Origin of the sequence: Pseudomonas sp. JR33AA, assembly GCF_021378985.1 — a bacterium.
GTDB classification, from domain to species: domain Bacteria; phylum Pseudomonadota; class Gammaproteobacteria; order Pseudomonadales; family Pseudomonadaceae; genus Aquipseudomonas; species Aquipseudomonas alloputida.
The window spans coordinates 1-57671 of the sequence record NZ_JAJSAW010000004.1 but is presented as its reverse complement, the minus strand read 5'-3'; the positions used below and the strand labels follow the sequence as shown (position 1 = coordinate 57671).

Genomic DNA, 57671 nt, shown 5'->3' with positions numbered 1-57671 from the left:
GTAAAAAACCGTGTCATTCGGGGCCGCCTCGCGGCCCCGGACACTTACCAGGTCAACACCGCGCCCACCGCAAAGGTATCGGTGTCTTCGTTCTGCGCACTGGTGTCGTGCCCGTCGATGGAAAACTGGTTGTACTCGGCAACCAGTTTCAGGTTGTCGTTGATGTCACGGAACAGCGCCACCCCCCGGGTCTCATAGTCCGCGCCGCTGCCAACCGCACCATTGCCATCGTCCTTGGTCTTGCCATAGGACAGCGCCACGCGGTTCTTGCCGAATTTGTACGAGCCCTGCAGCAGGTAGCCATCACTGTCCACATTGCGCAACACCGGTTCGCCGGCATTGTTGGTGAAGAACGGGTTGATGCCCTTGGCCTGGAAGCCCGAGCCGGTCAGCGACCAGCCGCCCATCTTGGCCTGCACCCCGTAACCCACCCCCTTGGAAGTGATGGTTTCTACGGTGGAGTCAGTGTTGTCCGAGGTCTGGTAACTGCCGTTGACCCAGCTGTAGATCTGCGCCCCGCCCAGGTCGAACTGGTAGGTGATCTCGCTCTCGGTGCGTGGGTTTTCCTGGTAGGCCTTGCCGGTCGGGCTGCTGTCGTTGGTGTCTACCGGGTCCATGATCCCCACCGCCACCCGCAGGCCTTCCATCACGGGCGTACGGTAGGTGATCTGCGAGGTAGGGAACGGGTATGGGTAACCGCTGCCAATGTTGCCGAACGACACCCCGCCGCCGTCCACCAGCCCCAGGGTGTCGCTGACCTGGCCATAGCCGGCCAGCAGTTCGTCGAGCAGAATGTTGGAACGGGCGAACAGCCCGAAGTCCTTGCCGATCAGCACCTCGCCCCACTCGGGGTTGGCCACCGTGCCATAAAACTGGCGCACGTCGATGGCGGTGTCGGTGCCGTTGGTTTCACTGTCGTTGATGGTTACCCAGAACGAGGCACGCGCGCCGAGCTTCAGGTCATCCACCTGCTTGCCCATGTTGAAGCCAAGGTAGTTGGGCAAGAAGCCCATTTTCACCCGCGACTGGCGGCGGTCAAACTGCTCGCCCTCGCGGTCGACCTTGCTGTTGACGTAGAAGGCGTTGATATAGCCATCGGTGGAAAACGTCGTCTGGTCCTTGTCGTACAGCATGATCTCGGCTTCGGCGACGCTGCTAAGGCCAAGCGCAGAAAAGCTGGCGATGGCGGCTGCGAGAAAACGAGGCGGCAGGTGCTTATTGTTGTTGTGCATGGCGCGCTCCAAACGGGGACGGGATGTCGGAGGCGATTATCAGAAGTGGGCTAATTGCCAGAAACGCTGCTTTGGCGTGGGGTGGCGAGTGCTTTAGGGCAGGAGGTGTGGCGCTGTGATTTGGTCCCGATACCTGTTTGGGCCTGGGTTCGAGACTTAGGACTTAGACATGAGTGGTAGGCAGGTATCGGTACTGCTGCATGAGCGGGTTAGTCCGGTCAGTTGCGGCACAGGCTGTCGTAGGAGCGGGTTCACCCGCGAAGAGGCCAGCCCCGCTGGCCAGTTTCCACCCGCCGTTCACCGTCGCCGCCGCTACCGTATTCGCGGGTAAACCCGCTCCTACAGATGCCGTGCAAGACCCGAAGGACGAGCGTCCTGTAGGGGGCGGGTTTACCCGCGAAGGATGCCACGCGGTCGCTGGCATTGCGCCTGTTCAGGAAGCCAGTGCCTGCGAACGCTGGCAAGCGGGCATCTCATAGCGGTGCGGTTGCTGCCAGGCCAGCCGGGCCTGCACATCCACCACCGCGTCCTTCACCTTCTGCGCCCAGTGCTCATCCTTCGGGCACACCACCACCACGCGGAAACCGTGGTCGACACCTTCCAGGCGCACACCTTCGGAATCATCCACGTGCAGATCAATATCAAACGCCGAAGGCAGCTTGGAGGGTGAATTTTCCAGCCCGTTCTGGGCCAGGATGTGCTGGTGCCGATCGCTGTTGACCACGCCATCGACATGAATGCCGTAAAGCATCAGCCACCGGCGGATGTAAGCCGGAGTACGCCCCGAGGAGGTGTAGATCCAGATGCTGCAGCCCTGGCGGCGCAGGTCGCGGATCAGTTCGCGGGTGCCGCTGCGCAGGGGCTCACCCAGCCAGCGATGGACGAAACCCGGCAGCTTGCTGTGCTCGGCGGCGGCGTGCTCGGGCAGGCAAGCCAGCGTGTCGTCGATATCGAACGAAATGCGTACCTGGCCACGCTTGAGCTTGCGTTCGATGGCTTGCCGCCCTCGTGCGAACAGGGAAGAACCTTGCATCAGCGGCTCCCCTCGCAGGCAGGCACGGGCGTGCCGTTCAGGAAGAACTTGCCGGGCTCAGGGGCCTTCGCTTCCAGGAAAGCGGCGTACTTTTTCTTGATCTTGGGGAGTTCGTACAAAGCCTTGACACCGTGTTTGGCGGAGTTGCGTATGACCGAAGATGGGTTGAAGTAACCCTCGGCGTTGTCCAGCGACAGCACGAATGGCGGCAGCCCGGCACGCATCAGCAAATAGCTGACAATAAGCGAACCCGTACGGTTGTTGCCTTCGATGAACAGCTGCGGCTTGCTGAGGATCCGTACATACACACCCGCTGCCCGCTTCCAGATGGAATCGCTGCGGTACGCGCAGTACCAGTTGTACAAATCCTTGATGCCACCTTCCACGTTGTTGAAAAAGTGCGCTTCGGTTGCCGCAAGGTGCGGGGCGAATTCCAGGCGACGGGCCGGATCGCTGCCGCATAGCACGGTGGCATTGATTTCCAGCATCAGGTTCAGCTGTTGCAGGTCGAACAGGTCGATACCGCGAGCGACATAGTCGTCAATCAGCGCATAGCCTTCAACCACATTCAGCAGCACCTCGTCGGTAAACGGGTCCCGCGGTTCAGTGAAATGCTGGCTGAGCTCGGCAAAACGGCCCTGCACCTCGCGCAGTGCGCGCTCTACCGCTGACAGATCAAGACGACGCGTCGCTCGCATTGGTAATCCTGGGTAACACTTGAACGGAAGGTAACGCGGGCGGGTGTTGCAACCTTCCTGGCTGCATCACCCGCCCACCTTGGGTGTGCATGGCTCAGCTGAACTTGCCGCTGATGTAGTCGCTGGTCAGTTGCTCGCGCGGGTTCTGGAAAATCTGCGCGGTTGGGCCCATTTCGACCAGGTAGCCGGTGCGGGTGCCCTGGGAAATATCCACCGAGAAGAACGCGGTGGTGTCGGCCACGCGAATCGCCTGCTGCATGTTATGGGTCACCAGCGCGATGGTGTAGTCCTTTTTCAGCTCGACCATCAGCTCTTCCACGCGGCGGGTGGCGATCGGGTCGAGTGCCGAGCAGGGCTCGTCCAGCAACAGCACTTCCGGCTCGGTGGCGATGGCACGGGCGATGCACAGGCGCTGCTGCTGACCACCGGACAGCGACAGGCCGCTGACCTTGAGCTTGTCCTTCACTTCGTCCCACAGCGCGGCACCTTGCAAGGCGTGCTTCACGCGATCGCCCAAGTCGCCTTTGTAGCGGTTCAGGCGCAGGCCGAAGGCCACATTGTCGAAGATGCTCATCGAGAACGGGTTGGGCTGCTGGAACACCATGCCAATATAGCGGCGCACCACGACAGGGTCGACGCCCTTGCCGTAGACATCCTGCCCAAGAAAGTGCACATGGCCTTCGAAGCGGAAGCCCTTCACCAGGTCATTCATACGGTTCAAGCTACGCAGCACGGTACTCTTGCCGCAGCCCGAAGGGCCGATGAAACCGGTGATCTCGTTTTTCCTGATCGGCACATGGCTGTCACGCACGGCCATGAAGTTACCGTAGAAAATCTTGTCGAGCTTGCAGTCCATGACGATGGGGGCTTCGCTGACCATGGGAGCGGTTCTTTGCGCAGTGGATACGTTCAAGTTGGATGCTCCCTTTCTCAATACTTGGGCTTGCCGAAGACTCGGCTCAAAATGTTGATGACCAGCACGATCATTACCAGCACCAGCGAGGCCGCCCAGGCGAGCTCCAGCTGGTTGTCGAACGGCATGCCGGAGAAGTTGTAGATCAGTACCGCAAGCGAAGCTGTGGGGTTCATCACCGCCAGGTCGCCGTCATGGTAGATCCAGTAGTTGCTGAACAACGCGGTGAACAGCAGTGGCGCGGTTTCGCCAGCGGCGCGAGCCACGGCCAGCATCACCCCGGTAAGGATGGCCGGCAGGCCGGTAGGCAGGACGATCTTCCAGATGACCTGGGCGCGGGTACAGCCCATGCCGTAGGCGGCGTCCTTCATGATCTTGGGCACCATCTTCATCGACTCTTCGGCAGTCAGCACCACGATCGGCAGCATCAGCACCGCCAGGGCCACGCCGCCTGCTGGTGCCGAATAGGTACCGGTGGTCATCACCACCAGGGCGTAGGCAAACACACCGGCCAGGATCGATGGCAGGCCGGTCAGCATCTTGGCGGCAAAGCGCGCAGCGTTGGCCAGCTTGCTGTCGGGGCCGAGCTCGGCCAGGAACACCGCAGCCAGGATACCGACCGGCACAGCGATGGCGGCGGCGATGCCGACCATGACGAAGGTACCGGCCATGGCGTTACCGAAACCACCGCCCATCTCGAAGCCGGTCGGCGGCAGCTCGGTGAACACTTCCAGGTTAAGGCGTGCCCCACCGCGCGTGATCAGCATGTACAGCACGGAAATCAGCGGCACGCTGGCCACCAGTGCCGCAAACCATGCCAGGGTGGTCAATACCAGGCTGCGCAGGGCGCGGCCTTCCAGCTTGCGCTGCAGGCTGGGCAAAGCGGCTACAGGGGTCGTCAGGTCAGTCATTGTTTGTTACCACGCTGGGCGTAGAGCATGATCATCGAGCCGAGGACGTTCACCAGCAGGGTAATGAACATCAGCACCAGTGCCGCGTACATCAGCACTTCAACCTCGTTCGGGCCGGCTTCCGGGAAGTTCAGCGCCAGCAGCGCCGCCAGGGTATTGGCCGGCGCGAACAAGGACAGGGAAATGGTGTTGGCGTTGCCGACCAGCATGGCCAGCGCCATGGTTTCACCGAGTGCACGGCCCAGGCCCAGCACCAGCGAGCCGAAGATGCCGGTAGCCGCCGAGGGCACCATCACCTTGAGAATGGCTTCCCAGTGGGTAGTACCCATGCCGTAGGCAGCCTGCTTGGTTTTCATCGGTACGCTGGTCAGCGCATCCTGGGAAACCGCAGCGATGGTCGGCAGGATCATGATCGCCAGTACCAGCGCCGCAGGCAGCAGCCCAGGGCCACTCAGGGAGGTGCCGAAAAACGGGATCCAGCCCAGCTCGCTGTTCAGCCAGGCGGTCAGTGGGCGAATCGCCGGGATGACCACATAGATGCCCCACAGGCCGTACACCACGCTGGGGATGGCGGCGAGCAATTCGACGATGGTGCGAAACACCGCGGCGAGCTTGGCCGGAAGGAAGTCCTGGGTCAGGAAAATGGCCATGCTGACGCCGAAGAAACCGGCGATCAACAGGGCGATCAAGGCGCTGTATAGCGTGCCCCAGATCGCTGGCAGAATACCGTACTTGCCTTGGTTAACGTCCCAGACGCTGCCGAACAACACGTCAAAACCGTGCTTTTCAATGCCGGGCAGTGCCTTGCGGCCCACTTCGTAGACCAGCGCGAAGACCAGCGCCAGTACCAGTACCACGCCAATGCGCGCAAGCGCACGGAAGGTGCGATCGACCAGAAAGTCTTTCGCAGACGGTGGCTGGCACGCGGAGTCGGGGTTATCCGGTATGGCAAAAGGAGTGTTCATTGGCGAGTTCCGGGACAAGGGACAAACACCCCCGGCATGGCTTCATGCCGATACCGGGAGCGCCTGGTTATTACTGGATGTTGGCGGACGCTTTACGCACCTGGTCGACTACCGATGGCGGCAGCGGGATGTAACCCATCGAGTCGGCGATGGTCTGGCCTTTGGTCAGGCTGTACTCGACCATTTCACGCATGGCCTTGGCTTTTTCCGGGTTGCCGTTGTCCTTGCGGAAAATCATCCAGGTATAGGACGTGATCGGGTAGGACTTGACACCGTCCGGGTCAGGCAGCCAGGCCACCAGGTTTTCCGGCATGTTCACCGCAGCCAGTGCTTCGGCACCGCTCTCGGCATTTGGCACGACGTATTGGCCAGCCTTGTTCTGCAACACGGCGAAGTCGACCTTGGCCAGCTTGGCGAAGCCGTACTCGATGTAGCCGATGGCGCCCGGGGTCTGGCGGACGGTGGCGGTTACGCCGTCGTTCTTCGGCGACTTGATGAACTTGTCGGTGGCCGGCCAGTTGACGGTGTTGCCTTCGCCCAGCCCTTGCTTGAAGTCAGCGTTGATTGCCGACAGGTGCTTGGTGAAGACGGCCGTGGTGCCGCTGGAGTCGGCACGCACGACTACGGTGATCGGGGTAGCAGGCAGCTTCAGATCAGGGTTGGCCGCAGCGATTTGCGGGTCGTTCCACTGAGTGATCTTGCCGAGGAAGATATTGGAGTAGACATCGCGCGGCAGCTTCAGCCCTTTAGGGTTACCCGGCAGGTTGTAAGCCAGGACGATTTCACCGGCGGTCATTGGCAGCAACTGCACGCCTTCGCCAACCTTGGCAATGTCTGCTTCGCTCATGGCCGAGTCGCTGGCGGCGAAGTCGACGGTCTTGTTCAGGAAGTCCTGAACGCCCGCGCCGCTGCCCTTGGACTGGTAATCGACCGTGACGCCAGCCGTGTTCTTGCTGAAGTCCTTGAACCAGGTCAGGTAGATCGGCGCAGGGAAGCTGGCGCCCGAACCGGTCAACCGAACGTTTTCTGCAGCAAAGGCTGCCGAGGTGGCGCAAAGGGAAACGGCTACGGCGAGTGCAGCAGACTTCATCAGGCGTTTCATCAAAATGTGCTCCATGTGATGGCCGGCACACTTTGCATCAGCTGTGTTACAGCTTTGTGACTATTGAATGGCAGGCCGCGCGGTAGAGCTTATTGACTGTGCCATGAGCCGCCGAGCCGGCGCCCTGAAACGGCTCCAGCTTCAACGCTAACGCTTGAATGTATCGATAGGCCCTGCAACGCAGCGCCAGGTACAAGAACCTGGCCACGCAGGCGGTCAACCAATGCCGGCGAGTTCGGTATCGCCGCCATCCCCACAGCGGTTGCGGCGTGCACATTCGAACTCGGCCTGGGCACGGGTGGAAAAGTTCAGGCTCAGCCGCATCTTCTCTTGCGTGTCGTAGAGGTCGTAACCCTCCCCCAGGGCGGCGGGAAAGCCAAGCCGCCGAGGATAAGCCTCTTTCTTGAGTGGCACTGCGGGCACCACAACGAAACGTGTCTGCATGATCATCCCCTTCGGCAGTGCTTAAGTATTAGTATCGCTATGTGAAAGCATCAAGATGACTCATGCAATATTTTGGTTCAGCCGCCTATTCTCGCTGTGCTTTAGGGCTCACCGTGTACGCCGCTGCGCGGTTTTCCCTCTTGCGGTGGTGGTATTTGCCATTGTCGTGACGGGGTTGTTGCGTGTGCTGTTGCCGGGATGAACCGCCGCTACACCTACACTCCTTTGACCCAAATCAAGCCCTCGCGCCCGGTTCGCGCGACGATGGCTGCACGCAAGGAATGACTCAAGTACCGCCAGGCGCACAGTGCTCAAGGTTTACCGCTTGATCGCTGTGCGCGGCCTTGGCCAAGGAGCCCCGCATGAACCCGCTGAAACACATACTGGTTGCCACCGACCTTTCCCCACATGCCCGCAACGCGGCGGAGCGCGCTGCCTACCTGAGCGATGCGCAACAGGCCTCGCTGGATCTGCTCTACGTGGCCAACCCAGCCCCCTTCGAGCGCCTCAAACAGTTGGTGACGCCTGATGACGATCTGTTGAAACGCGTACTGGATAGCGCAGGCGAGAAAACCCACGCACTGGCGGCGCTGCTGTTCCAGCGTTACGGTATCTCCGCTGGCGTGCAGGTCGCCAGCGGCTCGGTGATCACGGAGATCGACCGGGTGGTGCAGGACAAGCACAGCGACCTGCTGGTGTGTGGGGCCAGGGGCCAGAGCGTAGCGCGGCGCCTGCTGCTGGGTTCAACCGTGCAGAAACTGCTCAACCGCATGCCCTGCCCTTTGCTGGTGGTCAAGCCGGCCCCTCGTGATGCCTACCGCACCGTGCTGGTGCCCGTCGATTTTTCGTCCGTTTCACTGCGTACCATCGAACTGGCCAAGGCCATTGCCCCGCAAGCAGAGATCATTCTGCTGCATGTGTACGAAGCCCCGTTCGAAGCCAGCGTGCGCTTCGCCCATCTCGACCACGACACCCTCACCCACTATCGCAATGTCATCCGCAAGGATGCAGAAGCACAGCTCGCGGCGTTGAGTGAGGCTGCCGGCCTGGCCGATGCACGGCAGATCCTGGTGCACGGTGACCCTGGCTGGCGCATTGCCGAGCAGGAACAGGAGCTGGAGTGCGACCTGATCGTGGTCGGCAAACAGGGGGCAAGCGCGCTGGAGGAGCTGCTGGTGGGCAGCGTCACCAAGCATGTACTGAACGAATCGCAGTGTGACGTACTGGTCTCGCCATAGCATGCCGTGCCTGCCGAGCACACTGATAAGCGCCCTCGGCAGGCGCCGCTGTGCCAGCCTCAGCCCTGCCCTTGCACGTTCTGCGCTTGCCTGCGGTAGCTGGAAAGCGAAAACCCGGTCTGACGCTTGAAATAGCGGCACAGGTAAGACGCATCGGCAAAATTGAGCGCATCGGCAATTTGCCCGACAGCGTGATTACTGTAGGAAAGCAGTGCCTTGATTTCCAAGGTCACCTGCCGATCGATCAAACCTTTGGGGCTGGAATTGAAATACGCCTTTGTCAGTTGCGACAGGTAGAACGGCGTGATGTTAAGCGCATCGGCATAGAACTTAACCTCGCGCTGCCGGGTGCTGTGTTTGCCTACCAGCTCCCAGAATCGCCAACTCAGCGCTTCCTTGCGGCTGAACGCCCTGCCTGCTGTCGGTAACACGGGAAGCTGCTCGGCAATCTTCAGGAAAAGGTTCTGTAGCTGGTTGCGCAGCATGATGTGCTGATAAGTGGCACAGCACCGCACAATGTCGCGCATCTGCCTCAGCCACCCTTCCAGCAGCGGCCTCTCACTTTCGGCAAGTACACAGTGCGGATGGTCGTGCAGAAAGACGAACAATGAATTGGGAAGTGGGTAGGCGACCTCGGCAGCAAGTGCTTGCGGTATCAGGCAGAAAAACACCTTGAAGCGCCGGGAGCGACATTTGAGCAAGGCTATGGTGTCTTCGGCCAGCACCAGTACATCTGCGCGCCTGACAGCATGCTCTTTGAAGTTCAGCGTGAAACGGGCAGCCCCGGACAGGCACACAAGCAGTGTCAGATAGGCATGACCGAACGACAGTGGCGCCCCCTGCCCATCGGCAAGCGTGCTTTCACCTGTCTGGATTGGATCACCAGTCGCATAAAGTTTCGGAATGTGATGCATCGCACTCGGCACCGCCGCCAGATAGAGGCAACAGCCTAACATCAAGCACCCGTGCAGTTTCGAAAAGTACCGATAATGCCAAGGTAGTGACGTTTACCGCATGGCCAGTCGGCCATACGCTGGCCCAACGGACCAGACACGAGTAAAGGACATGAAATTGGAAACCGAACGTTTGCTGCTTCGCCCTTGGCTGGAGAGCGACGCTGCTGATTTGTACGAATATGCCAAGGACGAGCGCGTCGGCCCCGTTGCGGGCTGGCCTGTGCACACCAGTGTGGAGCACAGCCGCGAGGTCATTCGCGAAGTGTTCAACCACCCCGAAGTGTACGCCCTTGAGCTCAAGCAGAATCAACGTGCCGTAGGCTGTGTCGGCCTGCTGACTGGCAGTAACAGCAACTTCGAGATCAGTGAACAGGAAGGTGAAATTTCCTACTGGATCGGGGTTCCCTACTGGGGCCAAGGCCTGGTTCCGGAGGCAGTGCGGGAAGTCATGCGCCACGCCTTCGAAAACCTGAAATTGCAGGCACTCTGGTGTGGCTACTACACTGACAACAGCCAGTCACAGACTGCCCAGACGAAGTGTGGCTTCCGTCATCATCACACTGAAGAAAACAAGCACAACCGCTTCCTCGACGACTATCGAACTGAGCACATCAGCCGCATCACCTACCAGCAGTGGGTGGAGGGTAAGCAACAGCATAACTAGCCGAAGGCGACGCGCGTACGGCGCGTTCGATCACTCGCTGGCCCCCCGCTACACAACGCGTTTCATCGATTGCACTGATGATTACTATCGAGCGGCCTGCCTGTCGGTTGGGCAAGGCCGCCTCTACAATCGCCTGCAAATCCCCCCGCTCCTGCGCCTGCTACAGGCGAGATCCCTCATGGAACCTAACCCATGCCAAGCAACAGCCAGGCCCCTCGCGGCCTTCCCGAACACAGCCAACAAAGTGTGACCCAGCAATGGCTGGCAATCCTCTCGGTAGCCGTGGGCGCTTTCGCCCTGGTCACCAGTGAGTTCCTCCCGGTGGGGGTGCTGAACGATGTGGCCAGCGACCTTGGCATCAGTGCAGGCCTTGCCGGCCTGATGGTGACCCTGCCAGGGATCATGGCTGCGTTAGCCGCCCCGTTGATTTCCGTAGGCGTCGGCGCGCTGGACCGGCGCTACCTGCTGATCGGCCTGACGCTGATCATGATCATCGCCAACGCCATCGTGGCCTACGCCGGCGACTTCAACCTGCTGTTGGTTGGCCGTGTGCTTCTGGGTATCAGTATCGGCGGCTTCTGGGCGACAGCCATCGCCCTCAGCGGCCGCCTGGCGCCTGACGGAATGGGCGTAGCCAAAGCCAACTCCATCATCATGGCTGGCGTAACCCTGGCAACGGTAGTGGGCGTGCCCGTGGGCACCTGGCTGAGTGGCCTGATGGGCTGGCGCATGACGTTCCTGGTCACTGCGCTGGTAGGCGTACCGGTGTTGCTGGCGCAGGTCTTCCTGCTACCGCGGCTGATGCCGGAAAAGGCCATCCGCATCCGCGACCTGCCGGCGTTGTTCATCAACCCGCAAGCACGGGTCGGTTTGATCGCCGTGTTGCTGATCGGCCTGGCGCACTTCGCTGCGTACACCTATGTCGCACCGTTCTTCAAGCAGAATGCCGGCTTTGATGGGCCCACGATCGGTTCATTGTTGCTGCTGTATGGCGTGGCCGGCTTCATGGGTAACATCTTCGCAGGCTTTGCTGCCAACCGCAGCGTGCGGCATACCCTGATGCTGGTGGCGCTCATGATCGCAGTCAGCACCGCCCTGTTCCCGCACTTCGCCACCGGTATGACGGGTGCCGCGATGCTGATCGCACTGTGGGGCTTTGCCTTCGGTGCGTTCCCGGCTTGTGCCAATATCTGGATGTTTGTCGTGGCGCCCAAGGATGTCGAACGTGGCATGCCGCTGTTCGTGGCCATGTTCCAGGTCATCATCGCCATGGGCTCGTTCTTCGGCGGGCAAGTCGTAGACCATATGGGCACTGCGGTACTGCTGAGCCTGGCCACGGCGCTGGTGGGCTGCGGCTTTGTCACCGTGCTGGTGCTGGGGCGCAACGTCAGCAACGACCTGGCGGCGCAGCCAGGCTGAGCAGCCGCCCCGGGCGGCTGCGCAACGCTTGAGGCCGTGAAACCGGGGCGCCTGCTTCGCGGACAAGCCCGCTCCTACAGGTAACGTTGAGGCTCCAGGCGCTTGCATTAGCTGCAATCGTCCCGCTCGGGCTGGCGTGGTTGCCTGGCGCACAGTAACTGAATTTCGGCGCCGCGGGCCCTGGCCAGCAGCTCCTCGGTGTCATCGCCACCGGGCAGGGCAAGCAACAGGTCAGGGCGGCTGTCATTGAGCATGAACCGGTTGCGCAGGCGTTCGGCCTGCTTGCCGTGCAGCTGCCAGTTTGGCGGGTAACGTACCAGATCGGCACCGTGCTCGCGCGCCCAGCTTTCGATCTCGCCGCCGAGGAACTGGCTGCCACCGTGGATCAACACCCGGATGGGTCGCTGGCGCTGGACGTCGTCCAGCGCCTGGCGGCAGCGCCGGGTGTCGGCGTAGTTGCGTCCTGCACAGATCAGTACTCGCATGGTCTGCTCTCCTTGCATGGCTCAGAACCACTGGCCGAAACGGCGGATATAGAGGGCCTTCATGGCCTGTGCGACCACGCAGTAACCCAGCAAGGTGGCGACCAGCCAAGGGAAGTATTCCCACGGCAGCGGCACCAGGCCAACCATCGCGCCCACCGGGGAGAACGGGATGTAGATACCCAATGCCATGACCAGCCCCGTTGCCAGTACCACCGGCAATGCAGCGGTGCTCTGGAAGAACGGCACCTTGCGAGTGCGCAGCATGTGCACGACCAGCGTCTGTGACAGCAACCCCTCGATGAACCAGCCAGACTGGAACAGCGCCTGCATTTCGACGCTGTTGGCGGCGAACACGTACCACATCAGGGCGAAGGTGGTGATGTCGAAGATCGACGACGTAGGGCCTATCCACAGCATGAAGCGACCGATGTTACGGGCATCCCATTTGCGTGGTTTGCTGAGGAACTCCTTGTCCATGCGGTCCCACGGCAGCGACAGCTGGGAAAAGTCATACATCAGGTTCTGCAGCAACAAGTGGATCGCCAGCATCGGCAGGAACGGAATGAACGCACTGGCCACCAGGACCGAGAACACGTTGCCGAAGTTGGAACTGGCAGTCATGCACAGGTACTTCATGATGTTGCCGAAGGTTTCGCGGCCTTTGAGCACGCCCTCCTCGAGCACCATCAGGCTCTTTTCCAGCAAAATGATATCGGCCGATTCCTTGGCGATGTCGGTGCCGCTGTCCACCGAGATACCGACGTCAGCATCGCGCAGGGCTGCGGCATCGTTGATGCCGTCGCCAAGGAAGCCCACAGTGTGACCATTGGCCTGCAGGGCCTTGAGCACCCGTGATTTCTGCAGCGGGGTGAGCTTGGCGAAGACGGTGCGCTGCTCCACCTGAAGCTTCAGAGTGGTGTCGTCCATGCCCTCGATGTCCTGGCCGAGCAAGGGCTGGCTTGGTTCGAGGCCCACTTCACGGCAGACCTTGGACGTGACCACCGGGTTGTCGCCAGTCAGTACCTTTACCTGCACGCCCATGTCGCGCAAGGCGGCGATGGCCGGGCCTGCAGTTTCCTTGGGCGGGTCGAGGAAGGTCAGCAAGCCCTGGATGACCAGATCGCGCTCATCGTCGGTGTGATACTGCGCCTTGCCTTCGGCCGCCGGGATCTCCCGGGTGGCAACCACCAACACGCGGAAGCCGTCCTGGTTGAAGGCATCGACACTGGCCAGAAGCTGCTGGCGGCGGCACGGATCAAGGGCAACGACCCTGTCGCCTTCCTGCACATGGGTGGCAATGGCGAGCATTTCCTCGACCGCCCCTTTGCTTACCAGCAGGTGATCGCCCAAGGCATTCTTCACCACCACTGACAGGCGGCGGCGGATGAAGTCGAACGGCAGTTCGTCGACCTTTGCGTAGGCGTAAGGCGCCTGGAACTGGCGGTCCTGGCCGGCGAAATGCAGCACGGCCTGGTCCATCAGGTTGCGGATGCCGCTTTGGTGATGGCTGTTGAGCCAGGCCAGTTCAAGGATGTGCTTGTCGGGCTGGCCGTCGAAGCGTACGTGGTGTTCGAGGATGATCCGGTCCTGGGTAAGCGTGCCGGTCTTGTCGGTGCACAGTACGTCCATGGAGCCCAGGTTCTGGATGGCGTTCAGGCGTTTGACCACCACTTTGCGCCGGGCCATGGCCACCGCCCCTTTGGCCAGGTTGGCGCTGACGATCATCGGCAGCATTTCCGGGGTCAAGCCCACTGCCACGGCAAGCGCGAAGAGGAAGGCATCACCCCAGTCGCCTTTCACCACACCGTTGATCATGAACACCACCGGCACCATCACCAGCATGAAGCGGATCAGCAGGCTGCTGACGCTGTTGACGCCGCGGTCAAAAGCGGTCTGGCTGCGCGAACCGGCAATGGCCTTGGCCAGCGAACCGAAATAGGTGCGTCGGCCGGTGGCGACCACCACGGCGCGGGCGCGACCGCTGACCACGTTGGTACCCATGAAGCAGATGTTCGGCAACTCGAGCAGGTTGTCCTGTTGTGCGCCGTGCTCGGCAGCGGACTTCTGCGCGACATTACCCAAGGTGTCGTACTTTTCGACCGGCAACGCTTCGCCGGTAAGCACGGCCTGGCTGATGAACAGGTCACGCGCTTCGAGCAGGCGGATATCGGCGGGAATCATGTCACCTGCAGAAAGCTGCACTATGTCGCCGGCCACCAGTTCGTCCATGGGCACTTCGCGCAGGCGCGGGGCTTGCCCGATCTGCTCGCGGCGCAGCACGGTCGCAGTGGTGCGCACCATTGCCTTGAGCGCGTCGGCAGCCTTGTTCGAGCGGTACTCCTGCCAGAAGCGCAGCAGGCTGCTGAGGCTGACCATGGTCATGATGATAATGACCTTGGTCAGGTCGGCGTCTTCCGCTTCGCCTGCGCTGACCGGCAGCCAGTAGTCGGTGACGAAGCTGATCCCGGCCAGGGTCAGCAGTACATAGATGAACGGGTTGTGCAGGGCCTTGAGCAGCTGCACCAGGGCGTGGGGTTGCGGATCGTGGGCAACCTGGTTGGCCCCATCGCGCGTCAGGCGCTTGGCAGCTTCGTGCTCGGTCAGGCCCTGTTCGGTGGCATCGAGGTTGGCGAGGGTGACCGCAAGGCCATTGCGCGCTTCACGGGCGGCACGGGTGGACAGGCGGGTTTCGCGTTCGGCCTTGGCCGATGAGGTGTTACGGTGTTTGACAGTCATGTTGCTGTGCTCCTGCCGCTGCGGCGGCACGACACACGGACGTTTCACTCAGGCGGTGAACGAAGGCATGTCGGGTCGCTGAATAATGCTGGTTCTTTCCGACAGTTGTCTGTCCGCTGCCGAGGGTCGGAAGTTGTTTCGGCAGCGAACTTTCTACTCGCGCAATCCATGGTTTAATTCCTTTTCATAAACACGGGGCAATAGTTATCCCGCGAACTTTTAACGTGAAAAGTTCGAGCGTAAAGATACCGTTCAATATCGTTTATTCAGTGAGCAGTATGGGGCTCAGGCGTGCAGGAAGACGCGCCCCACATCTACTGGGGGGGTCGTGGCGGTGGTCAAGGTACCCGTGCAGACGCCGCGGCCAGGCGCGGGCCTGCTGCGGCGCAAGGCACGCAGGCTGGCGATGTGAAACGAATGAAGTGAGGTTCATGAGCTTGCCTCCAACCGGCCAACACCGGCGGTGGCAAGTCACGGCGGAGCATCAGGCTCTGGCGCGGCTTGCCCGACCAGGGTGTCGGGACCGGTGTTCCGGTTCAAGTGCCTGACCGGGCCATTCGGCAGCGGTCAGGCAGCGACTAGATACTGTGTCCATTGAATTCTTCAGTGAAGGGAAAAAAGGCCCCGCGCTCGGGGCGGTCGAACTTTATTCAAGCGTAGTATCGAAGTCAACCCGCAAAGGTAACTTTGAATACATTTAAACTTATCTTGATGTTCCACGCTTGAGCAGAACCTCACACCTTGAACCGCCCCACCAACGCCGTCATCTCCCCCACCAGCCCCGACAACGCCTTGCTCGCCTCGCTGGTCTGCTGCGCACCCGCCGCGGAATGGTTCGACAGTTCGCGGATGTTCAGCAAGTTGCGGTCTACTTCCCGCGCCACCTGAGCCTGCTCTTCGGCCGCACTGGCAATGACCAGATTGCGCTCGTTGATTTCGCCGATCGCACTGTAGATGCCCTCCAGCACTTGCCCCGAGGCCAGGGTCACGTCCAGTGTCGACTGGGCGCGGTTGGTGCTGGCCTGCATGGACGCCACCGCAGCTTCGGTCCCCGCCTGCACGCTGCCGATCATCTGCTCGATTTCCTGGGTCGATTGTTGTGTGCGGTAGGCCAGTGTGCGCACCTCATCCGCTACCACCGCAAAACCGCGCCCGGCCTCACCGGCACGGGCCGCCTCGATGGCAGCATTGAGCGCCAGCAGGTTGGTTTGCTCGGACACCGAGCGGATCACTTCCAGCACCTTGCCGATGTCCCGCACCTGCCCCACCAACTGCTGCAGGTGCGCACTGCTGGTCTGTATTTCGCGGGTCATGGCTTCGGTGCCGTCGATGTTTTCGCTGACTTGCCGGCGGCTTTGCGCGGCCAACTGGTTGGATTCAGTGGTGGTTTGCGAGGTCGTGATCGCGTTGCGCGCAACCTCCTCCACTGCCGTGGTCATTTCGGTCACGGCAGTTGCGGCCTGCTCCAGCTCCTGCCCCTGCTGACGCAGGTTGTTGGCGCTTTCCTCGGTGACCGCGTTCAACGCCGTGGCGGCGGCGTCCAGCTGCCTGGCACAGTTGTTGATCTGCCCAAGGGTGTCGCGCTGGCTCTGCTGCATGCGCTGCAGCTCATGGAACAGTTGGCCGATCTCGTTGTTCCCCTGCCCTTGCACCGGCACGCTCAGGTCGCCACTGGCAATGCGCTGGAAATGCCCACCGGCTTCACGCAGGGGGTGCAACACACGCTGGGCAATAAAAGCCCAGCACAGTACCGCCAGCACCACAGTCATGCCCAACAGGCACAAGCTCAGCAGTTGTGCCTGGGCCAGACGCCGGTCGGACTCGCGCATGATTTGCTGGCCACGTTCGCTCAGCGTGGTCACCAGCTGCTGGCGAAGGGTTTGCAACCGCCCCATGGCATACCGGCATCGATGTTGACCTTGAAATACTGCTCCAGCGAACGCTGGCGGGTCGCTTCACGCTGCCCGGCCACCGCCTTGGCGTATTCGGCAAAGGTGGCCTGCAGCTCGGTTGCCAACACGCGAAGGGCTGGTTCGCGGGCGTTTTCGACAAATTCGTCGACCAGCACCTGGCTCTTGTTGTTCAGCTCTACCGACAGCGCCATGCGCTTGCCTGCACTCTCGTCATGGCCCCCCAACTGCTCGATAAAGCCCGAAGACACGTTGGCGCTGGCGCGAATCGCCATCAGCAACGCATTGTTCAACCGGTCCGACTGGTGCGCAGTCTGGTCCAGTTCAGTGATCTGCTGGTCGCTACCCACGGCAGCCCACCAGGCACTGGCGGTCGAAAACAGCAGGGTCAGGCTGAACAGCGACAACACCCAGAACATTCCGGTGCGAATTTTCAGGTTGGCAAGCATGCGGGCATTACTCCTTGTTGGCACCACTTCTGATCGATGATTCGAGGGTGGGTGTGCTGCTATCGGAGTTGCTGGCGCAGGCTTAAGGCGCCGTGATGCGGATATGTGCGGTAACCGAACGGAATGCGTTGAGGCCCAGAGGCCAGCGCGATCACCGTGGGAGCGGACCTGCCCGCGAACACGGGCGAAGCCCGTGCCATCCCCTGTCGCGACAGAAGCCCATGCCTACACTCACCGCGCCTTGCCAATCGCTTTTGCTGCGTCAGCCAGCCGTTGGGTGGCCTGGCGGATCTCATCCACATCCAGCGAAGCAAACCCCAAGCGTAAGGCATTCTCGGCATGGCCAAACGGTGAAAACTGTCGCCCACTGCGCACCACCAGGTCCCGTTCCAGCGCTTTGTCGACCAGCTGATCCACGTTGATCTCATCGGCAAACCTCACCCACAGCGCCAGGCCACCTTCTGGTGCCTGCACGCTGATCTGTTCGCCGAATGCATCGCGCAAACACCCCAACAAGGTCTCGCGCCGGCGCCGATACTCGCGGTTGACCCGGCGCAAGTGCTTCTTCAGTTCGCCATCATTGATCAGGTCCGCCAACATCTGCTGCATGACTGCATCGCCCTGCCCCAGGGTCAGCATCGCCCTGCGTTCCAATACAGTTGTCACCTCCACCGGTGCCACGATATAGCTGCAACGGAACGTGCTGCCCAAAGGCTTGGACAGTGAACCGATATAAATCACATGCCGCTGCTGGCGGTCGCTGGCCAACGGCAGATAAGGCCGCCCGGCAAAGTGGTATTCGTAGTCGTAATCCTCTTCGACCACGCAAAAGGCATGCTGGCGCGCCAGCTCCAGCAGCTGTTGCCTGCGCCCGGCTGGCAGGCTGACCGTGGTTGGGAACTGGTGGTGGGGTGTTATGTACATCATCCGCACCGTGTGCTGCCGGCACAGGGCCTCGAGCTGATCGACCCGGCAACCCTCATGGTCCAGCTCCACAGTCACCAGGCGCGCACCCAGCTGACGGAAGATCTCCCAGGCAGGGGGGTAACTCAGTCGCTCGACCAACACAACGTCGCCCGGCTTGAGCAAAATACTGGCCACGAGGGACAGCGACATCTGCACCCCCTGGGTCAGGCAGATATGCTCGGCGCCCACGTTCAGGCTGCGATTGTGCCGCAGCATGTCGGCCAGGGCGCTGCGCAGGTAGTGGCTGCTGCACGCGCTGCCGTGGCGCACGCTGTTGCTGCTGAAGCTGCTGCGCAAGGCATTGCGGTAATAGCGGTGCAGTACAGCCTGTGGCAGCAGGCGGTGGTCGCAGGCGCCGTTGTCGAAGAACAAGGCCCCTGGCCGCCCTTGCTGCACTAAAGCCTGTTCGTTCGCCTTGAAGTAGGCAACAGCAGGTTCCTCTGGCAGCGCCAGGGCAAAAGGCCGCACGGCACAGGAAACGGCCGCGGTGCCAGGCGCCAGCTGCTGGCTGACAAAGGTGCCCCGGCGCTGCACGCTTTGCAGCCAGCCCTTGGTTTCGGCTTCCTCATAAGCAAGGATCACGGTTTTGCGATTGACGTTCAGCAGTTGCGCCATCTCCCGCGTGCCCGGCAACGGCGTGCCAGGGCGCAGGCGGCCCTCGCTGATTGCGGCCACCAGCCCTTCGACGATCTGCCGGTACGAAGCTTGCGCCCCATCGAGCTTGAGCAGTGGCTGCCATTTGCGAAGCTGGACCATATGAAATATCCAAAACTGGAGGTTCTGCTGGTCCTGGACTATAGCAACAATCGAACCTCCATTTGCCCCGAGGTGTTCATGCAAAGCCGCCACGTCATTGAATTGTCGCCCTCGGGCAAAACCTTCGAAGCCAGCCAGGAGCTGCTGCTCGATGCCATGCTCGCCAGCGGCCTGCCGGTCCCCTTCTCCTGCCGCCGCGGCGCCTGCGGTTCGTGCAAGGTCAAGGTGGTGTCGGGCCAGCATCAGCCCAAGCAGCGGGATGCGGACACAGCGCCGCCTTCCTATCCCTTGGCCGCCGACGAGATGTTGCTGTGCCAGAGCCACGCCTGCAGCGACATGCGCCTGGAAATACCCGGCTGGTCACTGGACGCCCCAGCGCTGGAAACCCAGGCACAGGTTGTTGGCAAGCGCGCGCTGAGCGCAGATATTGTCGAACTGGTGCTGCAGCCTGCTCAGCCGCTGGAGGTCCGGGCGGGCCAGTACATGCGGTTCCAGCTGGAAAACGGCGACAGCCGTTGTTTCTCCATTGCCAACCTGCCTGCCCACGAACAAGGGCAACTGGTGTTTCACATCCGCAAGGTCAGCGGCGGCCTGTTCACCGACGGCTTGCTGCCCACCCTGCATGCAGGTGCAACAGTAAAGCTCGAGGGCCCGCTGGGCGCCTGTACCTGGCAACACGATGATCAACGCCCGCTTATCCTTTTCGCCACCGGCACAGGTTACGCCGGCATCAAGCCGCTGTTGCTGACGGCCCTGGCTGGCAATGCCGAAGTCACGCTGTACTGGGGCGGCTCATCGCCGGCGGATTTTTATGACCGCGAATTTCTCGACGTGTCCAGCCGTGTGCACCCACACTTTCGCTGGCAACCGGTGCTCTCGGCCCAGGCACGCATACAGCAGGTGGCGCTCGGCCAGACGCATCGCTGGGACGAAGCCCAGGTCTATGCCTGTGGCAATGCCACGATGATCAGCCAGGCCCGCGAGCAATGCCTTGCGGCAGGCGTACAGCCCCATCGCTTTGTTGCCGAGGCCTTCGTCGCCAGCGGCGCACTGGCAACACAGGCTTCATCAGCCAACACGCTGCACCCTGAGCTGGAAAAGGTCGGCCCACGTTATTCGCTGGACGGCATGCTCGCGGCCCGCGAACAGTCGGTACGGGCCGTGGCCGCCATTGCCAGCCAGCTGCATGTAGGCATGACCACCGCCCAGGCGCTGGAGATGGCCGCGCATACCCTGCAGGCGATGGGCGCCTCACACACCTGGCACCCCACCTACATCCGTTTTGGCGACGATACCGTGCGTACGCCGCGGCAAGGCATTGACCTTCAACGTGTGCTACGTACCACGGACATCGTCGTGGTCGACGTTGGCCCGGTATGGGATGGCTATGAAGGTGACTATGGCGACACTTTCGTGTTTGGCCAGCACGCCCTGCACCACGCCTGCGTCAAGGCACTGCATGAAGTGTTCGACGAAACCCGCCAGGCCTGGGGCCGCGGTTTGACCGGGCGTGAGCTGTATGACTTCGCCGAGCGCAGTGCCCAGGCCAAAGGTTGGCAGCTGGAGCGCAACCTGGCCGGGCATCGGATCGCCGACTTCCCGCATGTGTTATATAGCCAGGACAAACTGGCCGAGGTGGAGATTGTCCCGAGCGAAGTGGTGTGGGTGCTGGAGATACAACTGTGCCACCCTAGCGAACCTGTCGGGGCATTCTTCGAAGACATCCTGATTGGCGAAAGCAAGTCGGGCGCTGCCGCGGCAGCCTGATGCCGCCACTCAAAACGCAAGCTGTGTAGGGACGATTACCATGCAAGTACGCACGCTCACCCCTGACGACCTCCCCCAGGCCTGCGCCTTGTGCATGGATGCATTCATGCAGGCGGTCGCCCCCACGCTGTCGGCGCAAGGCATCGAGACCTTTACCCAGGTGTCAGCCCCCCAGGCGTTTGCCGAACGCATGCAGCAAGACAACCTCATGCTGGCCTGTTTTGTCGAAGGCGCTGTCGCGGGGCTGATCGAGCTGAAGGAAGGCCGTCACATTGCGATGCTGTTCGTTACACCAGGCCTGCAACGCCAGGGCATAGGCAAGCACCTGATGAACGCAGCGCTGGAGCATGCCAGCGCTGAGGTGGTGACGGTAAAGGCATCATTGTCTTCTGTACCCGCCTACCAACGCTACGGCTTCACCCTGGCAGGCGACGTGGGTGAGTTTGCCGGGCTGGTGTATCAGCCGATGGAAAAGCGCCTGCCGTGAAGGCAGCGTCACAGCGCAAGGCTGCTGCACAGCGGGCGCATGGCCGTCACCCCATCTGCTGCCACAGGATCAACAACCCGGGCACCCAGGCTGTGAAGATCGCGCACAGCAAGGTCATTGCCGCCACCAGACGCTGGATCTTCCTGGCAAGCGCCAGCAATAGGAAAAAGCTGAACCACAACACCGTCCACGCCGCCCAGTTCAGCACATCCCACACCTTCAACAGCCCTTCGGCGCCAGGGATGGAACTGACGGTCACCACCAGCGCCGTCACGCTGACGAACAGGCAGAACCAGCCTAGCCCGCGTCCATCTACCTGCAGCACCTGGTTGGCGGCCACCCACAGGTAGGTAAAGGCGAACAGGAGGGTCAAGGCACCGGCCTTGATGCCTTCAGCCGAGCCCACCACGAAGATCAGGTAGACCGCCACCAACAGGCTGAGCAAACCGACAAACAGGTTGATCACCGCCACTTCACGGTCGGTGATACGCCCCATCAGCCAGATGCTGTTGATGAACAACACTGCACCCACATACAGCAGAACCAGTCCGTACAACATGGCAACCTCTTCTCATTCGAATTGTTTTAGGGTTTTTCTTGCCATTTCCAGCATCGACAGCCGCTGTTTCATCGCCTCTTTCGACAAGTACGCATGGGCTTCAGGCTCCTGCCAGCCCTGGGCCGCCATCAGCAGGACCTTGGCCTTGTTGATGTCGGCCTGGTGCTCCAGACGCTCCTGCAACTGGGCATTCTTCTGCATCAAGCGGGCCTGGGCTTCGCTGTTGCTTCTGGCGCACACCAACGCCGGAAGCACCTTGTGGTTGTCCAGTGGCAGCACCATCACACCGTGACACCCCAGCTCCAGGATTTGCGAAAGAATGGTCGGGCTCTCGTACTCCACCAAGGCGATGGCGGTCAGACGTACGCCGCCCTGGACCAGCAGCTTGCCCAGTTCGGCAGGGTGGCGGCCTTCGAACACCCCGCAGAACACCAGGTCAGTGTGGGTGTCGAACGCCTTGGGCGGTGGCCAGCACTGCTTCACCGAGCAGCCGATACGCATCAGTTGCAACACCAGGGCATCCGTGACTTCACTGGGCGGACACACGATGCCCACGTGCAGTTCACGCAGCGTGTTCAGGATGTTCGACGTGCTCATGAGGGGCCGCCTCCCATCATGCTCACGGTCCAGTCGTCCAGGTTGTGAACCACCACATAGGGGTCAGGGCGGATGGTCGTAGGCGATTGCCATTTGATGCAGATCTGCCCGCGCGCATCGATCTCGCCGATACGTGAAAACAGGTGCGAGTGGTTGTTCTGCTGCTCCACCTGCACCCTGCCCTGGGGGCTATCCATGCTCGTGTGGTACAGGTGATTGCGGATTATCTCCACCTCCAGGCTGCCGGTGGCGTTTACCGCCTGGCACAGCATGCGCATCTGGCAATACGCCGCCTCGGCCCAAGCAGTGATGCGTACATCGGCCGGAAAGAACGCACGGCACTGACTGACGAATGCGTTGCTTTGCGGCGACTCGACGCTGGTGAAGTACGGTGCCACGACGATGTTTCCACGGGCTGCCTCGGCCCCCATTTCGGCAATTTCTGCCTCGCTGGTCGTCAGGCTGGCGATCGGCGGCCGAGGGCCATTGCCATAGCGCTGCGCCATTGCCTGGTAGAAGCTTGCCGTCCCTGTACCGACCACGGTCGAAAACACCACGTCAGGGGCAGAACGCACCACCCGCTCGACCACCAGGGCCAGGTCATCGGCCGAGGGGTACAGGGGTATGTAGGCTTCTTCCACCACTTCGCCGCCATGCTGTTTGTACAGGTGGCGCATGACATGGTTGCTTTCCCGCGGATAGATGTAGTCGGAACCGACAAAGGCGACCCTGGCGCCGTAATGACGTGTCAGGTATGCCGCCAGTGGCGCGCTGTTCTGGTTGGGCGCCGGCCCGCCGTAGATGATATTGGGCGAGTACTCGAAGCCCTCATAGGGCGTGGGATAGAACAGCAAACCATCGGCGCGCTCGATGACGGGCATCACGGCTTTGCGGGTGTGCGACATGTAGCAGCCGAGCATCAAACGCACACCGTGGTTGCGCACATAGTCGTCACACAGGTTGCGATAACGGTCCGGGTCGCCCCCGGGGTCGCCGACCAGCGTCAGAACCGGTTCGCCAAGCACTCCCCCCTCGCGGTTAACCTGCTCTACCGCCAGCAGCGCGCCACAGCGCTGCGAGCGTTCAATGGCTGCGGTGACGCCGGTTTCGGCGAACAGCAAGCCCACCTTCAATTGCCTGTCTTGTCTACTCATCACACCATCCTGTGACAACCGTCATGTCGGCAACGAAAAACGGATGCGCCCGCGCTCGAGGTGGCCGGCCACCGTCATGCACGGCACTTCGGCTCGGCATGGAATGCGGTTACCGAGCAGGTACTCGGCCAGTGGCACTTCCAGCTCATGGCGGATAAAGCGCTTGAGCGCACGCGCGCCAAATTCCAGGTCATGGCCTTCACTGGCCAGCTTGCCAACCACCGCCGCATCCAGCTGCAGGCAGCAGTGATGCTTGGCAAGGCGCCGGTTCAGGCGCGACACCTCCAGTTCAACGATGCGCTCGCTCACCTCCTGTTCGATGGCATTGAACACCACCGTGGTGTCGATGCGGTTGACGAATTCGGCAGAAAAACGCTTCACCAGGCGCCGCCGCACCAGCCCCAGCAAACGCTCGCGGCGCCCTGCCTGCAGGCCAAGCAGACGCCTCAGCGGCGCCAGCGGGCCCAGCCGGTGCTGGCGTATTTCGTCTGCCGCCAGGTTGCTGGTCATGAACACCAGCGTGTTACGGAAATTGAAGCTCTTTTCACCGGAAGCCAAGCGCAGCAGGCCATTGTCGAACACATTGAGCAGCGCCTGGGACACCTCCTTGCTGGCCTTTTCCAGTTCATCGAACAGCACGATCCCTGGGCGCCCTTGGCTCCCGTCCAGCAGCGCCTGGTCAAACAGCGTGCGGCCCTCCTTGGCGCCAGCATAGCCCGGTGGCGCGCCGGTCAGGGCAGCGGCGTAGTGTTCCTGGGCCAGCGTGTTCATGTCGACCCGGCAGAAGGCATCGGCATCACCGTGCAGGGCGCGGGCCAGGGCACGCACGACCTCGGTCTTGCCGACCCCGGTCGGGCCGAGGAACAATGCCGTGAACAGCGGCCGGCGCGGGTCGAGAATATCCGCCCGCACCACCGTGAGCACATCTTCGATGGCCTGCAAGGCTTCGTCCTGGCCCAGTACTTCGTTGCGGACTACCTGCATGACGGCAGCGACATCGAAGCGGAAACGCGACTGCAGGGTGTCTTCGCTGCGCAGGTGGGACTCGACGATTGCCCGGGTGTGGCAGTTTTCAGCACTCAGTGCAGCGCTGGAGGACGCATCGCGACGCGTCTGCTCCAGCAGGTCGTTCAAGAACGGCATGGTCTTCCCCTCGCTTTGTAAAACAGCGTGCCCGCAGGCACGCTGGGCAGGCCCGTCAGCGGGCTTCCTTTTCCTTGGCGTCATAGGGAAGGCTGCCGACCGGGCACTGCGCCACCCCCGAGGTGCGCCGGGTCAGGGCCTCGACGTTCTCGCGGGCCTTCTCGGCATCCAGCACCCAGGTGCGGTAGAACTCGAATGGGCATTCGGCAATGCCGCGGTCGCCGTCGCCAGACAAATGCATACCGCTGTAGCCACGGTGCAGGATCTTGTACAGATGGTTCTGCGACTGGTCGTTCTGCCGTGCATCGCGAATTTGCGAGATCGACAGCTGGGCGTACTGGATACCCATCTCCTCTTCACCGCACTCGCCGAGAGTACGGCCATCGAAACCGATGATTGCCGAGTGACCGAAGTAGGAATACACACCATCGAAGCCCGCGGCGTTGGCCACGGCAACATAGCAGTTGTTAGCCCACGCCATGGCCTTGGCCATCAGCACCTGCTGGTCCTTTGCCGGGTACATGTAACCCTGGCAGCGCACGATCAGCTCGGCCCCTTTCATGGCGCAATCGCGCCAGATTTCCGGGTAGTTGCCGTCATCGCAGATGATCATGCTGATCTTCAGGCCCTTGGGGCCATCGGCAACGTAGGTCTGGTCGCCCGGGTACCAGCCCTCGATCGGGCACCAGGGGATGATCTTGCGGTACTTCTGCACGATCTCGCCGTTGTTGTCGATCAGCACCAGGGTGTTATAGGGGGATTTGCGCGGATGCTCTTCATGGCGCTCGCCGGTCAGCGAAAACACGCCCCAGACATTGGCCTTGCGGCAGGCCTGGGCGAACACTTCGGTTTCCACGCCGGGTATGGCCACGGCGGTTTCCATCATTTCCGCCGGGTCATACATGATGCCCTGCAGGCTGTACTCCGGAAAAATCACCAGGTCCATGCCCGGCAACCCCTGCTTCATGCCGACAATGATGTCGGCGATTTTCCTGGCGTTCTCGAGCACTTCATCGCGGGTATGCAAGCGCGGCATCTTATAGTTGACCACGGCGACGCCGACGGTGTCATTGCTGCTGGAAATATCACCATGACGCATGTTGACCACCTCTTGTTGTTATTTTTCAGGGACGAAAAAAAGCCCTCTCCGCATGCGGAGAGAGCTCATTTGCTCTTTGGGGTTCGGTGTGGAGGCCGCGGCATCGCCATTGATGCGCGGCTCCTGACAACCAACGGTATATGCCGGGTGTGGCGGCTTGTCAACCCACCATCAACCGTTGCCGCTTCAGGCGCCGAGTGAACACAGCACGCTTTGCAGCTTGTCTCGGGTGGTATTCGTGCACGCCTGCATGGGCGCGCGCAGCTCGTCTGCAATGAGGTTTTGCAGCTGCAATGCCGCCTTGACCACGGCCGGGTTGGGCTCGGCAAAGGCCACCTTGATCCAGGGCAGCAACTGGTAGAACGTTCCACGCGCGGCGGCCCAGTCGCCGCTGTCGACCTGCTGCATCATGCGTACATACAGGTCGGCGCGCACATGCGCGGAGGCTGAAATGGCCCCCGCCCCACCCAGACACAGGTTATTGAAGATCTGCAGGTCTTCACCGGCCAGCACCTGGGCGTGGCCGTCCTCGATCAGGGCCATGGTCGTCTCGCTGTCACCGCCACAGTCCTTCACCGCCGCAATGCGTGGATGGCGCACGATACGGCGCAGGGTTTCGCGTTCGATGCGCACGCCAGTGCGGTAGGGAATGTCGTAGACGATCACTGGCACGCGGGCGGCATCGGCCACGGTGGCGAAGAAGGCTTCGATGCCCGCCTGCGAAGGGCGGATATAGCATGGTGCGGGAACCAGCAGCCCGCCAATGTCACGCTGCTGGATCTCCGCCTGGAAGGCCAGCAACTCACCCAGGTTGTAACCTGACAGGCCCATCACCACCCTGCCAGGCTCCACCCAGGCCAGCACGGCATCCAGCACCGCCAGTTGCTCGGCCTTGGACAACGCCGCGGCCTCGCCCGTGGTACCGCACACCACAAAACCGGCCACGCCGTCTTCGAGCAGCTTCTTCACCAGCTTTTCCAGGCCTGGGAAGTCGATTTCATTGGCGCGCATTGGCGTGACGAGGGCGATCCAGATACCACGGAAATTCGACATGCAAAAACTCCTGATGTTGACCGAAAGTCAGCGTCAGCAGAGCGAAGAGTGAAAGTGGTGGCAGGGATACCTAGCGCCTTCTGTCTCGTCAGCCCACCTGACGAGACAGCGCGCCTCGGTCAGATGAGCGGCTGTTTCTTGGATTTCTTGGCAACGGCAACGCACGCGTCTGCCTGGGCGATGAAGCCCGAAGCGGAACTGGCGTGGTTGGATGTGGACATGCTGGCAAGCCCGTTGCGTAGGTATGGCTGGATAATGATGGGGCGGCGTGCCGGGTGTCAACCCTTGGCCCGCATCGCCCCGTAGCAACGCAGCGATTGACGTCACCGCCACTCGCTGTAAGGCTCCAGCGGTGTCACCGGCAAGGCCAGGTTGCCTCGCCACGGTTCGAACAGGTAGCGCAGGTAGAGCATGCCATGGCTAGGCGCATAGTCATCGCTGTGCTGCCAGTCGAAGCCGCCGCCCAGTACCCACTGGTCACTCAGGCGCCGTTCGAACAGACCGCGCAGGCGGTAGCCCAGCCCGCTGCTGTCGCTGGCTTCAGCCATCGCATCGATGTTGGAATCGACGCCATATTGCGCCAGTACCTTGCGGTTGATGTGTGCATCCGGGTACAAGCGGCTACTGCCACTATGGGCCTGGGACCAGCTGACGGAACCTTCCAGCAGCAGCGACCAGTCGTAGTTGCGCCAGGCATAACTGACCGGCACGCCCACCGAACTGTAGCGCTGCGGGCTGTAGTAACCGCCCTGCCCCAGGCTGTAGCCGCCCAGGTCCTTGTCGTGGCGCCAGTGCATCAGCGTCACGCCAACACGTACACGCTCGTCGGCCTTTTCCACCACGCGGTGGTAAAAGCCGGCCATGGCCCGGGTCCGCTGGTTGTCGGCCACGTTATCGCCGTACAGCCAATGGTGCCCCAGGCTGGCCCACACCCCGTTGTCGCCACCTTGATCCCAGCTCAGGCCGAGCGTGGCGCCATTGGCAGTAACCCCGCCCCAGCGCACGCCCGTCGGGCGGTCGCGGGCGCCGGCGAACGACAGCAGTGAATTGTTCATCGGCCGGCGCGAGGCGGTCAGCGACCAGCCAACCTGCCCGAGGTCACCGTTGACCGTTGCGCCGCCCAGCCAGTTGTTGATTGCATAGCCCTGGGTGGTGCCCAGGTCGAACGCCCAGCGGCTACCTTGCCACCCCAACGCCAATAGGCCGCCGTTTGCAGTCTGCGATCCCCCCGCGCACGCGGACAGTGTTTTGCCGTCAGCGCTCTTGCCAACAAACTGGCAGCTGCCGAAGTCAGGGGTGTAGCTTCCCTGATCGTTCTGCTCGAACGACCCCGCATCCATGCCAATGCGCTCTACCCGCGCAAACGCGGTGCCCTCCTGCCAAGGGGTGTCGACATGCAACAAGGTCGACTGGGTACTCAGCTCCGAAATGCCGGGCGTACCGTCGTCCTCGCGCCAGCCGTAGTCATGCATCAGCGTCACATGGGTATTGCGCTGGCGATACAGGGCATCCACATCACTGCGCAGGCTGCGGGCCAACCAATCGTCGCCATCCTGCTCGCGGCTGGCCAGGGTCAATGCACGGTCATCCCGTGGCGCGACGGCAGCACGGTCCAGCAACTGCGCATCGGCCATCGCTGCCGCGTAAAGGTCCAGTGCTCGTTGGGGATCATCCTGCGCGACCAGGCGGGCTGCTTCGCGCCGCAACAACGGGTCGGGTCGCGCCTGCTGCGCGGCAATCCGGTCAAGCAGCCTGGCGGCCTGATCGTGTTCGCCCAATGCGGTCCACACCGCCGCCAGGCGCCGCTGGGCGTTGCTGTCATCAGCGGAAAACTCCGGCACCTTCACACCCAGCATGTGCCGGGCCTGCCGCAGGTTGCCTTCGGCCACGGCGCTTTCCATCACCCCGAGGCGCGCATCAGGACGCCCAGGCTGCAGGATCAGCACACGCTGGTAATAGCTGCGCGCCTTGCCGTGTTCACCACGCGCTGCTGCCCAGTCAGCCAACAGCATCAGGTCGTCCGGGCTAGCTTCACCACGCGCCAGGCCGGCTTCAAGCAAGGCTGTCGCCTCGGCACTGCGGCCTTGTGCCTGCAACTGCTGTGCAGAGGCCAGGGTCATACGCCGTCGAACACGCTGCTCCAGCGTGTGCATGTCCGCGCTCCAGGTCGCCTGAGGCAAGGCCCTCAGGCTGTCCAGCGCCAAGGCATCACGGTCGCTGGACGCCAGGTACAGGCCGTGGGCATAGCGCGTGGCCGGATCACGTGGCTGGTACTGCACCAGTCTGGCAAATGCCGCGTCGGCCTCGCCAGTGCGCCCTTGGTGACGCAGGCTGTTGGCCAATTGATACACCAGCCAAGGCTCATCGGGGGCCAGGGCCGAAGCCTGGCCCAGCACCTGGCTGGCCGTCGACCAGTCCTCGCGCTGCAGGGCTTCGTCCCCTTGTTGGCGTAGCCGCGCAAGTTCCAGGCTGCGACGCAGGCTGGCGAACTGCGCCTGCTGCCGTGGTGGCAGGCTGTCCAGGTATGCCTGCGCCTTGCCTGGCGATTGCGCCTGGTAAACGCGCATCAAGCCACGCACCGCACTTTCGTTATCCGGCGTCATTCGCCGGACCTGCAGGTACTGCCGCTCGGCAGCCACCACATCGCCCTCGGCCAGCGAGACATCTGCCAGGCCCAGCAACGCGTATTCGTCCTTTGGTCGTTGCTGGCGAGCCTGCCGGTAAAGTGCGCGCGCACCGCGCACGTCTTTCGCCTCCAGGGCTCGCTCGGCTTTTTTCAGCAGGGCCCAATACTGGCTGGACGACTCCAGGTCCTTCCATTGGCTGATCCGGTAGGTGTCCTGCTCCCTGGCGCTCGCCGCGCGAAACGCAGCATAGGCGTCCTCATGACGACCCTGGCGCATCAACGCATAACCCAGGGCTCCATGCAGGCTGGCATCGTCAGGGTACTGGCGCAGGGCGCGACGCAGCTGTGCTTCGGCTTCGGCATTACGGCCCTTGTCGAGCAAAGCCTTACCCCGTTGACCCGCCTGCCAAGCCGGGTCGGCCAATAGCTTACGCTGCTGTTGCAAGGTCTCGCTGGCCTGTGCCAACAACGGCGAAGCCGGGTAACGCTGAAGAAAGGCTTGCCAGGCCGCCGCGCTGGTGGCACTCACGGCTTGCCCGGACAGGTAGTCGAACTCGCGCTGGGCAGCGGCATCCCGTGCACCGGGGTCTCGCGCCAGCTGATCGAGCAGGTCCAAGGCCTCGCGGTCACGCTTTTCGGCGAACAACCAACCGGCCAGGGTCTGGCGCAGCCCGGCACTGCCTGGATACTGCTGATCCAACCGCTGCAACTGGCGGATCGCCTCAGGGCGTTGGCCTGGCAGGTTGCCGCGCACGCGCCAGTAGTCCAGGGCCAATTCAAGGCTGGGCGGTTCGCCGGCAAACAACTGTTCGTACACTGCCAGCGCCTCTTCATTACGGCCAGTAACTGCCAGCAGACGCGCCTGCTGCAAGCGCCGCGCAGGCGCTGGCTGTTGAAGTTCAAGCAGGCGTACGGCCTGACGTGCTTGCAGGCTGCCAGGCGCCACGGCACTGATCCGCGCCCCCAACTGCTCGGCTTGACGGCTGTTCTTCTCGCGCAATGCCAGGTTCAGGGCCGCCAGCAACACGTCCGGGTTGCGCGGTTCAAGCAACTGCAAACGGCCCAGCGCATCGCGCACCAGGTCGTCACGGTGTAGCGCTTCGCCGCGGCGTACCTGGTCCAGCAGCCATTGGCGCTGTTCATCGACATCCTTGGGTTGCGCCCCTGCCTGGCAGGTTATTGCCGCCAGCATCAGCACGCCGATCATTCGCTGCATGGCGCGCTCCAGGCCGGCAACAGGCGGCCGTGCGGGTCAAAACGGTAACGGGCCTCGTCGAAACCCTGGCCGAACAGCGCCAGCACCTGGCTGTAATATGCCTTGGCCTCGACCGGCTGTTCGCGCAAGCGCTGGCGCTGGGCCGCCAAGCCGGCCACGTGCTCTGGCGAGGCAGCAAGCAATGGCAGCAATGCCGCAGAGAAACCTGCCGGGCCGTGGCCGCGGGCTTCACCGCTGCGTGCATCCAGGTGCTCGGGAGGCAGCCCCTGGCGCTGGGTCAATGCCGCCATCGGCGCATAATGGGCCACCAGTTCGCGGCGTTGCGCCGCACCCTCGGCCAACATGCCGACCCACAGGTACACACGAATGGCGTCATAATCACCGGCATTGCCATGTTTCGTGTCTGCCGCTGGCTTTCCGGCCGGCGTCCACAGCAACCAGTCCGGGGCAAAGCCCTTTGGCGACGATGCCAACCACAAACGCCGCGTGTTGGCCGCCAGCTCACCCCACAAGGGGTCCACCTCGCTGAAGCGGTCGAGCAGCTGCAACGGCAGGTAGCTGGGGTTCAGGCGGGTACCCTGGGCGTCTTCGAAGCCGTAGTCACCTGGCAGCAACATCACGCCAAGGCCTGGAAGCTTGCGCACGGTCTGCGCGGCGATACGCCACAGCAGGTGCTGGCCCAGCTGCGTGTAGGCCGGCTGGTCCCACAACCGCCCTGCTTCCAGCAGGCTGTAGGCGATCCACAGATCGGCATCGCTGGCGTTGTTGGCGTCCAGCACCTGCCACTGCTGCTGCCCATCACGGCCCCACAGCCAGGCAGGCAGATGCCGGGCCAGGTCACCCTCGGCGAGGTTGTTGCTGGTCCAACGCAGCAACTGCGCGAAGGTTTGCCGGTCGTTGCCTACCAGGGCGAAGAACAACGCGTAACTCTGCCCTTCCGAGGTGGTGATCAGGCGCTCGTCACTCGGGTCGATGACCCGGCCATCCACACTTACCAGTTCGGCCTTGAACCGCTCCCAGGCAGGCCATGGGCAAACCGGCCCGGCATTGGCGAAAACGGGCAGGCCCAAGGCGACCAGCCCTACCAGCATCCGGCGCATCATCACCGCGCCTCACCCAGGCGACGCTTGCCTGCCCAGCGCAGTGCCCGCCACAACAAGAAGGCGAACAACACCACGCAAACAGCCGCGATCACCGCCAGCAACACAGGGTGCTCGGACAAGTGGAACCACAGCAGCAGCCACCACGGCAGCGCGCCCACGAAGTAGTGCTCGCCGACGAACTGGCTGCTCACGCCACTGCTGCGTACCAGCGTTACCGAGCCCGCCACCGCATCGAGCTTGCCCACATCGCCCAGCACGTCGCGCAGCAAGGCGTAATCGCTGTCGCTGCTGGCCAGCAAGGCAACAACACTGCGCTGCTCGTGGAACGGCGACTTCAGGCCGGTGATGGCCGCAATCGGCGCCTGAGCGCTGACCGCCACGCGGCTGCTTGCAGCCACCGGCTCCGTATCGAAACGCTGGCCACCGGGCAACGATGCGCTGCGGCCCTGCAGTAACCAGTCTCGCTGGGCGCTGAGCAACAGGCCAAGGTTGGGCGCATCGCGCAGGGCCTCGGGCAGGCTGCCGATCAGCAGCAAGTCGGCGTCGGCCGCTGCGGCCTGTTGCCAGTCGTCGATCAACTGCAGGCCAAGCGCCGGGTAACCGATCTGTCCGGCCAGCCCGCCAACGGTGTCAAGCAAAGTGCCGACCTGCATCGCCGTGGGTTTGGCAGGCATGATGACCAGCGTCTCGGACAGGTCGGCCATGCGGCTGAACGGGAAGCCGCTGCGGGCGAACGCACGCAGGTCGGGCATGGCGATGTAATGGTGGTAACCGGAAAGGTCGATGGTGGAGTTGTCGTCGATCGCGGCACGCACGTCCACCGGCAGCGAGGTCTGGCAGCGATCGCGCTGGGCGCTGCCCAAGGTACTGGCAAAACTGAAATCAAAGCGCAGGCGATTGCGGTCGCCAATCTTAAGCGCTGGCACCAGCGAGTTCTCGGTCAATGCAGTGTTGTCACCGGACAGCACTGCCAGGCGCATTTCCTCGAGGGTACCGCCGCGCCGGTCGTTGCCCACCAGCGGCATGCTGGTTATGTACTGATCGTTGACGCTGATGCTCAGGCGCGATTCGTCGGTCACCGCTGGCGCTGTATAGCGGTACAGGGTACGTAGCGGAATACCCTGGTTGCGCCAGACGAACAAGTCGGGCGGCAGGTTCAGTTCCAGTGTCACCGGCCGCGGTTGCAGGCCGCTGACTTGCAGTTGCTCGGGGTAATCCAGCAGCTCGGCAAAGCGTACCGGCCTGTCAGTGCGCGTCCAGTTAGGCGCATCGTAGGGCTGACGGGGTTGCAACGCGGTCATTTGCTGCACTTTGACGCGCGCGCCGCGGAACAGATTGTTGCCGACCGCCAGCGCCGAGGCGGCCTGGATCAGGTCGTCGTCGTTACGGCCCAGCACCAGCAGCACTTTGCTGAAGCGGTCGTCCGGGTGATCGATCACTTGCAGCACGGGGCCGTCGACTGGGGGGAACTGCTGCAGATCGGCGAGGAACGCCGGGCGACGGTCGTTGCTGGCAAACACGATGCTCGGTGCAGGTTTTTCGCCACGGGCCGGCAGGTGGTTGTACAACACAGGGAAGCTGGCCTTGCGCCAACCGGCCTGGCTGCCGAAATAGGATGCCAGGATTGCCGCCGCACGCTGCTCGCCCAGGCTCGGCACGCCGCTGAACACCACCGGCAGTACTACCTTGCCGGCGTCGCGGGTATCGAAGAACGGCAACGGGAAATACGCCAGGTCGTTTTCCAGCACCAGCGCCTGCTCGTGCAACTGCACCTGGCTCTTGCGGTTAAGGTTAAGCCACAGGCCGCTGTGCGCCGGGTCTTCGCAAACATCGGTATAGTGCCCGACAAACTCCAGACGTACCCGGTTGAAGTCGCCGAGCAGTTTCGGGTCCAACGGCAACTGGCGACGCACACGCTGGCCCAACTGCTCCTTTTCCACCGGAACTACGCCCATCAGCTCGTCGTTGAGGTAGACGCGCAGGTGCGACAGGTTCGGCAGCAAGGCTGGCGAAGGCGTGTAGTCCAGTTGCAAGCTGGCATCGGTGGCCAGGCGATCGCGACGCAGGCCGAACTCGATATGCTCGCTATTGCGTACCCCCAGCAGCAGGCTGTCGGACGCATGCCCAAGTTGCTCGAAGGTTTTCGCAACCTGCCAGTTTGGTACCGTGGGTGTGGGCACCGCAGGCTCGGCAAGCGGAGCTACGGAAGCAGCAGCGGCGCTCTGCGACAAGGCGGTAAACAGCGCCATCGCCAGGCCCCAGGTACGCGCGGGATAACCAGTCATCATGCGTCTCGATCAACAGGGTTCATGGAAGGGATTGCCCGCGGTGTGCGGGGCCAGTAGCTGGCCAGCCACAGCGCCAGCGAACGCAGCGGGCGCAACCACGCCCGCAGCCATGACGGCATGTGCTCGACCAGGCGCACGTAACCGACGCCACCCAGCTTCAACACCTCGATCAGGCTGCGCAGCGGGCGCTCGACCTCGTGCTGCTCGTTCCAGCCAAGCCAGGCATCGGCGCGGGCAAAGGTGCAGTGGACCAGGTCGATACGCTGCTGCAGGGTGAGGTCGTGGAACACCAGGCCCACGTGCTGCCCGACGGTACGGGTGACACACGCCTGGAAGGCGAACTCGCGTTGGCCGCGGTTGAGCAGCAGGCGTACCTGCTCCCCCGGCTTCAGCTCCAGACCGGCATGTACTTGCAGGCCGACACCGCCGTCGGAGTAGTCGACCAGGGTGCAGGGGTAGGCATGACCGCTGGCCAGCATCAGCCCCGCCGGCAAGCGCATCTGCACCCGATGCGCGCGGCGCACCTGGCGCACTTCGGCGGCCACCGCAACGGCGGCACCGATGATCAGCAGGTTGTAGATCACCCACAGCGAGCTGACGATTACCGTGCCGATTTCTGCCGTCGGGCCGGTGACCAGGCGCCACGCCGCAAAACCCAGCCCCACCACATTGAGCGCCGCCAGCCACAGGTAAGGTTGGGCGATGCGCCAGTCGAACTGTTCCTGCTCCATCAGGCCGCCCTTGGCGGTGACGTTGAACGTGCCTTTTTTCGGCGCGAACAGCGCCACCGTGGTCGGGCGGGCGATGTACCAGGCCAGTACGGTCTCGTAGACCTCACCCCAGAAGGTTTGTCGGTACTTGCCTTGCATGCGCGAGTTGGTCAGGCTGGCGTGGATCATGTGTGGCAGCACGTACAGCAGAATCATCAATGCCGGTGCGTAGATGATGTAGGCATGCAGCAACAGAAACGCCAGTGGCGCCGTCAGGAACACCAGCCGCGGCAGGCCGGCCAGGAAGTGCAGCATTGCGTTGGCATAGCACACCCGCTGGAACAGGCTAAGGCCACGCCCGAACAGTGGGTTATCGGTGCGGAAGATCTGCACCATGCCACGGGCCCAGCGAATGCGCTGGCCGATGTGCGCCGACAGGCTTTCGGTGGCCAGGCCCGCGGCCTGCGGAATGCTCAGGTAGGCCGACGTCCACCCCTGGCGATGCAGGCGCAGGGCGGTGTGGGCATCTTCGGTCACGGTCTCGACTGCAAAACCACCGATGCTTTCCAGGGCGGTGCGGCGCAGCACGGCACAAGAGCCGCAGAAAAACGCCGCGTTCCACATATCGTTGCCGTCCTGGATCAGGCCGTAGAACAGCTCCCCTTCGTTGGGGCGGCGGCGGAACGAGCCGAGGTTGCGCTCGAACGGGTCAGGCGAGAAGAAATGGTGCGGTGTCTGCACAAGCGCCAGTTTAGCGTCCTTGAGGAACCAGCCTACGGTCAGTTGCAGGAAGGAGCGCACCGGCACATGGTCGCAGTCGAAGATGGCGATCAACTCGCTGTCGGTGACGCCCAGCGCATGGTTGAGGTTGCCGGCCTTGGCATGCTTGCTGTCGGACCGCACGATATACCCCACCCCGACTTCGTCGGCAAAGGCACGAAACGCGTTGCGGCGGCCATCATCGAGGATATAGATGCGCAGGCACTCGCGTGGCCAGTCCAGGCCCAGCGCGGCCATTACCGTGGTGCGCACCACTGACAGGTCTTCGTTGTAGGTGGGGATCAGCAAATCGACGGTTGGCCAGTGCCTGGCGTTGGCCGGGAGGTTTGCCGGCTTGCGCTGCAATGGCCAACTGGTCTGGATGTAACCCAGGATCAGCACGAACCACGAATAGGTTTCTGCCGCCAACAGGATCACCCCGAATACCAGGTCGGTGGTGTCGTTCCAGTTCAGGGTCGAGGTGTAGCGCCACCACAGATAGCGGCACGAGATGATGGTCGACAGCACGATCAGCATCAGGGTCGGAAAACGCCCCGGCATGTGTCGCACCAGCATGGCGATGACCAGCAGCAAGCAGATGAACATCAGTTGCGCCAGGTAGCCGAACGGTTCGGTCACGCACAGCAGGGCGAGGCTGAGGGCGAACACCGTCAGCACGCTGTAGAACGCCCACCGGGCAAACACGCTCAGGCCGCGCAGGCGTGCCGAGGCTTGGTGCCTGAAAACACTGGCGCGGTAGCGCGCGGGCACTTGTTGCAGTGCATCGATCAGCAGGCCGCGGTAGCGGCGTACCACCCCGCCTGCCCCCCGCAGGTGCATGCGCACCGCGCCCAGTGCGTGGCGGCCAGGCCCTGCTGTACGTACCTGTGGTTGGCGCCGCAGCAACAACCACAGGCTCTGGATCAACAGACGCAGCGGGTCACCCAGGGTCGGGCGCTTGCCCGCCAACTGCGGGTACAGGCGTTGGCGCTCGGCCAGCAGCGCCTGCCAGGTGGGTGACTCCAGGCGCAGGAACAGGAAGGCCAGCCACACGCCGAGGGTGAACAGCCATGCAACCGGCAGACGTGCGCCACGGACAGTGAACCAGGTATAGGCCGACAGAGGGGTCAGGGTCACGGCTGGCGCCTCGTCAGACAGCGCACCGCCAGGCTTTGCACATCACGGCAGGCCAGGCTCTGCGGTGCGTAAAGACCAAGGGGAGCCTTGTACGCCAGCGCTTCGAGGAAGGCTTCGTCGCGATGGACCACCTGGATCGGCAAGCGATCACGATACAGGTCACGCCACACCATCAACAGGTCGCTCTGCAAGCGGCTGGCCGGGTCGTAGCGGTTGACCAGCAGCATGTCGAAGTGCTCGAGCGGGCGTCGACTGAGCAGCAGGTGGCTGGCCATTTCGGCTTCTGCCACCAGTACCCGTACATCAGTCTCGATGCCATTGCCGGCGGTATCGCCCGGCAACTGCGGCAGGTCGTACAACAGCCAGTCGAAATGCTCGGCCAGCTCGACCTGGCGGGCGCGCCATGAAGGTGCATCGGGCACAAGGTGCTGCGCAGCGCCAGGCAGGTTGCCGTACGGCAGCAGGCACAGGCCATCAAGCACCTCGTACACGGCATCGCTGAACGGCCGCCCTTCCCGCTCGGCCAGCGCCCAGCCCTCGGACGTATCCAGCGGCAGGTTGAAGTGCAGCCCAAGCAAGTTGCTTGGGCACAGGTCAATCAGCAGCACTCGCTCGCCCACCCCCTGCAGCGCGTAGCCCAACGCAGCCAGCAAGGCGCTGCGCCCCAGGCCTCCGCGCACCCCATGCAACGCAAGGCTGGTCATGGCACGATCCTCTCGCGCTGAGTGACGGCCGCGTATCGCGCATCGTCGCTGCTGGCCCTGCAGCTTTCACCCAGCAATGGCCAGCGCTGCAGGGCTTGCTGAACGCCCACCAGCATCGAGATGTCCTGGTAGTTCAGCTCTGGCATGTCCAGGTGCTGGCGCAACTGAGCAATATCGTCGCTACGATCGGACGGGTCTGCCTTGCCAGTGATCATGGGCGCTCCTTGGGGATGGGCTGCCAGTCAGGCTGGCCTTGCAGGCGCATGTAGGCACGTCCTTGGTAATTCAGCACCTGTGCGCCAGAGGTTTCGGCAACCTGCTCAGTGGTTGGCAGGTCGGTCAGCAGGCCGGGCACATCCAGCACCTGCTGCTGGCCAAGGCCTGCATACACACGCGAGATCAGCTCGGACAACGCCAGGTAGCTGGTGGCAGCTGTGACCCGCAGCGGCTCGGTGCGGGCAGGCTGACCCATGCCGATGAACTTCAGGCCGACCGGCACATGGGTAATCGACGGCGTGGGAATTTCGCGCATGCCAGACAACTGCATGCGATCACCATGCAACGCGGCCCCATGCTCAGGGACAATGGCCACCACTACCCGGCGGCCACTGCGCTCCAGTTCGTCAAGGAAGGTGCCAAGTTCGCCAAACAGGCGATTGGCACGGGTGGCATAGTCGGCCACGCGGGTACCGCCGTCGGCCGTGACGATACGGTTGCCGTCATGCAGGCTGATGCTGTTGTAGAACAGTGACACATGCTCGTCAGGGGTACCTTTGCGTTGCCCCCACCAACGGCGCAGGACCTCCAGGTCACTGGCAATGGGCGAGCCGTCAAAGCCCACCAGTGCCCGTGGGAAGTCGGTATTGCGCATGCCCGGTTGCGGCATGTGCTGCTGGGTAATGTCGCCGATGAAGTTGTCGAACCGGCCGCTGTGGTTGAGCAAGGTGTTGCTCTGGAAACCCAGCCGGGCCAGGTTCTGGAACAACAGGCACTGCTCCGGGGCCGGTTGGTACAGGCCCGCGTGCGACGACTGTCCGCAGCTGGCGCGCAGCACACGGATGGCGGCCGGGCCGCTGTAGGAGGTCGCCGAGTTGAACTGGTCGAAGATCACGTCCATGCGCGACAACAGCGGGTTGTCCCGCAGCCCCACGGCAGACAGGTCATCCCAGGCCAACGAGCAGATATTGATGATCAGCAGGTCGAACGGTTGCTCATCGGCATTCACGGCAGGGAACACCGTCACGCGCTCGCGCTCACTGGCGAAGAAGCGCTCAAGCCAGCTGTCGAGCGTGGCATTGTCGGCTGCTGCAGTGGCAGCCGCGGCTTCGGCTGCGGTGCTCGCCGCCACGCTGGGCGCCTGGCCTGCACCCAGCGAGGGCAAGCCGCCAACCGACAGCCATGCCAACCCCAGCAGGCTGAGGGTGCTCAGGCGCAGCCAATGGCGCAGGTACAGGTAACCCACCAGCAACATTGCCAGCGCCCCCAGCAGGTTCCAGTTGACGAAGCGGCCCAGCAGCTCGAGCAGATAGTCCCACGAGAAGTCCAGCACCCCCGGCTGCGCCAACAGGCGGCTGAAGGGTGGCAGCCAGGTGTCCTGGTAGAAAAGCGCGATACCGATTGGCACCGCCAGCAGTTGCCGGCCTATACGTAGCCACTTGCCCGGCAAAGGGATCAGCAGAAACGCAGCAAACAACAGGTTCGGCAGCGCCTGGAAGTCGAGCATGCCAAGTGCGACCAGCAGAAACTTTGCCAAAAAATAGAGGTTCCACCCTCCCAGTCCAGGCCAGCGGGCCAGTACCGGGAGGGTGACGGTGGTATTAGTCATTCTGGGGTTCCTGGGGTGCAGCGCGGCGGCGTACGCCCAGCGGTTTCAGGTAACGGGGGGGAAGGCGACGGCGCAACCCGCCACGTAATGCCGCACACAGGCGCACCAGCAACAAGGCCAGGCCCAGCGTGAGGAGCGCGGTAAGGCCGACCACCTGCAGCAGTTGCACGAAGTTCATGCGCCACTCCGCTTGGCCAGGCCAACCTTGCGCGGTGCCAGCGCCGACCATGCCTGTGCAGGCAACTGCGCCGCCGTGTCGCTGCGGGGTGGCTGCGGTAGGTTGCTGTCGAGGAAGGCCGAAGTGGCCAGGCTGTCGACGCCGGCAAGCACCTCCTGGCTGATGAACAGCTCTTTCCATGACAGCTGGAAGATGTGGTCAAGCGCTTGTTCGACCCCTTCGGAGCGGCAGGCGAACAGGAACAGGAACAGCACCTCGCCAACCACGCAGGCAATGTCGCCATCACGGCGGAATACCGTACGCGAGCAAGCCTGCAGCGGGGTCAGGCCAGGCGCCGGACGCAACACCAGCAACTGGTGGACGATTTCGCCGTTGCGCACCCCGTGCCACATGCTCTGCACCGCCTCGGCGAACGCCCGTGGCGCTACCAAGCCGCAGATGGCCAGCGGCCGCAGGCGTGCCAGCAAGGCATCGAAGTCGGTTGGCAGGTGTCGACGCCAGACATAACCCTGGATGCTCTCCACCATGGTCAGGAAGCGTGACAAGCTGGCACCAAACGGCACGATCTGGCTGGCCCCACACGCCAGCAGCAACTGTTCGTCCTGATAACGCAGGGTCGGCGCCATTTCGCGCACGACCAGCTTCAAGGCGTTGCCACGCGTCTGCCGCAGGTGGTGCAGTTGGCGCGCCAGGCTATCCAGGCGCTGCCCACCGTCCATGGCAAAGATCACCGTGGCAGACACCGCCCGGCTGGCTTTGTCCCCCAGTTCGTCAACGCTTTCGCAGACCTGCCAGTGTTCGGAGAAGGCTGGCGCGCCCTCCAGTACCGGGCGCTGGGCCAGGCACAGCAACTCGTCACCACCGGTGTCGCTGGATGCCTGAGGCGTGGCAGCAACGGCAAAGCCCGCGCCCAGCCGAATCAGCTCCATGTCCCGGGTGGCTGCTTTGCCAAGCGGGTTGCTCCAGAAATGCTGCAGATAACGTACCCCACCTTTGCCGCGGTACACCTGCCCCAAGCCGTCGAGGCCCTGGTTGAAAACGCGCAGGCGCTCGACCAAAGCGGTGCTCTGCCCCCAACTGACGACCAGCAGTAACGCCGCTTCAGCCAACAACGCCGGGCGCAGCGCATTGCACCAGTGCTCGACTTCGGCATCCGCCCAGGCGTGTGCCGGTGCCAGCAGTACCAGCACACGCCCACGGGCATCAAGACGAGGCAGGTCTTCAATGAGATAACGGGTGGCTTGCGAGTTGCCCTCATACAACGCCAGCTCAGCCGGGCCGCGCGTTGCGTCGAGCGCACCCAGCACGTCATTCATGGCTTGCGCCTCGGCGATCAGGGCTGCCCTGGCATTACCGGGCATGCCTTCGACCACCTGGCGGCATATCAAGGAGGCGTCTTCGGCGGCGTCACAGGCTAACCAGTACAGTCCTTGTTGATGAAGCTGGCTGCTTTCGACGCTCAGGCCGGAAATCGCCAACAACTGCATTCCGTTTGTCAAAACACTGGCTCTGCAAAGGTAAATTGAAACGGTTCGAAGGGGGAATGTGTCAAATCCCCTGCTGACGCGTGGTGACCTTAGTCAAAAAAACGTCACAGATGATGAGACACACAAATTTGCGTCAATTATACAGCATCAAAGCAGAGTGAAATCAATCTGAAATGTAATGAGTTGCAAAGGTTTGTTAACAAACACCCCAGGGCCGACCTTTTCCGGGTTAAAACGTCGTCAAAGGCAAGCCGGCAGGGCATTGGCCAATGCAAAAACCGTTTTCCGGAGACAAGCATGCTGCGTATCTTTGAACGTCGGCTCGACCCCTTCCCGCCCGACGAGGTACCACCGCCGCCGGTGGGCCTGTTGCGCTTCATGTGGGCTTGTACCCGCGGCGCCCGTGGCTACATCCTGGCGCTGGCACTGCTCAGTGCCGGGGTATCGATATACGAAGCCTGGCTGTTCGCGTTCCTCGGCCAGGTGGTCGACCTGCTCGCGTCCTGGCAGGCAGGCGGTACTGTTGGCCCCGAGGAAAGCCGTGTGCTGTGGGGTATCGGCATCGTTCTGCTGGTCAGCATCGGGCTGGTTGCGCTGCGCACCATGGTTCAGCACCAGGTGCTGGCGATCAACCTGCCGCTGCGGCTACGTTGGGATTTTCACCGCCTGATGTTGCGCCAGAGCTTGTCGTTCTTTTCTGACGAGTTTTCTGGCCGGGTCACTACCAAGGTGATGCAGACGGCGCTGGCAGTGCGCGATGTGCTGTTCACCCTTATCGAAATCCTGCCCGGGATTGGCGTGTATTTCATCGCGATCATTGCCCTGGCCGGCGGCTTTGCCCTGAAACTGATGCTGCCCTTCATTGCCTGGGTCGTGCTGTTCGGTTTGGCCATGCTGTATTTCGTACCCCGGCTGGGCAAGGTTGGGCAGGAGCAGGCCAATGCCCGGTCATCAATGACCGGGCGGGTTTCTGACGCTTATACCAACATCACCACGGTTAAGCTGTTTTCGCACTCCAACCGCGAAGCGCACTTTGCGCGCGCAGCCATGGAAGACTTCAAGCTGACCGGTTTTCGCCAGATGCGCCTGGTGAGCCAGTTCGAAATCGTCAACCAGGCGCTGGTGGTGGGGCTGATCTTTGGTGCCGGTGGCTATGCACTGTGGCTGTGGCACCAGGGCCAGGTCGGCACCGGGGCCGTGGCGGCAATCACCGCCATGGCCTTGCGCGTCAACGGTATGTCGCACTGGATCATGTGGGAAATTACCTCGCTGTTCGAGAACATTGGCACCGTGCAGGACGGTATGGCCACCCTCACCCGCGGCCCCAAGGTGCAGGATGCGCCGGGTGCTGAAGCGCTGGTAACCACGGGTGGCGCGGTGAGTTTCGACAAGGTCAGCTTCAACTACAACGGTGAGCGCCAGGTGCTCAATGAGCTGACGCTGCACATTCGCCCGGGCGAAAAAGTCGGGCTGGTAGGCCGCTCCGGCGCCGGCAAGTCCACCTTGATCAACCTGCTGCTGCGCTTCTACGACGTGGACAAGGGGGAAATACGCATCGACGGGCAGAATGTCGCCAAGGTCACGCAAGACAGCCTGCGCAGCGCCATCGGCATGGTCACTCAGGACACCTCGCTGTTGCACCGTTCGATTCGCGACAACATTGCCTATGGCCGCCCCGATGCTACCGAAGCACAGATCCGTGCCGCTGCGGCCAGTGCCCAGGCCGACGGTTTCATCAGCCAGCTCAGCGACCGTCAGGGCAACAGCGGTTACGACACCCTGGTGGGTGAGCGCGGCATCAAGCTGTCTGGCGGCCAACGCCAGCGCATTGCAATTGCCCGGGTGATGCTGAAGAACGCACCGATCCTGCTGCTGGACGAAGCCACCAGCGCGCTGGACTCGGAGGTGGAAGTGGCCATTCAGGAGAGCCTGGATGAAATGATGCAGGGCAAGACCGTTATCGCCATCGCCCACCGGTTGTCGACGATCGCCGCCATGGACCGGCTGATCGTGATGGATGAAGGGCGCATCATCGAGCAAGGCACCCATGCCGAACTGTTGGCGAAACAGGGTACCTATGCACGGTTGTGGCAGCACCAGAGTGGCGGGTTCCTGGGTGAGGATCAGGGCGTGGCCGAGGCTGTGGAGTAAGCAGAGGCCGGGGGCAGCCAGCGCATACCCAGACTTCGAAAGCCTGTGCAGTCAATCAACTGCCCCTGACGATGTTCAAGGTCGCGGCTCATCCCATAGCGCCGCCTGCACCACACTGGCTGGCTGTTGCAATAAGCCTCGGGGCAAGCGGAAGCCTTTGAAAGGTTGCTGGGTAATGGGATTGAAGGCTTTTTCAGCGTTAAGCCGATAGCGCATCACGCCGTCTCCGGTCCGGAAGCTCAGGTCCACGCTGGTCGCCGTCCGGCCATTGAGCGCGCCGCGGCTGAGCAAGCGGAACATAGACCACGGGCCACGGTACTCCAGGCTACTGCTGTTGCCATTTTGCCTTAGCAAGGTGAGGCTGCTACGGACCTGCTGCCCCAGGGTATTGGGCCAGACAATACCTGTGATATGGCTTGGCCCATGCGTGTAGGCAATCAACTGGCCATCCAGGTCCAGCAGGCTGGTACGCTGATTCGCACTGAGCCCCAAGGGCTCGATGCTGAACTGCACACTTAGCTTGCCACGCTGATCGAAGAATGTTTCGCGGATGCGGTCCGCCAGCTCGAGCTGCTCGATCACATCGGTCCGAATCAGGGATTGCCCGCGCTGAGTGGACTGCAAGGCCTCAAGGTTGTCCTTCAGGAACACCTTGAGGTACCGATCATTAAACTGCTGCAGGCGCCCTTTCGGCCCGAAGAACGCCTCGAAGTCATCCAGTGAAGCATCGGGTGCCTTCACCACAAAGGGGTAGCGGCCCGCCAGACGTTGCTGGAAGAAACTGTACACATCAGCATCCCAACGTCGCTCCAGTTCGCGCAGTGCTTCAACGTTCAGCACCTGGGCAGTCTGGTCGGCGAGCGTTCTGATCTGATGGCTGATAGGCTCCGGTAAACCTGTGGCAACACGTTGCAGGGTGCCGATCGGGTCTTGCCCTGTCATCGCTAAGCGCTGGTGCACGGCTTGCAACGCGGCCTTGCCGCGGTCCGGGCTGTCCTGTACGGCCTTGGCGTAGTCCAGCACGGCCGCAACAGCGCCAAGGGTTTCATCGTAGTAGCTCGGCTTTTCTCCTGTCGCCTGCAGCATGGCGCCCAGGCCTGCAAACGCCCGCTGGATAGCCAACGCTTGCTGTTGCTCGGGTTTTCCGGTTGCTGACCGCAGCGTACCCAGCTCACCCGGGGATTCTGCAGCTGCTGGAGACGCAAGCGAGGTATTATCCCTGACCGTGTCCAGAAGCCGCTGTAAAGGTGCTGCAGGGCCGGTCAACTGCTCCAGGATCGCGACACCATGGTCCAGGTCACGGAAGTCAGCCACCGTAAACGCGTTCAGGGCGCGCCGCCAGCTGTCAATGTAGTCGGCGCTGTAGAGGTTATACAGCCGCTCGGTCAGCGCATCGCGGTCGGCGTCCGAATAGTCGAGTTGACTGCGCTCCCCCAAGGCCCATTGATCAACCATCGCCATTTCAGCGAACCGCTGGCTGTGCGGCTCGAAGTATTCCCTGAAGCCTTTGGCAGTGAGCATGGCGGCCAACCTTACATCCTCCTCGCCTTGCCTGGACCCGGAAGTCGGCTGGTAGACCACATCGAACGCAGGCCCTACCTGGTGGCGCAGGTCGAGCCCGGGGTGCAACTGCTCGTACGATTGTTGTTTCAGCCCTGCATAGACCCGCTGTGGCAATGGCAATGTGCGCAACGCCTGCTGCACTTCGCTGACCCGCTGGCGGTACTGCGGCAAATCGGTATCGGCATAGGCCAAGGCGTATTTCAGGTGCTGCATGAGATCACGCTGCAACTGCCCCTGGCCCGGAAATGCCCGTTGCCATTGACGGGCCATCCAGTCCTCGACCCATGCTGGTCGACGGCTGTCGCGGTCCTCGATCATCCGGTAAACCCTGAGCGCGGCCATTTGTTGCTCGCTGCCAGCTGGTGCTGCGTTCATGGCATCGATCACCCCACTGGCCAAGGCCGGCAAGAAACGTTTCGACAACAAGCTGAGGTACGCCTCATCAACCAAGGGACCAATGTTGCGCCCTTGATACAAGCCAAAATCGGCAAGCACCGGCCAGGCCGCACGATAGTCGCCAAACACCGCCACTGCATCGCGAATCTGGTCCAGTGGTTCCAGCAGGTTGCGCCCGGTCGGATCAAGACGCATATCGACTTCATGACCGCTGTACTCCTGGCTCTTGGCGAGCACACTGGCAGCCTTGGCGCCATTGATATCGAAGTAACGCTGCCAGCTGGCAATGCCGATACTGAACGCCAGGATCCCTACAGCAGAGCCCACCCACAGCAAATGGCGCTTGCTGCGCGCTACCCGAACATTGTCGCCCGCCAGCCCGGCTTCCTGGTAGATAACCCGCCTGAATGCTTGCTGGATGAAATAGACCAACGCCTTCCCCTGTGCTTGACCTTCACGCACGGGGAGCTTGGTCTTGTAGGGCTGTGCCGCTTCACGGACAAAGGCATTGCGCATGTCGCCTTGCTGTACCACTGACGACCAGTACACACCACGTACCAAGGGTGGCGTGGTGAACCGGTCACTCGCCAAGGTTTCGCGCAGGAATGCCTGCAGTATGGGGCGCAACCCGATCAACTGTGCATGCAGTGAGAACAGGCGCCCGCACGGCGCTGTCTTGCCCAGTGCATCCAGCCGATCGATGACCTGCTCATGCAATTGGATGAGAAGCCGCCCGTAGTGCTCGTCATACTCATCCAGCCAGGCGTCGAACGCGTCAACCGCATCCAGCTTGAAGGTGAACCCCAACAGGCTTTCACGCTTGGCGGGCGGAAGCTTGCTGTAGAACTGGTCGAAGCCGTCCAGCAGATCGAATTTGGTCAGTACCACGTACAGCGGCAGGCGCGCGCCCAACTGGCTGCTCACTTCGTACAGGCGTGTGCGCAACCCATGGGCCAGCGCGATGCGCTGTTCGGGCGTGCCATGCAGCAGTGCCGGCAGGTCGACCACCAGCAACACACCATTAAGCGCCCGCCGGCTTCTGTTACGCTGCAGCCAGCCCAACAGGTGCTCCCACAACCGGGTCTGGATGCCGGGCGGCGCGGAGGCTTCGGAGGGATCGTTGGCCGCCGGGCCCGCCGGTGGTTTTTGACTGATGAAAACACCGGGCGGGTCGATGATCACAGCATCGTCACTGACCCACCAGCCAACCGGATAGGCCAGTGCTTCAGCCTGTTGGCCTCGTGCCTGGGCCTGGTCGATACGCGTCAGGGTAAAGCGCTGATCGGTGCGGTCGATGAAGCTGCTTTTACCGGACTGTTCATCGCCCAACACCAGGTACCAAGGCATCCGGTACAACGCGCGTCGCCCACCGGCATTGTCGAGGTACCGCTCAAGCCCCTGGCTCAAGGCCCTTTCTTGCGCCTGCACCAACGGTAGTGCGACATCCTGTTCGGCGGCCAATGCCTGCCGGCGCTCTGCCTGCAGGCGGCGAAAGCGCGTGCGCAGCACCCACAGCCAGCAAAGAAGCGGCACCAGCACGAGTACCAGGCTTGCCACGCTGCGATGAGCCACACTTGCCAACGGCTGCTGCTCATGCCACGTCCAGTGTGGGCCAAGCCACCAGATAGCAACCAGCATCAGCAAGGCGCCAAGCCCGAGCAGCAGCGGCAGCGCCTGGCCAATGCGCGTTACCCACGGCCAGCCCCAGCGTTTGAGTTGCGTCCATATTTGCTTCATCGAGGCTCCTGATCCTTGTCTTGAACTGCCAGCACTGGGGATGCCGCGTACTGCTGAAGCCGCTGAAATACCTCGGGCTCCCACGCACTGGCGGTGGTTTGCTGCATGGTTCGGGCAACGCTGGCGCACAGGTCCTGGGCCAGCCAGGACACACCCCGCGCGGCCAGCAGATCGGCTGCAATAACGGTGGTGTGGCAGCGCTCACGGGGAGCACCAAAGCCCGCTTGCAGCCCTTGCAGCCGAAGGAGCAGCGGCTCTACGCCAGCGGTTTCCAGCTGGCTGACCAGCTCTTCACGCAGGCCGCTGAACTCCTGGGGGGTTGCACCTTGGCCAGACGGCCCTTGGGTCCCCTTGAGCCAGGCCAGGCATTGGTCGTCGACAAATACCATGCCGTCGCTGAAGCACAGCTGCTGCAGCGCCGGCATGCGCTGTACAAACCGGGCGGTGGCACAACGGATGGCTTCGGCCACCTCGCACATCGCCAGCCGTGTGGCGACGGTCGCAGCCAGAAAGCTGCCACGAATCCAGTAGGGGCAAGCCGTCAGGCTCTTTTCAATACGCTGCAGCAAAACGGGGTCAACCGCCTTACTGGCAATGGCCTCTTCATAGACCCGCGTGATATCCAGCGGCACCGCCATCAATTCTGTACGGTTGCCCTGCCTGACTTGGGGGGCAACCTTAATGTGCGCCCACAAACCGAAACGCCTTAACTGGTACCCGGTAGCGTCGTAAGGGTCCTGCTGGTTGATGAGCTCGGCCATGGACAGCACGGCCCGCCGTGTCTCACGCTCATTGCCCATCGACATGCGTGACGCGGGTGTGGCGATGACATCGGCCAACGGTGCAGGCTTCTCGGTTGCAGCCGGCGCTTTGCGCACAGCAACCTCGCCGACACCGTTGGCAAGTTCCGAGTGCTTGCGTAGCAGCCGCTCAAGTTCGCCCAGTGCAGCCGTGTCCAACTGCACCGCTTCCTGTTGTTGCAGGCGTTTCAAGGCAGCCTGCGCTGCCGCTGCGTGGGTCGGGGTGTAGGTAAAACGATCAAGACGCGGTAGCGCCTCGGCCAAGCGATTGATCACCAGGGCAACCAGCTTGCGCTTGCCCAGGACGCCTTTCGGTCCGGGCTTGGGATGAGCGGCTTCCCAATAGCACTCGAGCATGCCGGCCAGCAATGCCAAGGTGCCCCCCCATTGCTCCCAGCAGCCGCTACGCAACCAGGCGGCACTCAGGTGCGCAACGATTCGCAAGTGCTTGCATTGCTGGCTCAGGTACTGACAGGACGCTTCTTCGATGAAGACCCAGTCGATCGAGGCGTCCTGCAGCCCACCCAGCTTGACCATCTCCTGGTCAATGGCCTGATAGGTTTCGTCCTCGACATCGAACAGGCCAGCCGGGACTGCCGGGTCAATCGGCGCGAGCAACCGAGTGACCTCTTCCCCGAATACCTGCGCTACCACCGACACGTGCTTCGCGCCCGGCTGATCAAGGGGTCCAGGCCCTGCGCATCGAAGGTCAGCCCGTTTACATCGCCGTGATCACTTACAACCTCGATACGCTGGGCACCGATCAGTTTCCTGATCTGCTCGATGGCGGGCAGGCCCCGCCCGGCATCAAGCACTTGGCCGTTTTCCATCACCTGCCAAGGCGTTTCACGGGTAGACCAGCCCTCCCCGGTCAGCCGTACCTTGACCCAGCTTGCTTCGATCGGGCGCCTGGCAATCAGCTGTAGCCGGGAGATGGCCTGGATGCAACTGATCGCCATGTAATCACGTTCATCCCCCGATGCGATGGCGGGCGCCGAAATCACAAGCGCGGGTGCGCCTGCTCCGTCCTGGGTCTGGCTCCCGATGCGAAACGTCAGGTCATCCAGTGCCCGTTCAGCCTCATTTGCCATCACACGCAACACGGTGGGGGCCTGCTGCTCCGGTGCAGACCACTGCCGTTTTGCCATGTACGCCGGGGTGCCGGCAGCCTGATCGAAACAGGCCAGTCGCTCGACGTTGGACACGATCCGGGGACAGTCCCGCGTGGAACCTGCCAGCACCGGCTGCAGGCAAAACAGCAACGAGAGACCGGCGCCATATGCACAGCGGTTAATCATCCTGAATTTACTCTCTGAATAGTACAAATAGCCTATATGGCACAAAGAACTTTCCTACAACTAAATGGCAATGTCTATGCACCCTCACGACCGATTTAAACAAATCCAGCAGAAGCCTATTACACAGAACCGAATGCACACAAACAAATATTTCCTTACACCTTTACGCTCGACCAAAGCGCAATCTTCCGTGCATGGTTTTTATAGAAAACGGGCAAATAGCCCAACCAATTAACTATATGTAGGAATCTTCCTACAAGATCGAGAGAACACTAAACACAATTTGCACCTAAACATCCTAAAACCCAACAGGGAGTTGCGTACCGATGTCTAAAAATACGGGATCCGTGGCGCCAAAAGAACGCGTCAATATCAAGTATGTGCCCGCGACCAGCGGTGAGCAGGCTGAGGTGGAGCTGCCGCACAAGATGCTGGTTCTGGGCGACTTCGGCCTGGACGACAGCCGTGCGCTTGAGGACCGCCAAGTCATGCGCATCGATAAACATACATTCAACAGCGTGTTGAACGACGCCAACGTGAGCCTGGACGTGACGGTACCGTCCAGGCTCAGCACCGCCCCGGATACCGAGCTGGCGGTCCACCTGCAGTTCAGGTCCATCAGCGATTTCGGGCCAGACCGGATAGCGCGCCAGGTGCCGGAGCTGAACAAGCTGCTGCAGCTGCGCGAAGCACTGGTCGCCCTGAAAGGCCCGCTGGGCAACGTCCCGGCCTTCCGTAAGCGATTGCAGCACCTGCTTAACAACGAGCAGGCGCGTAAACAGCTCGCCCAAGAACTGGACCTGGTGCTCGAGGCGCCAGCAAAAGATTGAGACAACGGAGCGTCCCCATGCCCAAGCCAAGCAGCACCGCCATTACCACAGACGCAACGGCCGACACGTTGAGCAATGCCACTTTGCTCGACCAAATCATGGCAGAAACCAAACTGGTACCTGCTCAGGAGGGTTACCAGGTGGCCAGGCAGGGCGTATCTGCCTTCATCGCCGAAATCCTCAAGAGCAATGACCCGGATCAAATGATAAACAAGCACCGGGCCGACCAGATGATTGCCGAAATCGACCGAGTGCTCGGCAAACAGATGGATGCCATTTTGCATCAGACCGAGTTCCAGCAGCTTGAATCATCATGGCGCAGCCTGAAACTTCTGGTCGACCGCACGGACTTCAGGGAAAACATCAAGCTCGAAATCCTGCATGTCACCAAAGAGGACCTGCTCGACGACTTCGAGAATGCTGCGGACATTACCTGCAGCGGCATCTACAAACATGTTTACACCGCAGGTTATGGCCAATTCGGGGGAGAGCCGGTTGCGGCCATGGTTGGCAACTACAATTTCGGCCCCTCTTCCCCGGACATCAAGCTGCTAAGTTACATGGCATCCGTGGGCGCCATGTCTCATGCCCCTTTTCTTGCCGCACCTGCCCCCGAATTCTTCAATTTGAACAGCTTCGAGGAACTGCCTAACCTCAAGGAAATAAAAGACCTCTTCGCCGGCCCTCGGCATGCCAAGTGGCGCGCTTTTCGTGAAAGCGAAGACGCCCGCCACGTCGCCCTGACCGGACCGCGCTTCATGCTTCGCTCCGCTTACCACCCGCAGGAACAACCGATCGAGAGCTTCAACTACAACGAAGACATCGCTGGGCAGCACGACAACTACCTGTGGGGCAATTCTGCGTTTCTGTTAGCCAGTTGCATCAACGACAGCTTCGCCCGCTACCGCTGGTGCCCGAACATCATCGGCCCGCAATCGGGCGGTGCCGTCGAAGACCTGCCGGTTCACCTGTACGAATCCCTGGGCCAAATGCAGGCCAAGATTCCTACCGAGGTGCTGATATCCGACCGCAAGGAATTCGAATTGGCCGAAGAGGGCTTTATCGCCCTGACCATGCGCAAGGACAGCGACAATGCCGCGTTCTTCTCGGCCAACTCGGTGCAAAAGCCCAAGCATTTCCCGAAAACCCCTGAGGGGCTACAGGCACAGACCAACTACAAGCTGGGTACCCAGTTGCCCTACCTGTTCATCGTCAACCGGCTGGCCCACTACATCAAGGTGCTACAGCGCGAGCAGATCGGCAGTTGGAAAGAGCGCCGTGACCTTGAGTCCGAGCTGAACAAATGGATCAAGCAGTACGTCGCCGACCAGGAGAACCCGTCTGCCGACGTTCGTAGCCGCCGGCCATTGCGTGCCGCCCGTATTGAGGTTTCGAATGTTGCGGGTGACCCGGGCTGGTACCAGGTATCGCTCGCCGTACGTCCGCACTTCAAGTACATGGGCGCGAACTTCGAGATCTCCCTGGTCGGGCGGCTCGATACGCAATGAGTGGTCTTTTTGATCGCCTGACGGTGGATCAGTGCATCAGCCGGGAGGCCTCCCGACGGGAGAGCGCCTCCCACAAGTTCGCCGCCATCAAGCGCCACCTCGAGACGCTGCTGAATGCCCGCCAGGGGTGCTCCCAGAGCAGCCCTGAGCTGGGCCTGCGCGACTTCAACAGGCATGACGTAAGCAACGGCGACTTGCTTGTGCAGGTGAGCGCCGATATCCGCCGTACCCTCCAGCGCTTCGAGCCACGCATACAGGTACGCACGCTCAACGCAGTGCCCGATACCCATGCCCCGCTGGAGCTGCATTTTAAGTTGGATTGCCTGGTACAGGTCAACAACCACGCAGAGCAGTTGCAACTCGAGCTGCTGGTCGATGGGCACAACCGCTACACGCAAGTGAGGTGACCGATGTCACTGAAGGACAGTTTCAGCGAAGAATTGCGGTACCTGCACGAACTGGGGAACGACTTTGCCAAGGACAACCCACAACTCGCGCGGTTGCTTGGCAACGGTGCCAGCGACCCCGATGTCGAACGCCTGATGGAAGCCTTTGCGTTCCTGACCGCCAAGCTACGGCTGAAGCTGGAAGACGACTTGCCAGAGCTGACCCACCCCATGTTGCAGTTGCTGTGGCCGAACTACCTGCGGCCGCTGCCCAGCGCGACGATCATCAAGTTCAGCCCGGTGAGGCAATCCCTCAGCCAGTCACAGCACATCCCAAAGGGGTCGAGGCTGTTCTCTAAACCGGTAGACGGCGTGGCCTGCGAGTTCTGCACCTGCACAGCGGTCAACATTCATCCGTTCGAGATCGACACGGTGGCCGCCACCCGGACATCCGACAGTTCGGTGGTCTGCATCGGCCTTCAAACCTTGGTCCAACGGCCATTGAACAGCCTGGGCTGTAACAGCCTCGATTTTTACCTCAGCGGCGACACCCGTACCGCCCGCACGCTTTACCTGTGGGTTTCTCAATACCTCAAGCATGTCAACGTGACCATCAATGACGAGGTTCGTCGGCTGCCGGCAAACAGCATCGCATTCCCGGGGTTCAGCCCCAATGACGCCTTGCTGCCTTACCCACAGAACGTCTTTGATGGCTACCGGATCCTGCAGGAATACTTCGCGTTCCCTCAACGTTTCCACTTTTTCAGCGTTACCGGGCTGGAAAAGATCTGGCCTGCTCATGACAGCCAGCAGGTAAACCTCGAATTTCACTTCACGCGCCAGCTACCCGACTCGCTGCGTGTCGACAAAGCCGATTTCAACCTGTTCTGCGCACCTGCGGTCAACCTGTTCCAGCACAGCGCCGAACCCATCGACCTGTCCGGCAAAAGCACCATGGTTCCACTGAAGCCCAAAGGCACCGAGCCGCACGGCTACGAAATCTTCAGTGTCGACCAGGTGATCAGCACCCGAACGACGGCTGACGGGCAAATCGGTGAGCACCTTCGAACCTTCCGTCCCTTCGAGTCGTTTGCCCATGAAATCGAGCACGTTCAGGGGCGCACCGCGCTCTACTACCGCTGCCAGCTGGAAGAGTCCCTGCGCGGCGATGGCGTGACCCACCGCATCGCCTTCGTCCGCGCCGACGCCAACAGCTACATAGGCGAGCTGGAAACCGCGTCCATAGACCTCACCTGCACCAATCGGGACCTACCGCTGGCGCTGGGCATCGATGACATCAACGTCCTGACCGAACTCACGCCGCCGCTGGCCACCTACACCAATCTCTGTACACCCACCCGCCCCTGTCGGCCGGTGCTGGACGGCCAGTTGCAGTGGGCATTGATCTCCAACATGTCGCTCAACTACCTGTCCATGCTCTCGGTAGAGCCGCTGAAGGCGGTGATCCGCGCCTACGACTTCATGGCCCTGCACGACATCCAGCAGGCTCGTACCACCCGTAAACGCCTGGAAGGTATGCGCGACATTCATACGCAGCCCATGGATTGGCTGATCAAGGGGCAACCCATTCGCGGCCTGCACACCCTGCTGAAACTGGACCAGACCGCCTTCCTCTGTGAAGGCGACTTGTACCTGTTCAGCTGCGTGCTCGCCCACTTCTTCGCCCTGTACGCCAGCATCAATTCCTTCCACCAGCTGGAAGTGATCAACACCACCAACAACGAGCACTACACATGGCCCATCCAGACCGGCAAGCAACCGCTGATCTAGCCGACAAGCTGCTCTGCGAAGCGCACCAGTACAATTTCTTCGAATTGCTGGAGCGGTTGCACGGGCTGCATGGCGACGACCTGGAACCCCGATGGCCGGACAAGGCCACCCGGCTGCGCGTGCGCCTGACCTGCGACCCACGGCTGACCTTCCCTGTTTCGGACGTGTACAAAGCCCAGCGGATGCCCGCTGAGGAAGCGCGCTACCACATCGTTGCCACGTTCCTGGGCTTGCACGGCACCGATTCGCCATTGCCCACCTATTACCTGGAACAGGTGGCGTATGAACATGCGCATGGCGTCGGCGTGCGGCCGGCCTTCTTCGACTTTTTCAACCACTACCTGCTAAGCCTGTTGCACCGTATCTGGCGCAAGTACCGCTATTACATCCGCTTCCGGCCAGGTGCCTGTGACGGGTTCTCGCAGTATATGTTTGCCCTGCTGGGGCTTAACGACAAACAGTTGCGAGGCGACACGGCACTGCCTTGGAGCCGCCTGCTCAGTTTTGCCGGCGTGATCGCCAGCCGCAGCCGTGCGCCGGGCACTGTGGCGGGCATCATTGCGCACTGCTTCGACCTCCAGCATGTGCACATCCGCGAGTTCGAGACGCGATCAGTCGCCACAACTTCCAGGCAGCTTGTACGGCTGGGGCAGACCAACGGCCAGCTGGGCAGCACGTTCATGATTGGCAGCCGCACGCGCACCCGCAGCAGCAAGTTCACGATTGTGATCAGCGAACTCGATAAGACGCAGCTGCGGGACTTGCTGCCCAGCGGCATCAACTTCGACCGTTTGCGTGCCCTGATCGACTTTCTACTGCGTGACGGGCTGGCCTATGACCTGGAGCTGCGCCTTGAGCAGCGTGCGTTGTCACCCTTCTGCTTGCACCGCAGCCAAGGCGCATACCTGGGCTGGACCAGCTTCGTCGACGACCGGCATGGCCAGATCAGGCCGGTTGTACGCTTCAGGGGGCGCTCATGAGCACAGTCACCTTGAGCATCACCAACCTCGACCAACTACAGCACGGCGTTACTGCTCGGCACCTGTTCGATTGCAAGGGCGGCACCATCGGCAGCGGGCGCGCAAACTGGCAGATCAATGACCGCGATCAGAGGGTTGCGCCCATCCACTGCGAAATCCGCTGGATCGAAGGCAGCTTCTGTGTGATCGACCACTGCCACCGCACCTACCTCAATGGCAGTGCCAACAGCCTGGGGCCACTTCCACCCAGGCGCCTGGTTGAGGGTGACCAGCTTCTCATTGGTGCCTATCGGCTACAGGTTCAGTACACCCAGGATCAGGCCTGCACGCGCTCGCTGGAGGACCTGTTCAACCCGGACCCGAGTGTGCTCGACCGCCTGATAGCCGAAGCGCCTGCACCCGCTTGGTCGGCAAAGCACTCTGCCCCTCACCCAGCCGTCGAGATCTGCTCGGTCTTCAAAGCAGGCATGGGGAAGGACCCTCTGGCAGCGCTGGACGCAGCAGCAGGTGAAGGGGCATTCCAAGAAAGCCCGCTGCAGCGCCTGATTGCAGGAGCATACCCATGAAGCCTCATCCACTTCTGCTCGCACCCCTGCTGCTTGCGCTGGTCGGGCCCGCTGGCTGCACCTCCTTGAGCAGAATGAGCCAGGTGGCGATGGACCACTCGTTGCCCATCGGGCCGCCCAAGGATCACCCGACCGAGGTCGCATTCAGCATCAATGCCAGCCCTACCCTCAATGGCAATCCGAACAGCCTTGACGTCGCAGGCGAACAGGATCGCGCCCTGGACCCCAGCCCCTACGCTGTGACCCTGAGTGCTGGCGACCCCTATGCGTTGACCGAAAAAATCGGGGTTCTGTTCGAATACCTGCAAGCGCAATTTCCTGCCATGTCTCCCGTCGAGCTGGACGAAGGAGACGCAAGCGACCCGGCGCGCTCGCCCCTGGAAGAAAGCAGCCCCGGCAGCTACGACGACCCTCAGGTGGCATTGACCTTGCCGCGCACCACAAGCATTGCCTCAGAGCTGGTCGCCACGCCCATTGCCATCACGATCCTGCAACTGCGCGACGATTCACTGCTGCGCAACACCGTGTACCAGCTACTGGAACAGGACCCGGCCAAGGCGCTGCGCAGTACCTACATCCGCAGTGACGACTACCTGCTGCGCCCTGGCCAGTTCAAGTACATCCCGTTCGAGCCCATCCACGCCGAAACCCGCTTCGTCGCGGTGATCGCCGATTACCGAGGGCATGAAAACGCCAGTTGGCGGCAAGTGCTGCGCATTCCGCCGCGTGGCCGCCAGATCATGCTCTCCGTGCTGGTCAACGACACGCACATCGTGCTCAAGGAAGAAGACTGATGGCGCCTCGACACCCTTTGCCCTTCCTGCTTACTCACGCTGACACGGAGCGCCCATGAGTTCACGCAATCCCGTTCTCTGGCCCGAAGGCCTGTTCGTCAAACCACAGCACTTCCAGCAGGCGACCAGGGCCAGCGAAGCAGCCCTGCACCAGCGCCTTGCCAGCCTCAATGCAGCCTTCTACGGCTTCAGCGAACTTCAGTTGAACGACGAGTACCTGAGCCTGGGCAAAGTCGCCATCACCAAAGCGCGAGGCATCATGCCGGACGGCACGGTGTTCGACATTCCCGCCGACCTGCCGCCACCGCCGCCGCTGGAAATCGGCGACGATGCTTGCAAAGACAGTGAAGTGTATCTGTGCCTGCCGCTGCGTACCGATGGCGGCCGCGAAGTGAGCTGGCCTGACGATGCAGCCAACTTCCGCTATACCGCCCAGGCGCAGGAAATCAAGGATACCCACAGCGCGGACGGTGACCTGGTACAGGTAGACCTGGCCGTGCCCAACCTGCAGCTCAAACGCAAGACCGAAGACAGCAGCGCCTACACCCGACTGGCCCTGGCCCGTATTCTGGAACGGCGCCCCGACGGCAGCCTGCAACTGGACGAGGCGTTCTACCCCACCAGCGTTTCGGTACGGGCGGTGCCAGCGCTGCAGCGGTTCCTTGACGAAATCACCAATACCTTGCGCGAGCGGGCGCGCGGCCTCGCCACGCGGATTGGTGGCTCGGGCCAGTCAGGGATCGCCGACATTCGCGACTTCAACCTGCTGCAGGCCATGAACCGCTGGTGGCCATGCTTCCAGCATCTGGCCAGGCAAACGCAAACGCACCCCGAGCAGCTGTATCTGTGCATGAGCCAGGCCTGCGGCGAATTCGTCACCTTCACTGACCAGAACAGGCTGCCGCAGGAGTACCCCGCCTATCACCACACCGCGCTGCGCACCTCGTTCAAACCGCTGGAAGACACCTTGCGTCGGTCTCTGAGCACTGTGTTGCGGCCGCGCGCTGTTTCACTGCCGCTGGAGACCCTGGACTTCGGCGTGATGACGACCACGCTGGAAGACCGCCGGCTGATCGACGAAGCCGACTTCATCCTCGCCGTGCGCGCCGACCTGCCACCCCAGGCGTTACGCCAGATGTTCATCCAGAAAGCCAAGATCACCTCGCTTGAGTCACTGGGTGACCTGGTGCCGCTGCAATTGCCCGGCATCCCTTTGTTGCCATTACCGGTAGCGCCCCGCGACCTGCCGTTCCATGCGGGCTTCAGCTACTTCGAGCTGGACCGACGCGACCCGGCATGGGCGTGCATGAGCAAGGCGAATGGCTTCGGCATCCACGTTGCGGGTGACTTCCCAGGGCTTGAACTGCAGTTCTGGGCGATCAGGGGTGAGTGACATGGGAAAGGACAACAAAACGCCCACCAATGAAGACAACGCTCCATGCAACGCGCTTGATTCAACCCTTGAAAAGCCAGTACCCACCCCGCGGGCTGCGGCAACCAATGGGCAAGCATCCACGGGCACGCCTAAGCCAGAGCCCGTTTCCGAAGGCTACCCCGCTGACCCGGAATTTCAGCTGCGGGGCGGCTTCGCCAACCTGATGCTGGATGCCGCATCACCGTTGTTCGGCTTGGTTATACGCCTGCGTACACTGGACGAGCTGCCAAACATCGACGATGTGCATCAGCAAGTACGCAACCAGATCGACAACATTCAGGAAGAAATGCGCCAGCACGGCTACGAGCCCGCTCAGTTGCTGGCGTATTCCTACGGGCTGTGCCTGTTCATAGACGAGGCCGTTATGGAGCGGCCCTGGGGCAAGAGCAGCTGCTGGAGCCAGGAGCCGCTGCTTAGCATCTTCCACGACGAGACCTGGGGTGGGGAAAAAATCTTCACGGTGATTACCCGCCTGATGCAGGAGCCCAAGCGTTACCAGGACGTCCTGGAGTTCATGTACTACGCCCTGTGCCTTGGGCTGAAGGGCAAGTACGCGCTCGCGCCGAAAGGCGAAGAAACACTCAACGCACTGATTCACCAGCTGCACGGGATCATCCGCGAACTGCGCGGCCCCACCCCCGAAGAAGTCTGCGACCCCTACACCAAC

Annotated in this window: 47 protein-coding genes; 15 read left to right on the top strand and 32 right to left on the bottom strand. The window is 62.0% G+C overall.

The window, feature by feature from the left end:
- Nucleotides 1-44: 44 nt before the first annotated feature.
- The 8 genes from LVS58_RS08350 to LVS58_RS08315 all read right to left on the bottom strand — a co-directional run bounded on the left by LVS58_RS08350 (nucleotide 45) and on the right by LVS58_RS08315 (nucleotide 7304).
- The gene (locus LVS58_RS08350; protein ID WP_233690658.1) at nucleotides 45-1232 is read right to left on the bottom strand and encodes a porin; all 1188 of its coding nucleotides are present in this window, start codon (nucleotides 1230-1232) and stop codon (nucleotides 45-47) included.
- Nucleotides 1233-1665: 433 nt separating this feature from the next.
- Nucleotides 1666-2265: a hypothetical protein gene (locus tag LVS58_RS08345; RefSeq protein WP_233690657.1), complete on the bottom strand. Its 600-nt coding sequence runs from the start codon at nucleotides 2263-2265 to the stop codon at nucleotides 1666-1668.
- Nucleotides 2265-2963: a hypothetical protein gene (locus LVS58_RS08340; protein WP_004574211.1), complete on the bottom strand. Its 699-nt coding sequence runs from the start codon at nucleotides 2961-2963 to the stop codon at nucleotides 2265-2267. Before LVS58_RS08340 ends, LVS58_RS08345 begins: the two co-directional genes overlap by 1 nt.
- Before the next feature lie 94 nt (nucleotides 2964-3057).
- Nucleotides 3058-3843, bottom strand: coding sequence for a phosphate ABC transporter ATP-binding protein PstB (pstB, locus tag LVS58_RS08335; protein ID WP_003254117.1), 786 nt, complete (start codon nucleotides 3841-3843; stop codon nucleotides 3058-3060).
- Between the two features lie 50 nt (nucleotides 3844-3893).
- Nucleotides 3894-4787, bottom strand: coding sequence for a phosphate ABC transporter permease PstA (pstA, locus tag LVS58_RS08330; RefSeq protein ID WP_003254119.1), 894 nt, complete (start codon nucleotides 4785-4787; stop codon nucleotides 3894-3896).
- Complete coding sequence (pstC, locus tag LVS58_RS08325) at nucleotides 4784-5752, bottom strand: phosphate ABC transporter permease subunit PstC (RefSeq protein WP_004574212.1); 969 nt, start codon at nucleotides 5750-5752, stop codon at nucleotides 4784-4786. Before pstC ends, pstA begins: the two co-directional genes overlap by 4 nt.
- Nucleotides 5753-5822: 70 nt before the next feature.
- Nucleotides 5823-6854 (bottom strand): phosphate ABC transporter substrate-binding protein PstS, encoded by a 1032-nt coding sequence (gene pstS / locus LVS58_RS08320; protein ID WP_233690656.1) that lies wholly within the window; start codon nucleotides 6852-6854, stop codon nucleotides 5823-5825.
- Nucleotides 6855-7070: 216 nt separating this feature from the next.
- On the bottom strand, nucleotides 7071-7304 hold the full coding sequence (locus LVS58_RS08315; RefSeq protein ID WP_233690655.1) for a hypothetical protein: 234 nt from the start codon (nucleotides 7302-7304) through the stop codon (nucleotides 7071-7073).
- Between the two features lie 356 nt (nucleotides 7305-7660).
- On the opposite strand from LVS58_RS08315, the gene LVS58_RS08310 reads away from it, so the two are divergent.
- Complete coding sequence (locus tag LVS58_RS08310; protein WP_233690654.1) at nucleotides 7661-8536, top strand: universal stress protein; 876 nt, start codon at nucleotides 7661-7663, stop codon at nucleotides 8534-8536.
- Between the two features lie 59 nt (nucleotides 8537-8595).
- Here the strand turns inward: LVS58_RS08310 and LVS58_RS08305 are convergent, their stop codons facing one another.
- Complete coding sequence (locus LVS58_RS08305) at nucleotides 8596-9450, bottom strand: helix-turn-helix domain-containing protein (protein ID WP_233690653.1); 855 nt, start codon at nucleotides 9448-9450, stop codon at nucleotides 8596-8598.
- A 151-nt stretch (nucleotides 9451-9601) separates the two neighbouring features.
- On the opposite strand from LVS58_RS08305, the gene LVS58_RS08300 reads away from it, so the two are divergent.
- Together LVS58_RS08300 and LVS58_RS08295 are read left to right on the top strand one after the other, a co-directional pair.
- Nucleotides 9602-10156 carry a GNAT family N-acetyltransferase gene (locus tag LVS58_RS08300; protein ID WP_233690652.1) on the top strand — a complete coding sequence of 185 codons (555 nt, stop codon included), beginning with the start codon at nucleotides 9602-9604 and terminating at the stop codon, nucleotides 10154-10156.
- Between the two features lie 192 nt (nucleotides 10157-10348).
- A complete protein-coding gene (locus tag LVS58_RS08295) occupies nucleotides 10349-11575 on the top strand; it encodes an MFS transporter (RefSeq protein WP_233690651.1) in 1227 nt (408 codons plus the stop codon).
- Between the two features lie 107 nt (nucleotides 11576-11682).
- Here the strand turns inward: LVS58_RS08295 and LVS58_RS08290 are convergent, their stop codons facing one another.
- The 5 genes from LVS58_RS08290 to pdxR form a co-directional block, all read right to left on the bottom strand.
- Nucleotides 11683-12060 carry a DUF2493 domain-containing protein gene (locus LVS58_RS08290; RefSeq protein ID WP_233690650.1) on the bottom strand — a complete coding sequence of 126 codons (378 nt, stop codon included), beginning with the start codon at nucleotides 12058-12060 and terminating at the stop codon, nucleotides 11683-11685.
- A gap of 21 nt (nucleotides 12061-12081) precedes the next feature.
- Entirely contained in the window at nucleotides 12082-14796 is a 2715-nt protein-coding gene (mgtA, locus tag LVS58_RS08285; RefSeq protein WP_233690649.1) for a magnesium-translocating P-type ATPase, read from the bottom strand.
- 734 nt (nucleotides 14797-15530) lie between these two features.
- Nucleotides 15531-16565 (bottom strand): methyl-accepting chemotaxis protein, encoded by a 1035-nt coding sequence (locus LVS58_RS25265; protein WP_442796452.1) that lies wholly within the window; start codon nucleotides 16563-16565, stop codon nucleotides 15531-15533.
- Between the two features lie 89 nt (nucleotides 16566-16654).
- The gene (locus LVS58_RS25260) at nucleotides 16655-17155 is read right to left on the bottom strand and encodes a Tar ligand binding domain-containing protein (RefSeq protein ID WP_442796448.1); all 501 of its coding nucleotides are present in this window, start codon (nucleotides 17153-17155) and stop codon (nucleotides 16655-16657) included.
- Nucleotides 17156-17386: 231 nt separating this feature from the next.
- Entirely contained in the window at nucleotides 17387-18877 is a 1491-nt protein-coding gene (pdxR, locus tag LVS58_RS08275; protein WP_233690648.1) for a MocR-like pyridoxine biosynthesis transcription factor PdxR, read from the bottom strand.
- Here pdxR and LVS58_RS08270 point away from each other — a divergent pair, their 5' ends adjacent.
- On the top strand, nucleotides 18878-20644 hold the full coding sequence (locus LVS58_RS08270) for an NAD(P)H dependent flavin oxidoreductase family protein (protein ID WP_233690647.1): 1767 nt from the start codon (nucleotides 18878-18880) through the stop codon (nucleotides 20642-20644).
- A 40-nt stretch (nucleotides 20645-20684) separates the two neighbouring features.
- Nucleotides 20685-21131 (top strand): GNAT family N-acetyltransferase, encoded by a 447-nt coding sequence (locus tag LVS58_RS08265; protein ID WP_233690646.1) that lies wholly within the window; start codon nucleotides 20685-20687, stop codon nucleotides 21129-21131.
- Between the two features lie 46 nt (nucleotides 21132-21177).
- On the opposite strand, the gene LVS58_RS08260 is transcribed toward LVS58_RS08265, so the two are convergent.
- From LVS58_RS08260 to LVS58_RS08190, 15 genes are all read right to left on the bottom strand, one after another.
- A complete protein-coding gene (locus LVS58_RS08260; RefSeq protein ID WP_012052056.1) occupies nucleotides 21178-21690 on the bottom strand; it encodes an AmiS/UreI family transporter in 513 nt (170 codons plus the stop codon).
- Between the two features lie 12 nt (nucleotides 21691-21702).
- Nucleotides 21703-22287, bottom strand: coding sequence for an ANTAR domain-containing response regulator (locus tag LVS58_RS08255; protein WP_233690645.1), 585 nt, complete (start codon nucleotides 22285-22287; stop codon nucleotides 21703-21705).
- Nucleotides 22284-23441 carry a transporter substrate-binding domain-containing protein gene (locus tag LVS58_RS08250; protein WP_267954350.1) on the bottom strand — a complete coding sequence of 386 codons (1158 nt, stop codon included), beginning with the start codon at nucleotides 23439-23441 and terminating at the stop codon, nucleotides 22284-22286. The genes LVS58_RS08255 and LVS58_RS08250 overlap by 4 nt, the downstream gene beginning before the upstream one ends.
- A 21-nt stretch (nucleotides 23442-23462) precedes the next feature.
- Nucleotides 23463-24584, bottom strand: a complete 1122-nt coding sequence (locus tag LVS58_RS08245) for an AAA family ATPase (protein ID WP_233690643.1) — start codon at nucleotides 24582-24584, stop codon at nucleotides 23463-23465.
- A gap of 55 nt (nucleotides 24585-24639) precedes the next feature.
- Nucleotides 24640-25683, bottom strand: coding sequence for an aliphatic amidase (locus LVS58_RS08240; RefSeq protein WP_012052052.1), 1044 nt, complete (start codon nucleotides 25681-25683; stop codon nucleotides 24640-24642).
- Nucleotides 25684-25869: 186 nt separating this feature from the next.
- Nucleotides 25870-26736 (bottom strand): 4-hydroxy-tetrahydrodipicolinate synthase, encoded by an 867-nt coding sequence (gene dapA / locus LVS58_RS08235; RefSeq protein WP_233690642.1) that lies wholly within the window; start codon nucleotides 26734-26736, stop codon nucleotides 25870-25872.
- 323 nt (nucleotides 26737-27059) lie between these two features.
- On the bottom strand, nucleotides 27060-30578 hold the full coding sequence (bcsC, locus tag LVS58_RS08230) for a cellulose synthase complex outer membrane protein BcsC (RefSeq protein WP_233690641.1): 3519 nt from the start codon (nucleotides 30576-30578) through the stop codon (nucleotides 27060-27062).
- A complete protein-coding gene (gene bcsZ, locus LVS58_RS08225) occupies nucleotides 30566-31681 on the bottom strand; it encodes a cellulose synthase complex periplasmic endoglucanase BcsZ (RefSeq protein ID WP_233690640.1) in 1116 nt (371 codons plus the stop codon). Before bcsZ ends, bcsC begins: the two co-directional genes overlap by 13 nt.
- Nucleotides 31681-33969: a cellulose biosynthesis cyclic di-GMP-binding regulatory protein BcsB gene (gene bcsB / locus LVS58_RS08220; RefSeq protein WP_233690639.1), complete on the bottom strand. Its 2289-nt coding sequence runs from the start codon at nucleotides 33967-33969 to the stop codon at nucleotides 31681-31683. Before bcsB ends, bcsZ begins: the two co-directional genes overlap by 1 nt.
- A complete protein-coding gene (gene bcsA, locus LVS58_RS08215; protein WP_233690638.1) occupies nucleotides 33966-36575 on the bottom strand; it encodes a UDP-forming cellulose synthase catalytic subunit in 2610 nt (869 codons plus the stop codon). The genes bcsB and bcsA overlap by 4 nt, the downstream gene beginning before the upstream one ends.
- On the bottom strand, nucleotides 36572-37279 hold the full coding sequence (gene bcsQ / locus LVS58_RS08210) for a cellulose biosynthesis protein BcsQ (RefSeq protein ID WP_233690637.1): 708 nt from the start codon (nucleotides 37277-37279) through the stop codon (nucleotides 36572-36574). Before bcsQ ends, bcsA begins: the two co-directional genes overlap by 4 nt.
- Nucleotides 37276-37494, bottom strand: a complete 219-nt coding sequence (gene bcsR, locus LVS58_RS08205; RefSeq protein WP_233690636.1) for a cellulose biosynthesis protein BcsR — start codon at nucleotides 37492-37494, stop codon at nucleotides 37276-37278. Before bcsR ends, bcsQ begins: the two co-directional genes overlap by 4 nt.
- Nucleotides 37491-39104, bottom strand: coding sequence for a cellulose biosynthesis protein BcsG (gene bcsG / locus LVS58_RS08200; protein WP_233690635.1), 1614 nt, complete (start codon nucleotides 39102-39104; stop codon nucleotides 37491-37493). Before bcsG ends, bcsR begins: the two co-directional genes overlap by 4 nt.
- On the bottom strand, nucleotides 39097-39282 hold the full coding sequence (bcsF, locus tag LVS58_RS08195) for a cellulose biosynthesis protein BcsF (protein WP_233690634.1): 186 nt from the start codon (nucleotides 39280-39282) through the stop codon (nucleotides 39097-39099). The genes bcsG and bcsF overlap by 8 nt, the downstream gene beginning before the upstream one ends.
- Entirely contained in the window at nucleotides 39279-40769 is a 1491-nt protein-coding gene (locus LVS58_RS08190; protein WP_233690633.1) for a BcsE family c-di-GMP-binding protein, read from the bottom strand. Before LVS58_RS08190 ends, bcsF begins: the two co-directional genes overlap by 4 nt.
- 297 nt (nucleotides 40770-41066) lie before the next feature.
- Here LVS58_RS08190 and LVS58_RS08185 point away from each other — a divergent pair, with 297 nt between their 5' ends.
- Nucleotides 41067-42920 (top strand): ABC transporter ATP-binding protein, encoded by a 1854-nt coding sequence (locus LVS58_RS08185; RefSeq protein ID WP_233690632.1) that lies wholly within the window; start codon nucleotides 41067-41069, stop codon nucleotides 42918-42920.
- Nucleotides 42921-42995: 75 nt separating this feature from the next.
- Here the strand turns inward: LVS58_RS08185 and tssM are convergent, their stop codons facing one another.
- From tssM to vasI, 3 genes are read right to left on the bottom strand one after another with little or no spacing between them, the layout of a single operon-like run.
- Nucleotides 42996-46616, bottom strand: a complete 3621-nt coding sequence (gene tssM / locus LVS58_RS08180) for a type VI secretion system membrane subunit TssM (RefSeq protein WP_233690631.1) — start codon at nucleotides 46614-46616, stop codon at nucleotides 42996-42998.
- Nucleotides 46613-48076 (bottom strand): type VI secretion system protein TssA, encoded by a 1464-nt coding sequence (gene tssA / locus LVS58_RS08175; RefSeq protein WP_233690630.1) that lies wholly within the window; start codon nucleotides 48074-48076, stop codon nucleotides 46613-46615. The genes tssM and tssA overlap by 4 nt, the downstream gene beginning before the upstream one ends.
- On the bottom strand, nucleotides 48064-48714 hold the full coding sequence (gene vasI, locus LVS58_RS08170) for a type VI secretion system-associated protein VasI (RefSeq protein WP_267954349.1): 651 nt from the start codon (nucleotides 48712-48714) through the stop codon (nucleotides 48064-48066). The genes tssA and vasI overlap by 13 nt, the downstream gene beginning before the upstream one ends.
- A gap of 326 nt (nucleotides 48715-49040) precedes the next feature.
- Here vasI and tssB point away from each other — a divergent pair, with 326 nt between their 5' ends.
- The 9 genes from tssB to icmH all read left to right on the top strand — a co-directional run.
- Nucleotides 49041-49544, top strand: coding sequence for a type VI secretion system contractile sheath small subunit (tssB, locus tag LVS58_RS08165; protein ID WP_233690628.1), 504 nt, complete (start codon nucleotides 49041-49043; stop codon nucleotides 49542-49544).
- A gap of 17 nt (nucleotides 49545-49561) precedes the next feature.
- The gene (tssC, locus tag LVS58_RS08160; protein WP_233690627.1) at nucleotides 49562-51052 is read left to right on the top strand and encodes a type VI secretion system contractile sheath large subunit; all 1491 of its coding nucleotides are present in this window, start codon (nucleotides 49562-49564) and stop codon (nucleotides 51050-51052) included.
- Nucleotides 51049-51459 carry a type VI secretion system baseplate subunit TssE gene (gene tssE, locus LVS58_RS08155; protein WP_233690626.1) on the top strand — a complete coding sequence of 137 codons (411 nt, stop codon included), beginning with the start codon at nucleotides 51049-51051 and terminating at the stop codon, nucleotides 51457-51459. Before tssC ends, tssE begins: the two co-directional genes overlap by 4 nt.
- 3 nt (nucleotides 51460-51462) lie before the next feature.
- A complete protein-coding gene (gene tssF, locus LVS58_RS08150; protein WP_233690625.1) occupies nucleotides 51463-53229 on the top strand; it encodes a type VI secretion system baseplate subunit TssF in 1767 nt (588 codons plus the stop codon).
- Entirely contained in the window at nucleotides 53193-54209 is a 1017-nt protein-coding gene (gene tssG / locus LVS58_RS08145) for a type VI secretion system baseplate subunit TssG (protein WP_233690624.1), read from the top strand. Before tssF ends, tssG begins: the two co-directional genes overlap by 37 nt.
- A complete protein-coding gene (locus tag LVS58_RS08140) occupies nucleotides 54206-54775 on the top strand; it encodes an FHA domain-containing protein (RefSeq protein WP_233690623.1) in 570 nt (189 codons plus the stop codon). Before tssG ends, LVS58_RS08140 begins: the two co-directional genes overlap by 4 nt.
- Entirely contained in the window at nucleotides 54772-55569 is a 798-nt protein-coding gene (tssJ, locus tag LVS58_RS08135) for a type VI secretion system lipoprotein TssJ (RefSeq protein WP_233690622.1), read from the top strand. Before LVS58_RS08140 ends, tssJ begins: the two co-directional genes overlap by 4 nt.
- A 55-nt stretch (nucleotides 55570-55624) precedes the next feature.
- A complete protein-coding gene (gene tssK / locus LVS58_RS08130) occupies nucleotides 55625-56962 on the top strand; it encodes a type VI secretion system baseplate subunit TssK (RefSeq protein WP_233690621.1) in 1338 nt (445 codons plus the stop codon).
- 1 nt (nucleotide 56963) lies between these two features.
- The coding region (icmH, locus tag LVS58_RS08125; RefSeq protein WP_233690620.1) for a type IVB secretion system protein IcmH/DotU at nucleotides 56964-57671 on the top strand (708 nt) is incomplete at its 3' end.

What these genes read in the sequence shown, in the direction of transcription:
- LVS58_RS08350 (WP_233690658.1), bottom strand. Translation starts at nt 1,232, where the DNA reads ATGCACAACAACAATAAGCACCTGCCGCCTCGTTTTCTCGCAGCCGCC.
- LVS58_RS08345 (WP_233690657.1), bottom strand. Translation starts at nt 2,265, where the DNA reads ATGCAAGGTTCTTCCCTGTTCGCACGAGGGCGGCAAGCCATCGAACGC.
- LVS58_RS08340 (WP_004574211.1), bottom strand. Translation starts at nt 2,963, where the DNA reads ATGCGAGCGACGCGTCGTCTTGATCTGTCAGCGGTAGAGCGCGCACTG.
- pstB (WP_003254117.1), bottom strand. Translation starts at nt 3,843, where the DNA reads ATGGTCAGCGAAGCCCCCATCGTCATGGACTGCAAGCTCGACAAGATT.
- pstA (WP_003254119.1), bottom strand. Translation starts at nt 4,787, where the DNA reads ATGACTGACCTGACGACCCCTGTAGCCGCTTTGCCCAGCCTGCAGCGC.
- pstC (WP_004574212.1), bottom strand. Translation starts at nt 5,752, where the DNA reads ATGAACACTCCTTTTGCCATACCGGATAACCCCGACTCCGCGTGCCAG.
- pstS (WP_233690656.1), bottom strand. Translation starts at nt 6,854, where the DNA reads ATGAAACGCCTGATGAAGTCTGCTGCACTCGCCGTAGCCGTTTCCCTT.
- LVS58_RS08315 (WP_233690655.1), bottom strand. Translation starts at nt 7,304, where the DNA reads ATGATCATGCAGACACGTTTCGTTGTGGTGCCCGCAGTGCCACTCAAG.
- LVS58_RS08310 (WP_233690654.1), top strand. Translation starts at nt 7,661, where the DNA reads ATGAACCCGCTGAAACACATACTGGTTGCCACCGACCTTTCCCCACAT.
- LVS58_RS08305 (WP_233690653.1), bottom strand. Translation starts at nt 9,450, where the DNA reads ATGCATCACATTCCGAAACTTTATGCGACTGGTGATCCAATCCAGACA.
- LVS58_RS08300 (WP_233690652.1), top strand. Translation starts at nt 9,602, where the DNA reads ATGAAATTGGAAACCGAACGTTTGCTGCTTCGCCCTTGGCTGGAGAGC.
- LVS58_RS08295 (WP_233690651.1), top strand. Translation starts at nt 10,349, where the DNA reads ATGCCAAGCAACAGCCAGGCCCCTCGCGGCCTTCCCGAACACAGCCAA.
- LVS58_RS08290 (WP_233690650.1), bottom strand. Translation starts at nt 12,060, where the DNA reads ATGCGAGTACTGATCTGTGCAGGACGCAACTACGCCGACACCCGGCGC.
- mgtA (WP_233690649.1), bottom strand. Translation starts at nt 14,796, where the DNA reads ATGACTGTCAAACACCGTAACACCTCATCGGCCAAGGCCGAACGCGAA.
- LVS58_RS25265 (WP_442796452.1), bottom strand. Translation starts at nt 16,565, where the DNA reads ATGACTGTGGTGCTGGCGGTACTGTGCTGGGCTTTTATTGCCCAGCGT.
- LVS58_RS25260 (WP_442796448.1), bottom strand. Translation starts at nt 17,155, where the DNA reads ATGCTTGCCAACCTGAAAATTCGCACCGGAATGTTCTGGGTGTTGTCG.
- pdxR (WP_233690648.1), bottom strand. Translation starts at nt 18,877, where the DNA reads ATGGTCCAGCTTCGCAAATGGCAGCCACTGCTCAAGCTCGATGGGGCG.
- LVS58_RS08270 (WP_233690647.1), top strand. Translation starts at nt 18,878, where the DNA reads ATGAAATATCCAAAACTGGAGGTTCTGCTGGTCCTGGACTATAGCAAC.
- LVS58_RS08265 (WP_233690646.1), top strand. Translation starts at nt 20,685, where the DNA reads ATGCAAGTACGCACGCTCACCCCTGACGACCTCCCCCAGGCCTGCGCC.
- LVS58_RS08260 (WP_012052056.1), bottom strand. Translation starts at nt 21,690, where the DNA reads ATGTTGTACGGACTGGTTCTGCTGTATGTGGGTGCAGTGTTGTTCATC.
- LVS58_RS08255 (WP_233690645.1), bottom strand. Translation starts at nt 22,287, where the DNA reads ATGAGCACGTCGAACATCCTGAACACGCTGCGTGAACTGCACGTGGGC.
- LVS58_RS08250 (WP_267954350.1), bottom strand. Translation starts at nt 23,441, where the DNA reads ATGAGTAGACAAGACAGGCAATTGAAGGTGGGCTTGCTGTTCGCCGAA.
- LVS58_RS08245 (WP_233690643.1), bottom strand. Translation starts at nt 24,584, where the DNA reads ATGCCGTTCTTGAACGACCTGCTGGAGCAGACGCGTCGCGATGCGTCC.
- LVS58_RS08240 (WP_012052052.1), bottom strand. Translation starts at nt 25,683, where the DNA reads ATGCGTCATGGTGATATTTCCAGCAGCAATGACACCGTCGGCGTCGCC.
- dapA (WP_233690642.1), bottom strand. Translation starts at nt 26,736, where the DNA reads ATGTCGAATTTCCGTGGTATCTGGATCGCCCTCGTCACGCCAATGCGC.
- bcsC (WP_233690641.1), bottom strand. Translation starts at nt 30,578, where the DNA reads ATGCAGCGAATGATCGGCGTGCTGATGCTGGCGGCAATAACCTGCCAG.
- bcsZ (WP_233690640.1), bottom strand. Translation starts at nt 31,681, where the DNA reads ATGATGCGCCGGATGCTGGTAGGGCTGGTCGCCTTGGGCCTGCCCGTT.
- bcsB (WP_233690639.1), bottom strand. Translation starts at nt 33,969, where the DNA reads ATGATGACTGGTTATCCCGCGCGTACCTGGGGCCTGGCGATGGCGCTG.
- bcsQ (WP_233690637.1), bottom strand. Translation starts at nt 37,279, where the DNA reads ATGACCAGCCTTGCGTTGCATGGGGTGCGCGGAGGCCTGGGGCGCAGC.
- bcsR (WP_233690636.1), bottom strand. Translation starts at nt 37,494, where the DNA reads ATGATCACTGGCAAGGCAGACCCGTCCGATCGTAGCGACGATATTGCT.
- bcsG (WP_233690635.1), bottom strand. Translation starts at nt 39,104, where the DNA reads ATGACTAATACCACCGTCACCCTCCCGGTACTGGCCCGCTGGCCTGGA.
- bcsF (WP_233690634.1), bottom strand. Translation starts at nt 39,282, where the DNA reads ATGAACTTCGTGCAACTGCTGCAGGTGGTCGGCCTTACCGCGCTCCTC.
- LVS58_RS08190 (WP_233690633.1), bottom strand. Translation starts at nt 40,769, where the DNA reads ATGCAGTTGTTGGCGATTTCCGGCCTGAGCGTCGAAAGCAGCCAGCTT.
- LVS58_RS08185 (WP_233690632.1), top strand. Translation starts at nt 41,067, where the DNA reads ATGCTGCGTATCTTTGAACGTCGGCTCGACCCCTTCCCGCCCGACGAG.
- tssM (WP_233690631.1), bottom strand. Translation starts at nt 46,616, where the DNA reads ATGAAGCAAATATGGACGCAACTCAAACGCTGGGGCTGGCCGTGGGTA.
- vasI (WP_267954349.1), bottom strand. Translation starts at nt 48,714, where the DNA reads ATGATTAACCGCTGTGCATATGGCGCCGGTCTCTCGTTGCTGTTTTGC.
- tssB (WP_233690628.1), top strand. Translation starts at nt 49,041, where the DNA reads ATGTCTAAAAATACGGGATCCGTGGCGCCAAAAGAACGCGTCAATATC.
- tssC (WP_233690627.1), top strand. Translation starts at nt 49,562, where the DNA reads ATGCCCAAGCCAAGCAGCACCGCCATTACCACAGACGCAACGGCCGAC.
- tssE (WP_233690626.1), top strand. Translation starts at nt 51,049, where the DNA reads ATGAGTGGTCTTTTTGATCGCCTGACGGTGGATCAGTGCATCAGCCGG.
- tssF (WP_233690625.1), top strand. Translation starts at nt 51,463, where the DNA reads ATGTCACTGAAGGACAGTTTCAGCGAAGAATTGCGGTACCTGCACGAA.
- tssG (WP_233690624.1), top strand. Translation starts at nt 53,193, where the DNA reads ATGGCCCATCCAGACCGGCAAGCAACCGCTGATCTAGCCGACAAGCTG.
- LVS58_RS08140 (WP_233690623.1), top strand. Translation starts at nt 54,206, where the DNA reads ATGAGCACAGTCACCTTGAGCATCACCAACCTCGACCAACTACAGCAC.
- tssJ (WP_233690622.1), top strand. Translation starts at nt 54,772, where the DNA reads ATGAAGCCTCATCCACTTCTGCTCGCACCCCTGCTGCTTGCGCTGGTC.
- tssK (WP_233690621.1), top strand. Translation starts at nt 55,625, where the DNA reads ATGAGTTCACGCAATCCCGTTCTCTGGCCCGAAGGCCTGTTCGTCAAA.